Source organism: Texcoconibacillus texcoconensis, from assembly GCF_014202575.1.
In the GTDB taxonomy this organism is placed as follows: domain Bacteria; phylum Bacillota; class Bacilli; order Bacillales; family Salisediminibacteriaceae; genus Texcoconibacillus; species Texcoconibacillus texcoconensis.
This window is the reverse complement of sequence record NZ_JACHHB010000004.1, coordinates 1-57,671: the sequence shown is the minus strand read 5'-3', so window position 1 is coordinate 57,671 and position 57,671 is coordinate 1. Positions and strand designations below refer to the sequence as shown.

Below are 57,671 nucleotides of genomic sequence, written 5' to 3'. Positions count from 1 at the left end.
AACGTGCTTCATCGACGGATTGCCTAAACCGTTTGATGGAACCACGTTATTTTTTATTTCTGATATCCATAAACGTACTTTATCTAAAAATTGGATAGATACATTACCTCGATGTGATTTCGTCTTTATCGGGGGGGATTTAACAGAGGCAGGTGTAAAAAAACATAAGGTTGAGGAAAACGTGCATCAATTATGTCGTTTAGGAAAATCGGTTTATTTTGTTTGGGGTAATAACGACCATGAATGGGGTGAAGGATCCCTAAGTAAGCTACTTCATAAATACGGTGTTCATGAGTTAAATAATTGTTCTGTTGAACATGTCAAACAAGGTGAAAAGTTGACCATAGCCGGGGTTGATGACCTTGGATATTATCGTACAGATATTCATGCAGCATTAAATTCGACAGACTTGCCACTTATTTTTTTGGCACACAATCCTGAAGTTATTTATTATAGAGATCTTCCATATAAATGTGATCTTCTTTTATGTGGTCATACACATGGCGGGCAAGTTCGTTTATTCGGATTAGGTGTAACGGAGAAAGGAGGATGGAAGAAAATCGGAGGAAAATGCCACATGTTAGTCAGTAATGGATATGGAACAACACGCATCCCTTTTCGGTTAGGGGCACCACCTGAGACGCATGTTATCACACTACGCTCTGGGTCAAATGTCAGTTCAAAATAACGTCATAAGGTTTCTAAAATAGTATAGGGAGGGAAGGTGCGTTGAAGGAGGAAGGAAAATACAATATTAATGCTGTCTCAAAACTTCTTAATATTAAGCCTGTTACATTAAGGGCATGGGAGAGGCGTTATGATATTGTGAAACCGGTACGAAATCATGCCGGCTATCGATTATATACTGATGAACACCTTAAAATTTTAAAATGGTTAATACATAAATTGAACGAAGGAATGACGATTGGACAAGCTGTTCAATTATTGGAACAACAAGGTATTGAGGAAGTAAAAAAAGCAGACGATCGGATGAAAAACCAGCTTGATAACCTTTCAACACAACTTTTAGAGGCTTTACGACGATTTGATGACTCTGCAGCAAATGAATTGCTAGACCAAGCTTTCGCAATGTTTTCTTTGCAAACTTTACGAAAAGAGTTATTTGTTCCGTTTCTTAAGAAAGTAGGAGATGTATGGGAAGCTGGGGAAATTAGTTGTGCCCAAGAACGTTTTATCTCATCGTATGTGCGTTTTAAGTTGGGCGCAATTTATTATTCTTTAAAGCCGGATGAAAGATTCCCTAAAGTCGTTGCAGTATGTAGTCCAAGTGAACGCCACGAACTCGGTTTATTGATGTTTACATTTTATTTACGTCAACAAGGGTTCGACGTTATTTATTTAGGGGAAGGTGTGCCGAAAGAAGAATTAATCGATGTTATAAATAAAGTGAATGCGCAACTTTTATTCTTGTCTTGTACAATGGATGAGCATGTGTCAGAAACACTTGATATCATTCATGAGTTTTCACGTCGTGAACAACGCGTGCGTATTGGCATAGGAGGTAGGGCAATAGAAAGAATGGAGCAACATCTACGAGCGATTTACCGAGATGTCATCATTGGATGTGATGAACAATCTTGGAACGAATGGACTGAAAAAGTGTTAATGGATGAATTTGGTATAAAATCTGAAAAGAGTGAAAAATAACCTTCGTATATCGTGGCTTATTATTTAACGTACTTCCGAAAGAAGCCTCCCTCTTCAAGCAACCCCTGAGGGTGGTAAGTGGTGGGAGTAGTTCACAAGCTTTGAGATTCTGAATGTATCCACGCTATCTCATAGCCTTAGGCGTATTTTTTTACTTAGGCTAACGAGCGAACCAAAACGAGCATCTCAACATACGATACAGCAAGAAAGAGCGTTGAAGCCACATGACAAAGGTAGAGGACCAAGCTATGTCAAGTTGGCAACGGCATACCGAAGGAGGTTCGGATAATGCGCCTTGAGCGTTTAGATTACGATAAAATCAAGATATTCTTGAGTTTTGAGGATTTGCGTGAGCGCGGGATCTCAAAGGAAGAAATTTGGATGGATGTACCGAAAGTTGAAGAATTGTTTCGCGAGATGATTCGTGAAGCTAATGAGGAGCTCGGTTTTCAACCAGACGGTCCAGTTGTCGTTGAAGTGTTTTCTCTGCCAGTGCAAGGTATGGTTGTTATCGTTACTAAAGCTCCAGAAGATACATTAGAGGATGATTGGTTTGATGAAGATTTTATTGAATTGAAAATTAATTTTACGGAAACGGATGCGATGATTTTTAAGTTTGACGATATTGAAGATGTTATTCAATTAGCACATCGTCTTCATTGTACCAAAATAAACCTTGCGCACCTTTATCGTTTAAATGATGCTTACTACATTCACATCTCCCAAGATGATGTAGAACGAGAGTCAGACGGCCTACTTGTATTGATGGCAGAATATGGTGAACGCACATCGACGACTATTCATCGGCTTGAAGAATATGGATCACTCATCATTGAGGGGCGAGCATTTGAACAATTACGAAGCTATTTTCCACAATAAATGAATATTTAGTAAGGAGAATTGCAGCACGTGAGGAAAACAGATTACTGATTGGTTTGGATGCTATTAGTCGTTGTCTCATGAGATTTTAGAACGTAAAATGAAAATATGGTCTTAAAAGAACGGGCGGGAAAGTTCCGTAGACGTCTCTAATTGAATAAATTAAAAATACACTAAGTGATTTTGGAGTGAATAATGATGAAAGTAGCAGTATTATATGGAGGAACATCAGCCGAGCGCCAAGTATCTTTGGCAACAGGTAAAGGTATTATAGATGCTCTACAAGAGCGACAACATGAAGTTGTTGATATTGATTTTCAAGGGAGCCGGTCATGCATTGAGAAGGTAGCGAACCTTGATGTTGATGTGGTATTTATAGGACTTCACGGTCGATTGGGTGAAGATGGAAAAGTTCAAGCGATTCTCGATATGATCGGCATCCCTTATGTTGGTTCGGGTGTGTTTGCCTCAGCTTTAGCGATGAATAAACATCGATCTAAACACTTTTTTGCAAAAGAAGGGATCCGTACTGCGAAAGAGCACGTAGTCGATAGAAACACGTATGATTCTGATCAGTTTGATACAGACCTTTCATTCCCGATCGTCGTCAAACCAAATCAAGAAGGGTCAACGATTGGACTTACGATTGCTAAGGATGAAGAAACATTAAAAAAGGGAATTGCAGAAGCGTTAAAATATGATAAGTCTGCGCTCTTGGAAGAGTTTGTATCCGGTCATGAAGTAACCGTTGCCGTTATGGGAGAAAAATATCAGGAGCAGGCTCTACCGGTTGTGGAAATTGTTCCGAAAAATGCATATTACGATTATGAATCAAAGTATGCACCAGGTGGCAGTGAACATTATGTACCTGCTCGAATTAGTGAGTCATTAACGAAACAATTGCAAGAGCAAGCTGTATCCGCCCATCGTGCACTCGGTTGCGACGGGTATTCACGTGTTGATTTCATTTTACCATCAGAAGGAGGGGCGCCAGTCATTTTAGAGGTGAACACTCTTCCAGGAATGACGCCTACGAGTTTATACCCTGATGCAGCAAGAGCAGTTGGCTTGTCTTATTCGGATATGGTCGAAAAACTCTTAAATATGGCCAGTCATGACGGAGAGGCAAATAAATAATATATAAACTTGATAAAAGAGCTCTACTCTCATATAATACTCCGTTATTTAATTATGAGAGGGGGCTTTTTTTAGTGATTCAAGCTTTACGTTAAGAAAATTAGGAAAAGTTTATTTTAAATCGTATTCAAGTGTGGAAAAAAATTGATTTATTCTTTATAGTAATAGATGAGAAGGAAAGCGTTTACATTGTGGTGATTCACATTGATTTTAATTATCGTCTTTTGAGGTGAAGAAGCATGGAAGGTAACGCAAATCAAAAACAACTTGAACAAAACAGTCAACAAACGAAAGAACCAGAAACCATGGATGTACTCGAATCGACAAGAACTGTGATTCAAAAAGCGCTAGACAAATTAGGTTATCCTGAAGAAGTCTATGAACTAATGAAAGACCCTTTAAGAATGATGACCGTTCGTATTCCTGTTCGAATGGATGATGGGTCTACAGAAATTTTCACTGGTTATCGTGCGCAACATAATGATGCTGTTGGCCCGACAAAAGGAGGCGTACGATTTCACCCAGAAGTTACCGAAGATCAAGTGAAGGCTTTATCGATTTGGATGAGTCTAAAAGCGGGTATCGTAGATTTACCATATGGTGGTGGCAAGGGAGGGATCGTTTGTGATCCTCGAAATATGTCTTTTCGTGAGTTGGAAAGGTTAAGTCGTGGTTATGTTCGTTCAGTAAGTCAAATTGTTGGGCCGACAAAAGATATTCCTGCTCCAGACGTATTTACAAACTCGCAAATTATGGCTTGGATGATGGATGAGTACAGCCGTATGCAAGAGTTTGATTCACCAGGGTTCATTACAGGTAAACCGATTGTTTTAGGTGGATCGCACGGTAGAGAATCAGCGACAGCCAAAGGTGTTACGATTTGTATTAAAGAAGCTGCGAAAAAGAAAGGTATTGATATTGAAGGTGCGCGCGTAGTTGTTCAAGGATTTGGAAATGCAGGTAGCTTCTTAGCAAAATTCATGTATGATTTAGGCGCTAAAGTGATCGGGATTTCTGATGCGTACGGGGCACTATATGATCCAGATGGTCTTGATATCGATTATCTCCTAGACAGACGTGACAGTTTTGGAACGGTCACCAATCTATTTGACGATCGAATCACAAATCGCGAATTATTAACATTAGATACGGATATTCTAGTGCCAGCAGCGATACAAAATCAAATTACAGCTGAAAATGTTGATGACATCCAAGCAGGTATCGTCGTCGAAGCAGCGAATGGACCGACTACGATAGAAGCGACACAACGCCTTCATGAGCGAGGAATTCTCCTCGTTCCAGATGTGCTAGCAAGTGCAGGTGGGGTGACCGTATCGTATTTCGAATGGGTTCAAAATAACCAAGGGTATTATTGGACAGAAGAGGAAGTTGCTGAAAAATTAGAAGAAGTGATTGTCAAAGGTTTTGATAATGTTTATACGATTGCTTCTTCTAGAAGAGTCGATATGCGATTAGCTGCTTATATGGTTGGTGTGCGAAAAATGGCAGAGGCTTCTCGTTTTCGTGGTTGGATTTAAGTGTTTGATATTATAGATTTATAGCAATATCATGATATGAGCTCATATTGGGTGGTACACTCAGTATGAGCTTTTTTATCATCAACGTTTATACCATATCACTTTGCAATTGTTTGTAAATATGATATGAAAGAGTATGTGATAAAAAATAAAGGCAGGGATGTATCGTGAAACGTGAAAAAATCATCATCATTGGAGCAGGTCCTTGTGGTTTATCTGCAGCGATCGCGTTACAAGATCGAGGCTATGACCCGCTGATTATTGAAAAAGGAAATGTCGTACATTCCATCTTTCATTACCCGACACACCAACAGTTCTTTAGTACGAGTGAAAAATTAGCGATTGGAAATGTACCGTTTTATAGTACGGAGCGTAAACCGAAGCGTAATGAAGCACTTGTGTATTATCGAGAAGTCGTTAATCAAAAGGGACTTCGTATTAATACGTATGAAAAGGTTACTTCTGTTGACAAGCAGAAGGATGGCCATTTTATCATCACGGGTGAACAACGACATGGAAAAGTAACTGAATATGAAACTGACTACTTAGTTGTCGCTACAGGGTATTATGATTCACCGAACATGATGGGGATTCCAGGGGAAGAATATGACCATGTCTTCCATTACTTCAAAGAAGCGCACCCATTTTTTAACCAAAATGTCGCGATTATTGGAGGAAAGAATTCAGCAGTAGATGCAGCACTTGCCTTACATAATGTCGGTGCAAAACCGACAGTCATTTATCGAGGGGAAACATATTCGAAAAGTATTAAACCATGGATCTTACCAGAATTTGATGCACTCGTTCAGAAAAAAGAAATAGACATGATTTTTGAAGCGGAAATTTGTGAAATTACTAAGAATGAAGTCATTTACAAACACAAAGGAAATGAAAAAAAGCTTCCTGCTGATTTTGTTTTTGCGATGACCGGGTATCACCCTGACCATTCCTTTATTAAGAAAATGGGTGTTGAGGTAGATGATGACACTGGAAGGCCTGTATACGATTGTGAAACAATGGAAACGAATGTTGAAAACATTTTCATCGCAGGCGTTATCGCTGCTGGAAATAATGCGAACGAAATATTTATCGAAAATGGTCGTCACCACGGAGCGTGGATTGCTGAGGAAATCGAACGAAAGAATGCCGATCAATAAATCGTGTGGAAAAGGATGAACAGCAGCATTTTGGTTATTCTATGTTGTGTGATAGTAGTCTTTTCCCTTTAAAAGATAAAAAGGGGTGAATGCATGAAGAAAGTTGCCGTATTAACTACCGGTGGGACGATTGCGAGTAAAAAAAATGATGAAGGGCGACTTCACTCTGGAGCACTGAGCGGAGAAGATTTAAGTAAACAATTGCAATTGCCTGAAGATATTAAAATTGATGTTTATTCAATGGCTCAAAAGCCGAGTATGCATATGACCTTTGTAGACTATGATGAAGTTGTACAAAAAATTGAGGAAATTACAGAAGACGATATCAATGGTATAGTCATTACTCATGGTACAGACTCCTTAGAAGAAGCTGCTTATTATTTTGACTTAACTGTTGATACGACGTGTCCAATTGTTGTAACAGGTTCACAGCGGGCTCCAGGGGAGTTAGGAAGTGATGCCTTAATTAACTTAAGACATGCGGTCCATACGGCTTGCTCAGATGAGTTGAAAAACGTTGGTACTGTTGTTGTTTTTAATGAGCGAATATTTGCTGCAAAATATGTAAAAAAAGAGCACGCATCAAATATTCAAGGTTTTAATGCTTTTGGTTTTGGTTACTTAGGTATTATTGATAATGATAAAATTCAAATGTATCAACGTCCGATCAAGAAAGAAGTCTACAAACCGAAAGTAACGGAAATCCCTAAAGTAGATATCGTGAAAACATACTTAGGTGCAGATGAGTTGATGATTCAGGCTTGCATTAAGAAAAATGTTGATGGAATTGTTATCGAAGGGGTTGGACGCGGGCAAGTTACACCGAGGATGATGAGTGCGATTTGTGAAGCAATCGAGAAGGGTATTGTAATCGTGATAACAACATCTTCCGAAGAAGGGGAAGTATATACAACTTATGATTATCCAGGGAGTGCCTATGATTTATATAAAAATGGCGTCGTACTTGGCAGGGATTATGACAGTAAAAAAGCACGCATTAAATTAATGACCCTTATTAGAGCTAAAGAAGATGTAAAGAAAGGTTTTCAGCATTAAAATATGTAAGTACCAAATGACCGTGGAATCTTTTTTGAGCCGAGTAGAAATGACTGGACATCAGGTTTTAAAGCCTTTAAGATAGATCCTTGGGTTCTCAAAATGCCACTTTGTTTATGATAATGAGTACGAAGTATTGTGTGAACAGTTCGAACAAATCGATCATGAACACCAATGTTTGAAACGTTTGCCTACAACCTATTATACTTAATGTTAAAAGTAAGTGCTAAGCTAAATTATGTATGGTGAAAGTGAGGGAGTGATGGTCGTGACAGAAACAAAACCGCGTTACAAAGTAACGATTAGATGTTCAGAATGTGGTGAAAAATATATCTTGCGTGGTCGACCAAATAGTGAAGGCGGCTATGACACAGGTTTTAAGCGTTGTGTATGTGGCAATGAAACCTCATTCGATATTGATGTCACTCCTGAATAACAGGAGGTTTGGCATCACAATGAAAGTGCGCAAAAGCGGGGAATAGGTCATTCTAAAAAATGGCCTATTCCTCGCTTTTTTTGTGCAATAAAACCAAAACTTGTGTAAAACAGTATAAAACACGTCAGTCTGAAAAAAATAACCTTTGAATAAGCAATGATGATTTTTCCGACATCAGAGAAGGAGGATGCGCATATGGAATGCAAATCTCGGCGAACAGGATTACAAATCTTGTTCAGTTCACTACTTTGTTTCACGCTTTTGGTCACGTCTTTCCCAGACACGAGTTATGGTTTTTCGGATCAAGTGATCCAAAAAGGGGCGACAGGAGATGATGTCGTTGAGTTACAATCCCGTCTACAATACATTGGTTTTTACGATGGCACCATTGATGGTGTATACGGTTGGAGTACTTACTGGTCTGTTAAACATTACCAAGAAGAATTTGGTCTAGAAGAAGTCGACGGGCTTGTTGGAGAAAAAATGAAAGAAATGCTTGAACGATCAACAGAATATGATAAAGAATTTGTCCATCGAATGTTGAACGAAGGGCGCAAGTTTACTTACTATGGTGGGACACCGAAATCTATCCAAAAAGGCCCTATCGGTAGTGCTGACGATAAAGGACAAGCAGAAGGCTCTCAAGAAAAAGATCAGGAGTCAGACGCTGAAAAAGAAAAAGCTAAAGAACAACAAGAAGAGAAGAATCAACAAGAGCAACAGCAAGAAGAACAACAGCAACAAGAGCAACAACAACAAGAACAACAGCAACAAGAGCAACAACAAGAGCAACAACAGCAAGAAGAACAACAGCAAGAAGAACAACAGCAACAAGAACAACTGCAACAAGGACAACAGCAACAAGAGCAACAGCAAGAAGAACAACAGCAACAAGAGCAACAAGAGCAACAACAGCAACAAGAGCAACAACAACAAGAACAACAGCAACAAGAGCAACAACAAGAGCAACAACAGCAAGAAGAACAACAGCAACAAGAACAACAGCAACAAGAACAACAGCAACAAGGACAACAGCAACAAGAGCAACAGCAAGAAGAACAACAGCAACAAGAGCAACAAGAGCAACAACAGCAACAAGAGCAACAGCAAGAAGAACCACAAGAACCACAGGACGTTGAAATTGGGGAAGAGCCTGAAGAAGTTGAAGATGGTGATAATCCTGAAGAAAACGTTGAAGGGCAAGAAAACGACGCTCCAGATATTGAAGAGGCAGCAAATGTTCCGGATGGCTTTTCAGACAATGATATTCAACTTATGGCACAAGCTGTGTACAGTGAATCGCGTGGTGAACCTTATTCAGGAAAAGTGGCTGTAGCTGCAGTAATTCTAAATCGAATTAACAGCTCAGAATTTCCTGATACAGTTTCAGGGATTATTTACGAGCCGCGTGCATTTGAAGTTGTAGCAAATGGAACCATTTACAACGAACCTGATGAAGAATCTCGTCAAGCAGTCCTTGATGCGATGAATGGACAAGATCCGTCAGGGAATGCTTTATACTTTTTTAACCCTCAAACGGCACAGTCAGATTGGGTTTTTTCGAGACCGAAAATTAAACAAATCGGAAAGCATGTTTTTGCTAAATAATTAGAGGAGGTGAGCGAATGTTTCGTAATATAACGATTGTCGTTTTAGTCATTGCATTAATTGGAACTGGTTACTGGGGATTTACTGAGCAACAACAAAAACAAGCAGCTGAAATTCAAAATGAGAATAATTATCAAAGAGCCTTTCATGATTTAACGTATCATGTTGATCAATTAAATGATGAGATCGGTTCAACTTTAGCGATGAACTCTACAAAACAATTGTCACCATCTTTAGCAGAAGTATGGCGTGTATCCTCTCAAGCTCATGATGAGGTTGGACAACTCCCATTAGGTCTTGTGCCCTTCAATGACACAGAAAAGTTCTTGAACGACATTGGTGATTTTGCATATCAAAATGCTGTTCGAGATTTTGATAAAGAACCTCTGACAGATGAAGAGTATGAGACTTTGGAAAACCTTTATAAACAAAGTGAAGAAATACAAGAAGACATGCGCCATGTACAAGCTCATGTGTTGAAAGGTCACCAACGTTGGACTGATGTTGAGCGGGATTTAGTAAATCATGATGAGCCAATGGATAATACAGTCATCAATGGTTTTGCGGCTATTGATGAAAAAGCGGACAGTTTTTCAAAAACTGATTTTGCTTCAGGTGACATTGATATATTACCGAACGATGAAAAAGTGGCGGAAAAACTAGAGGGAGACCCGTTAAGTGAGCAAGAAGCAAAAGAAAAAGTAAAAGAATTTCTTGATATATCGGGAGAAGTTGATATTGTCATCGAACCAACTGGAGATGGGTTACCATACCCTGCATACAGCATGACAGTTGAAGACCCTGAACGAGAGGGACCAATTTATTTAGATATGACAAAACAAGAAGGGCATCCGATTTGGATGTTACATGAACGAGAAATTGAAGAAGAACATGTAAGTTTAAATGAAGCCACAAACAATGCACAAGAATTTCTGCAAAGGAATGGCTATGGAAACCTCGTACTTGATGATAGTAAACAATACGGGAATGTTGCTACACTAAAGTTTGTTGATACACAAGAAGATATCCGCATCTATCCAGATTCCATCGTATTAGAAGTCGCATTAGATGACGGAGAAGTCATTGGTTATGAAAGTATTGCTTATTTAGCAAACCATGAAGACCGTGATGATTTGGATGTGGAAATTTCTGAAGATGAGGCAAAGGATGCTCTCAATCCTAACCTCGATGTTATGGAACATCACCTGGCTCTTTTACAAAATGATGTACAAGAAGAAGTCGTTTGTCATGAATTTTATGGAACAATTAATGATGATACATTTCGAATCTTTATTAATGCTAAAAATGGGGATGAAGAGCGAGTAGAAAAACTAGACCAAGCAGAACCTGTTTACGAAGAACTAACTTAAAACTCTTTTCAGCGAACCTCTATGGTCTATTGTATCCGTCTACAGAAATGACCCCTAGAGGTTCGCTGTTTTTTTGTTGAAGAAATGAATGAAAAAGGATTCGCGGAATTTGCGATGAATGGTAAAATAAAATGAAAGGTGTGAGTAAACGGAAGAAAGGCTGGTAGTTGTGATCAATATTGGTGATAAAATCTTTTTAGCATTACATGAAGAAGGAGAGGAAAAAGCGCGGTTTCGCTGTCGACTCGTCGACCAATCTGAAGGTGTTTTTATTGTTGATTATCCGATTGATGAAAAGACAAATCGTACGAATTATTTTTATCAAGGAACTCAGTTTCGAGCTTGGTTTCTAGGAAGTGATGAAGCGATATACCTATTTGAAACAGAGCTTTTACATAAGCAGCCAGGTAACGTTCCGTCCCTCGTTTTAAAAGATCCAGGTAAAGACAATTATCTTCGTATTCAGCGTAGGAAATATGTTCGAGTAGAGGCAGCTACAGATGTTGCGGTATATCCAATCACAGAAAATCGAATGGAACCATTTACGTCGGTTTCAGTGGACGTAAGTGGGGGAGGTCTGGCTGTTGTCATGCCTGAGAACCACGGTTTGAAAGCGGGTGACCGATGCCAAGTTTGGGTAGTTGTTCATTTTTTAGATGAGACCATTGATTACGTGAATGCTGTTTGTGAATTTGTGCGTATTCACGATGGGCATAACGGTGGTAGAGATAAAGGTTCTTTGAAATTTATCGACATTAAAGAGCAGGATAGGCAAAAACTCATACGGTATTGCTTTGATCGCCAACGTTTTTTACGACAAAAAGAACAACTAGATTAAACAAGGTGTCTCAAGAAAAAGACCTTCGAAATAGACCTTAGTCCACAATTTATGGTATGATTTATAGTATCAGTTTTTTGATTAAGGGTTAGGAAAAGTGTGAAAAGAGGTAATATGTCATATGAACAAGAAAATTAATATAGCTATTGATGGACCTGCAGGGGCTGGAAAAAGTACAGTGGCAAAGAAAGTGGCTGATCGCCTCTCGTTTGTCTATATCGATACAGGCGCGATGTATCGAGCATTAACTTATTTAGCATTAAAAACGAATACCGACATACATAATGAAGAGACGTTAAATCAATTATTACTTAACGCAGAAATATCATTAAAGAACGAGCAAGGAGAACAAACGATCTATCTTAACGATGAAGAAGTGTCAGACAAAATCCGTTCGAGTGAAGTGACAAACCATGTCTCTTATGTTGCAAAACATCGTGCGGTACGCGAAGAAATGTTAAAACGTCAACAGCAATTAGCTCAAAATGGATATACAGTTATGGATGGAAGAGATATAGGTACAGCTGTACTGCCAGATGCAAAGGTGAAGATATTTTTATCAGCCTCTGTTGAAGAAAGAGCGCGACGAAGACATCAAGAGAATGTACAAAAAGGTGAGGATTCGAATTTAGACACGTTAATTGAAGAAATAAGAAAACGTGATCAAATAGATTCTGAGCGAGATGTAGCGCCTCTTGTTAAAGCCGATGACGCGATTGAAATTGATACAACAGACCGATCAATTGAACAAGTTACTGCTGAGATTTTGACGATTGTATCAGCTGTACCTGAAAGGGATTGATCTTGTGACTTGGCTATATAGTGTAGGAAGGTTTTTATGTTGGTTGTTTTTTCGGCTATTCTTTCGCGTCAAAGTTATCGGTAAAGAAAATGTCCCTAAATCGGAGAGTGTTTTATTATGTAGCAATCATATTAGTAATCTCGACCCACCTTTTGTTGGAGGTTTTGCCCCGCGGCCCGTTCACTATATGGCGAAAGCAGAACTGTTTGAAAACCGTTTGTTAAATTGGTTATTGCCGAAGCTAGGAGCATTTCCAATAAAGAGAGGTTCAAGCGACCGCCAGGCTCTCCGTACAGGCCTTGGTCATTTAAAAGAAGGCCATGTTGTAGGGGTTTTCCCTGAAGGGACGAGGAGTAAAACAGGTGAGCTAGGTCAAGGGCTTGCGGGTGTTGGTTTCTTCGCTCTTCGGTCAAAAGCACACGTTGTACCTTGTGCAGTAATAGGTCGCTATCGACCATTTTCAAAACTGACCATCGTTTATGGAGAGCCATTAAATTTTAACGCTGTCCGTGAGCGTAAAGCTTCAGCTGAAGAAGCGACCGAAGAAATAATGAAAGGTATTCAACAATTGTTAAATACGTATCGCTAAACCGAAGTGAGTGTGTTCCAACCGTTTTGTTCGTATCTTTCACCTTTTGTGAGAGATGATGATAAAAAAGTCTACACGTTCCCGGAGTGGCATCGGGTATTAGGGAGGTATTGTCAATGGTAGAAGAAATGAATAACGAAATGGCTAGTGTAAAAGCATTATCCGAAGGAAGCATCGTGACAGGGACTGTCACGAAAGTAGAAGACAAGCAAGCGTTTGTAAACGTCGGGTATAAAACTGATGGTGTTGTTCCGATTAGCGAGTTGTCGAGTCTTCATGTGGAACAAGTTAGCGACGTTTTACAAGAAGGAGACGAAATCGAATTAAAAGTGATTAAGTTAACTGATGACGAGCTTGTTTTATCTAAACGAGCAGTGGCTGCTGACAAGGCGTGGGAAGATATGGTCGCTAAACTCGAAAGTGGAGAAGTATTTGAAGCGGAAGTGGCCGATGTCGTCAAAGGTGGTCTTGTTGTTGACGTCGGTGTTCGTGGCTTTATTCCAGCCTCACTTGTTGAGCGTCATTTTGTAGAAAACTTTGATGATTATAAAGGGAGAACCCTTCGTTTAAAAGTGGTTGAGTTAGACAAAGAAAAAAATAAGTTAATCTTATCACAGCGCGCAGTTTTAGACGCTGAAGCAGATAATGAAAAACGTCATACGCTAGAGAGATTACAAACAGGTGATGAAATTGAAGGCACAGTTCAGCGTTTAACTGACTTTGGTGCGTTTGTAGATGTTGGTGGCGTTGACGGACTTGTTCATATTTCACAAATGTCACATCAGCATATTGATTCACCGTCAGAGATTGTTACTGAAGGTGACCGTGTCAACGTCAAAGTATTATCTGTCGATGTTGAAAATGAACGGATTTCACTATCAATTAAAGAAACGCAACCAGGGCCTTGGGAAAAAATTCAAGGCGAAATTCAAACAGACGACGTTGTCGAAGGAACGGTAAAACGTCTCGTTTCATTTGGTGCGTTTATCGAAGTAGCACCAGGTGTGGAAGGTCTAGTGCATATATCTCAAATTGCAAACAGACATATCGGCACACCAGGAGAAGTTCTACAAGAAGGTGAAACGGTTCAAGCGAAAGTATTGGAAGTAAATGTAGAAGAGAAACGTATTTCTTTAAGCATTCGTGCCTTATCGGAAGAAACGCAAATGGCTGAGCCGGATGGAGACTACGAAAAAGAAGAGGACCAAGCTGGTTTTTCACTTGGTGATATGATCGGTGATCAGCTTAAAAAGTACAAGTCTTAAAGATTTTGGTGATGAAGATGAGCAGACAACAACGGAAAATTGACCATATCGATCATGCATTACAAGTATCGTTACAACAATCTTCAGGCTTTTCCGATGTTCACATTGTTCATCAGCCACTTCCTGAAACAGACGTAGCGTCTGTCGACTTATCTGTAGAACTGGGCGAACTGTCATTCAGTTCGCCTTTCTATATCAATGCGATGACAGGCGGTGGCGGTGAAAGAACGGAAAAATTAAATGGAGACTTAGCAGAAGTAGCGCGTGAGTTAGACATCCCCATTGCTGTAGGTTCACAAATGGCAGCTTTAAAAAATGATTCTGAACGTTCGACGTATAAAGTCATTCGCGACCGTTGTCCAAATGGAATTGTTTTTGCAAATGTTGGAAGTGAAGCGACGGTGGACCAAGCTCGCGCATCTATTGATATGATTGAAGCTAATGCATTACAAGTACACCTCAATGTGATTCAAGAACTGGTGATGCCAGAAGGGGACCGTACATTTACCGGGACAATTAAGAAGGTTGAATCGATTGTTCAAAGTACAGATGTCCCGGTTATCGTTAAAGAAGTGGGCTTTGGCATCAACCGTGAAGCGGCGCGACAGTTAGCGGAGGTAGGTGTATCAGTCATTGATGTGGCAGGTTCAGGTGGAACTAACTTTGCAGAAATTGAAAATCGTCGTCGCAAAGATCCATACACTCATTTTGAAAATTGGGGAATTCCAACAGCAGTTTCAGTTGCTGAAGTCGCTTCAGAACAACTTCCTGTTTCTCTTGTTGCATCTGGTGGTATTCGAGATTCACTCGATATTATAAAATCTATAACACTTGGTGCAGATGCCGTTGCCATGGCGGGTCCAGTTTTGAAGTCTGTTGAATCAAATGGCGTTGCGTCAACGATCGAATGGTTGAATCATATTCGAGAAGAAATGAAAATGTATATGACGGCGTTAGGTGCCCCAACGATCCATACGTTACAAAAAACACCTATCGTTCTTTCAGGCTTTGTGCATCATTGGCTACAAGAGCGTGGGGTCGATACTAAGCACTACACTCAAAGCTCTCGTTAGATAGGTCTATGAAATCTCCCCCTCCTTCTCCCTCCTAATCTTATGAAAATTTCCGTACAAAAAATGATTATAATTGTATCAAATGTGCGATACTGGGAGAGGGAGGGACAAAAGATGATAGAAGGTGTGTTTTTTTACTGGTTTGGTTGGATCGCTTTTACGATCGTGTATTTTTTGTTACCAAAATCCAAACTTCAACGAGACACTGCGTTACTTATCTTACTTTTCATTGCTTTAAGTTCGGTTTCTATACCGATATTAGGAGTGGGAGTAGGTGGGACATTTATCCTCCTCGTCATCAGTGCTTATCGCTTTTTATTGGATAGCTCTCGAAAGCAAAAAGTCACTTTGCTCGGTTTTTCCCTCATATTATCGACAGTTTATGTACTATTTCTCTATCACAGGTGGTACGACCCAGTTTGGTTGTATCAGTATCCTGAATGGATATTTGCGATCCCTGTATCGCTGGTGATATTTTGTTTCATTCGTTCGGTTCAATATCGTTATGGATTGTTGTTAGCAAGTATGGTACAGGGAGAAGTATGTTTTTATATTCTTTTTCAAAATGAGGGGAGAGGCTTTCCGTTTGCAGGTGTTGTCTTTTATGACATCGTTGCTGTCAGTGCTGCTGTGTTAAGTTTTTTGATGACTATAGAGTGGTTCATCCACCTATTGCGGTCATATATAAGTGGTTCGAGACCTGTACATCATGTACATTCACAAAGGGTGCGAAACCGTACTTACTCATTACCATTAACAAAGTAAGAAGGAAAAGGATTGTCTTTCCAGAAGGATTTTGATATAATTTTTAAGCTTCATACGAGTCTTACATGCAGTAGAGTGACGGTCTGATTCCTTGTCGAAACGTCAATATGCAGAAACAGTTGCGGTGTGTCTCTGTATGATAGATGAGGAGTCTGGCTTTTTTTGTTTAAAATCATCAATCATTTGTAGTGGAAGACGTTCTTACATATAAAGGAGGAGCACGCGATGAGTAAACCAGTTGTTGCAATCGTTGGTCGGCCCAATGTAGGGAAATCAACGATTTTTAATCGAATAGTAGGAGAGAGAGTGGCTATTGTAGAAGATAAACCAGGAGTCACACGGGATCGAATTTATGGAACGGGGGAATGGCTTAACCGCGAATTCCATATTATCGATACGGGGGGCATAGATATTGGCGATGAGCCGATCGTTCGTCAAATGCGCCACCAGGCCGAATTAGCCATCGATGAGGCTGATGTCATTGTTTTTATTGTCGATGGAAAGGAAGGGCTCACAGGAGCGGATGAAGAAGTTGCGCAAATGTTGTACCGTTCCCAAAAGCCTGTTGTGCTAGCTGTCAATAAGGTGGACCATCCAGAGATGCTCGAGAGAACCTATGACTTCTATAGTTTAGGTCTTGGTGAAGTATTCGCGATCTCTGGTGCTCATGGGCGAGGCCTTGGGGATATGCTTGATGAAGTACATTCATCAGTACCTCAAGACATTGAAGATGATTATGATGCAGATACGATTAAAATGAGTGTCATTGGCCGACCGAACGTTGGTAAATCATCACTTGTTAATACGTTGTTAGGAGAAGAGCGGGTCATCGTCAGCAATGTACCAGGAACAACACGTGATGCTGTAGATACGCCATTTACTCGTGATGACCAAGACTATGTTTTAATAGATACTGCAGGGATGAGAAAACGTGGGAAGGTCTATGAAACGACAGAAAAATATAGTGTGTTACGTGCTTTAAAGGCGATTGACCGATCTGATGTTGTCCTTGTTGTCATAGATGGTTATGAAGGCATCATTGAGCAAGATAAAAAGATTGCTGGTTACGCACATGAGGCCGGACGAGCAGTGATCATTGTCGTTAACAAATGGGATGCGGTTGAAAAAGATGATAAGACGATGAAACGGTTTGAAAAAGAAGTGAGAGAATCGTTCCAATTTCTAAACTACGCACCGATTCTTTTCTTATCGGCAAAAACGAAACAACGTGTTCAACATGTTTTGCCTACAGTAAAAGAAGTGAGCGAGCGTCATAATATGCGTGTGCCGACGAATGTGTTAAACGATTTGATCGTCGATGCAGTGACGATGAATCCAACACCAACGGACCACCGAGGACATCGCTTGCGCATTAAATATGCGACACAAGTTGCAGTTGGTCCCCCGACGTTCGTTTTATTCGTGAATGAACCTGAATTGTTACACTTTTCATACGAACGTTTTATCGAAAATCAAATTAGAGAAACATTCGACTTTGAAGGGACACCTATTCGCATTTTCGCACGAAAGAAAAATGACTAAACGAAAAGAGATTAGGAAAGGGGGGATGGATTGTGTTAGAAGTTTTCATACTGGTTCTTATCGGTTATTTGTTAGGGTCAGTTAGCTTTAGCTATTTGATTGCAAAAAAATTAAAACAAGTTGATATACGTCAGCATGGGAGTGGTAATGCAGGAGCGACGAATACATTACGTGTGTTAGGAGTCGGTCCTGCAATTACGGTCCTAGCATTAGATTGTGCTAAAGGTATTGTTGCAATATTGATTGCGCAGTGGGCCACACAAGACCCATTGATCGTTAGTTTGAGTGGTTTAGCTGCGATCGTTGGGCATAATTGGCCTGTTTTTTACAAATTCAAAGGTGGTAAAGGTGTTGCAACGACGATTGGCGTATTAGCAACTTTAGTTTTTTTGCCTGCACTATTTGCTGGAAGCATTGCAATCCTAAGCATTATATTTACTAGGTATGTTTCTTTAGGTTCGCTATTATTTATATTAATAACACCATTGTTGGTATGGACATTTAGTACAACTTTTGACTACCCAAGTGCGTACCGTTATATTCTCCTTGCGATCGCCGCCCTCTCAATTTGGCGACATCGCGAAAATATTCAAAGGCTCCTTAAAGGAACGGAAAGTAAAATCGGTCAGAAAGCTATGTGAAGAGGTGATGAATGTGAAGCAACGCCCGGTTGCAGTCTTAGGTTCGGGAAGTTGGGGAACAGCGTTGTCGGTTGTACTAGCAGATAATGGTCATGATGTGCGTCTTTGGGGACGTTCACAAGACGTTGTTGATGACATTAATTTGAACCGAAAGAATGAAAAATACTTAAACGAGGAAATAGAGATTCCTGAAAAAGTTCATGCATCTACAGACTTAAGTGAAGTCGTGACTGGAGTAGATACGGTCATTTTCGTTGTGCCGACAAAAGCGGTACGTCCAGTTTGCCAAGAGATTAGTCAATATATCCAATCCCCTGTTACATTTGTACATGCGTCAAAGGGGGTAGAACCAGGTTCTTCACTAAGAATTTCAGAAATGATGGCCGAAGAATTACCACAAAACATTGTTGAGGCGATCGTTGCTCTTTCTGGACCAAGTCATGCGGAAGAAGTCAGTTTAAGGCAACCTACGACAGTAACGAGTTCCTCAAATGATCAAGAGGCGGCCAAACGCGTCCAAGATCTGTTTATGAACGCTTCTTTTCGCGTTTATACGAATTCTGATATGATTGGCGTGGAATTAGGTGGAGCTTTGAAAAATATTATTGCACTGGCATCAGGACTAACAAATGGTTTAGGTTATGGAGATAATGCTAAAGCTGCTTTGATGACAAGAGGGTTGGCAGAAATATCCCGTCTGGGTACAAAGATGGGCGCCAATCCACTCACATTTGCTGGCCTAAGTGGATTAGGTGACTTAATTGTGACTTGCACAAGTGTACATAGCCGAAATTGGCGTGCAGGTCAACTCATAGGTCAAGGAATGTCCGTTGATGACGTTCTTGAAGAGATGGGGATGGTTGTTGAAGGGATACGAACAACGAAAGCGGCCAAGCAACTTGCGGACCAAGAAAAAGTAGAGATGCCGATTACAAGCGAATTATATGACGTTTTATTTCACGATAAAACACCAGAGGATGCAGTGCAGCAATTAATGGTACGTGTTAAAAAACAAGAAGTAGAAGAGCCTACTTTCGATACGAGTTACGGACAATTGTAATGGTGTCTCTCACATCCGCGTTTGCCCTGCATATATTATTGTGAAAACAATGTATGAGGGAGGGCATGACGTGGCAAAGCCGACGTTGAACGATTACCTTGGTCAGATGACAGATGTTGATGAAGTAGATTTACTGCACCTAGCACAGTTGGTGAGTGAAACAGATTTAGGTGATGAAGGACATATTCGGCAATTAATTGCGCAAGTTGCAGACGTTGCATGTGTCGATGTTGATCGGAGGCAAGAGGACGAACTCGTGAATGCGATTATGAATCGTGAGGTGCCCCAAGACTTTTCGATGTTATCGCATATTTTTGACAAAAATCAGCGGTAAGTAGGCCGTTGTGTGCTTCGTTCCTGGTGGACAGTGCATATAATAATTTTGAATCGTCGACAAAAAAGGGCTGTAATTCACCTATGCCCCTTGGCAGTATTTAGTCTATTATCGTTGAAGAAAAGTTTTCTTTTCTTCAACTTTTTTTTGTTAGCTCTTTTCGTAAACTCTGTTGTTTCTGATAATCGCGGATAAACGAAAAGTTGCGACTCCAGGTTCGCTAAATGCGGTCACATCCACTGAGTCGCTTGCTCTGGACATTGATTCCGTTATTTGCTTGAAAAAGGCTGTTTTTGAGCTTGTCACGGACATGAATTCTGCTATTTGCAACAAATCGCCTTCATTGCCTGCAAAAGAGAGCATTAACGGAACATAGTCCGTCCCCTAAAATGGCATATTTGGCTGAAATAACGGGACGTATGTCCGCGAGCCACGAGCCATATTCACCTGAGGTCCAAATCACCAACTTCCACCTGTAGCGAATCCGAGTGTGAACTAATACTTAAAAAGCAACAATCTTTTAGAAAACAGCCAATTTGTTTTAAACGATATGGCTATGTTGCTAATGCAGGAAACGTGAACGCGAATGTTGTATGTGCTATAATAAATCAAGCTTAATAAGACAGGCATTGGAGGGAGAAAATTGGACGATGGAATGACGAAAATGTGGATTTCTTTTATTGGTATTGCACTAATGTTTCTTTCCGTAATTGTGACCATTTTTGCAAGAGAAAAATTGTCCGGGATTATACAAAAAATGTTACTCAGTCTATCGTTTATCAGTATGATAGTCGCTGGTTTTATCGTATTTATTATCGTCTTCAGTGGTCCTGTTGATTAAATGATTTGGTTGATAGAAAGTAGGGGGATTAGTGAGATATGCGTATAGCTCTTTTATTTTTATTGTTACTTATACTGAGTGGTTGTTTGTTTCCAGAACAAGAGCGTGCTGAAAATCAAGTACCATATGATGACCAATTACAATCTGTTCAGATGGCTGTGAACCAATTCCAAGAGGATCAGGGTGTTTTACCGATCAGAAACTTTGACAAAGATACGTCATTGTACCAACGTTATCTTGTAGATTTTGGACAACTGGTGCCAACGTATATGCAAGATCCCCCCGGCAATTCTTTCGAAAATGGCGGCGTATTTCAGTATGTTCTTGTAAACGTTGAAACAGATCCAGAAGTAAAATTGTTAGATTTAAGAATAGTAGATCAAGTTCGTGAAGTTCAACGTCGTGTAAATCAATATAGGGCTGATCATCGTTTTATTCCATTTGATGAACCGGTAGGAAATGGCGTCTTTTCAATCGATTATGAAGAGATCCAATATGATTCAGAACCGACAGTTGAAAGTCCATACAACCCAAATCATCAACTTCCTTTACGCATCCATCAAGATGGCAATGTTGTGATTGATTATGAAATCGATTTACAGCAAACCTTTAAGGACGCTGAACTTGAAGGAGCAGCCTCAAATGAAACAGATCTCCGTAAGCTTCTTATAGAATCGTCTCCGTTTGTTCCTGTTTATTCGCTTTCGTATACATTCGAAGATGGCGAAATTAAATTTTTCCAATAATATCAAGGATTAAAAGTTCTATAAAGTCTCCATTCTCCATATACATAACGAGAGAATGGAGACTTTTTAGTGAATATAGGCTGACGTCGGCTTGATCATGTGATCCTACCGCTCGTTATGCTCGCAAGAAGCGGTGGTGGTTACGTTGAAGAAGGTGATGCAATTGACCTATCAATAATCAATAAAACTTTTTAATTATGAAATATGAAGGTGTTTAAGTTTTGGGTCATAATTATTGGACAGCGTCATATATTGGTAGTGATTATGACAGGCCGTGCTACATCGTCGATAGTGCAGACTTGACATTATAGAAACGATCGGAGGGGATCACGTGGAGAAAGTAGATATATTTAAAGATATCGCTGAACGTACAGGAGGCGATATTTACTTAGGGGTTGTAGGGTCGGTTCGTACAGGGAAATCGACGTTTATTAAAAAATTCATGGAACTCGCAGTAATCCCGAATATTGAAGATGAAGGTGATCGCGCTCGTGCACAAGATGAATTGCCACAAAGTGCAGCGGGTAAACAAATTATGACAACGGAACCAAAGTTCATTCCAAACCAAGCAGTATCACTTCATGTGGATGAAGGGCTTGATGTCAACGTTCGAGTTGTCGATTGTGTTGGTTATGCCGTACCAGGTGCAAAAGGGTATGAAGATGAGAACGGACCACGCATGATTCAAACACCTTGGTATGAAGAAGCGATACCGTTTCAAGAGGCCGCAGAAATCGGCACGAGAAAAGTCATCCAAGAACATTCAACACTAGGTGTTGTGATTACAACAGACGGATCGATTGGAGAAATTGGTCGTCAAGATTATGAAGAATCAGAGCAACGGGTTATTGACGAATTAAAAGAGGTTGGTAAACCGTTTATCGTTCTCGTAAACAGTGTTCATCCACAACACCCTGATACTGAAGCGCTACGTCATAATTTAGAAGAAGAACATGACGTACCAGCAATTTCGATGAATATTGAAAGTATGACCGACCAAGATATAAACACCGTTATGAGAGAGGTATTGTTTGAATTTCCTGTCCATGAAGTCAATGTGAACCTTCCAAGCTGGGTTATGGTACTTAGAGAAGACCATTGGCTAAGAAACAACTATGAGGAAGCTGTGCAAGCGACAGTGCAAGATATTAAACGGTTGCGAGATGTTGATCGTGTCGTCGGTCATTTTAGTGAATATGAGTTTATTGAACATGCCAATTTAGCTGGCATTGAAATGGGGCAAGGCGTCGCCGAAATTGATTTGCATGCACCAGATGATTTATATGACCAAATTTTAAAAGAAGTTGTTGGTGTTGAGATTCGTGGTAAAGATCATTTGCTAGAATTAATGCAAGACTTATCGTACGCAAAAGCGGAGTATGATCAAGTCGCAGATGCACTGACAATGGTCAAACAAACGGGATATGGAATCGCAGCCCCGCAATTGACGGATATGAGCTTGGATGAGCCTGAGATTATTCGCCAAGGCTCACGATTTGGTGTACGCTTAAAAGCAGTAGCTCCTTCAATTCATATGATTAAGGTAGATGTAGAATCTGAATTTGCGCCAATTATTGGTACTGAAAAGCAGAGTGAAGAGCTTGTGCGTTATTTGATGCAGGACTTTGAGGAGAACCCTCTATCGATTTGGGAATCAGATATTTTCGGCCGCTCTCTTGACTCGATCGTGCGAGAAGGCATTTCAGCTAAGTTGTCATTAATGCCAGAAAATGCACGCTATAAATTGAAAGAAACATTGGAACGTATCATCAACGAAGGTTCAGGTGGTTTGATAGCCATTATCCTATAAGTGTTCATTTATGAGGCCTGTCAACTGTTACAATTATTCATCTTTTCAAAAGAAAGATGGATGATTGTAACAAAAACAGGTCTTTTTTGTTTTGCCTCTTTTCGTAAACATTGTTGTTTTCTTTTAGAAAAAAGCCTTTATGTTTGTCGTTTTGTAAATCCCTCTTTTTTATCATCTTTCCTACGTCGTTGGATGTCATTTGTGAGAATCTTGCGACAAAAAGAGTCGATAAAAAATATACAACGAAAATATCATTTTGATTTTGAAAATCCCTCATTTATCATCAAATCTTCTTCAAAATATGAAGCATAACCCTTTCATAATCCTTCTTTACATGGTACTCTTCCATTAACATAAAAAGATTATTAGTATAATTCATGCGAAATTCAACAAAAATTGTTGAATTGTTGCGGATTTTCCTTTACCATAAGCGTTGTTAACCACGATTTGTGGGGCAAAACGTATAAAAGATTCCTTTTTGTGTAAGACAAGGAATATTAGCGATGAATTTTTGGGAGGAGGTGAATCGAATGAATAAAACAGAACTTATCAATGCAGTTGCAGAACAAGCAGACCTTTCCAAAAAGGACGCAACAAGTGCAGTAGATGCTGTATTTGATGTAATCACTGACTCCTTAACTAAAGGGGACAAAGTTCAACTAATCGGGTTCGGTAACTTTGAAGTACGTGAACGTTCTTCTCGTAAAGGTCGTAACCCACAAACAGGTGAAGAAATTGAAATCCCGGCAAGCAAAGTGCCAGCATTTAAACCTGGTAAAGCCCTCAAAGATGCCGTTAAGTAACTTACATAGGGGCTTAGGAGAGGAGAACCACTGTCATAAGTGGTTCTTCTTTTTATGAGTATTGTTAAAAAAGCTTTTCTAGTTTATATTTCATTAGCTACTTCTCGATTTCTTGATTGTTTTACATATACTATGCTAGACTTTCCATAATCTTCAGAGCAGTAGGAGGCGTTTTAAATGAGCCACGTCGATCACGAAAAAATACAAACAGCAGTTACTATGATATTAGAAGCAATCGGGGAAGACCCTGGGCGAGAGGGGTTATTAGATACGCCTAAAAGGGTAGCACGAATGTATGAGGAAGTTTTCTCAGGTATGAATGAAGACCCTAAAGAACATTTTGCTACCGTTTTTGGTGAGGATCATGAAGAGCTTGTGCTCGTAAAAGACATCCCGTTTTATTCAATGTGCGAACATCACCTCGTTCCTTTCTTTGGACATGCGCATATTGGCTACATTCCGAAAGGTGGAAAGGTGACAGGATTGAGTAAATTAGCTCGTGCTGTAGAAGCGGTAACAAGTAGACCACAACTACAAGAGAGAATCACTTCGACAGTTGCAGACAGTATCGTTGAGACGTTGGAGCCTTTAGGTGTAATTGTAGTTGTAGAAGCTGAACATATGTGTATGACGATGCGTGGTGTGAAAAAGCCGGGCTCTCAAACCGTTACTTCAGCTGTTAGAGGCGCCTTTTCAAGAAATGAAGCAGCTAGAGCGGAAGTCATGTCGCTTATTCATTCGTCACGAGCTTAATCTATGAAAAGCTAAAATGATCTTATAAACAAGGTGGTGAAGTTAAGGTGGCACAATCAAATGATTTTATCGTTATTAAAGCAGAAGAAAATGGGGTCAATGTGATTGGATTGACAAGAGGGTCTGACACACGCTTTCACCATTCCGAAAAGCTTGATGAAGGTGAAGTGATGATTGCGCAGTTCACAGAACACACATCTGCGATGAAAGTACGTGGAAAAGCTGTGATCCAAACGAATCACGGTGAAATGAAAACTGAAAGTGATGTTGAATAACCGTTTTCAACAAGGGGCTATCCTACATGTGACGGGTTGGCCCTTTCTTTACTTTTGAATCATCATCCTATAGATACCTCTTTTATTTTCATAGGTTTTAGTTCATTGACATTCACTCCTTTTTATAGATCCTAAAGCAACGTACTGTTGGCAATTATTGTATCTTTTATTTTTTATCATAACCGTGAATTCAGCTTTATCGTTCGTTTGATGCTATGGTATACTAGATATAACTTTCGAGTGAATGTAACAAAAGTTGAGATGATAATTCGTTTCATCGTGACTATTTTTTGTTGGGGGATTGACAAATGATTATGTCGAGCGATTTTTTAAAAGAAATAAATGAGCTAAAAGAATCTTTTTTTGAAATGATTAAATATGAATATTTATCGAAGTATATCACAAGTGCATCGATTGATGATGATCAACTTGTATTTTTATTGTTCATGCTAAAAGAACAGTCGATATCCCCCAAACAACGCCATTCCTATATATTAACTTCCATTCTTGTGCAAGCAGCTCTTGATACTCACGAGAAAATAACAACCGATCAAATGGACCAAGATGATTTACGAAAAGCTCGTCAGTTAACGGTGTTGGCAGGCGATTATTATAGTAGTTTATACTACTTAATATTAGCGAAGCAGGGTGAAGTGAGTTTCATACGTGTATTAGCCAAGGCTATACAAGATATAAACGAAGCCAAAATGAACGTTTATCATAAAAAAGAAATTTTAGATTGGTCTGAATTACTGTTAAATGTTAACACAATTGACACAGCTATTGTTAGGAATGTTAAACATTTTTTCCATGTTAAGGAACCGACGTTGGCATGCGACCACTTTTTTCTATTTAAAAGACTTGTATATGAACGAAACTCATACTTGCGTGGAACTAAAGACTCTCCTTTTCTCAAGTATTATACAGCGATGGGTAAAGAGGGAAATATACGTTCTGAGCAATTAATCATGTCTAAGATTGATAGTCATATTGAACGTACAAAATCCAATTTGCTTGATGGAACACTAGGAGCATATCAACAATATATTTCGTCTAGGGTAGAAGAGCTTCTTGATTCGTCAGAAGTTAATTCCCATTACTTAGTGAAAGAAGGGTAAATAGATGAGTGGTCAAACAAAAGAAGAACGCGTACATCAAGTGTTTGAATCAATTTACGATCAATACGATAAAATGAATGCAATTATTAGTTTTCAACGTCATCGTGCTTGGAGAAAGGATACGATGAAACGTATGTCGGTAGAAAATGGCGCTAAAGCACTCGATGTTTGCTGTGGAACGGCAGACTGGACAATTGCATTAGCAGAGGCAACTAGTGCTAGTGGAGAAGTACACGGTCTTGATTTCAGTGAAAATATGTTAAAAGTAGGACAAGCCAAAGTTGATGAAGCACAGCTAAGTCATGTTACGCTCACTCACGGAAATGCTATGGACTTACCTTATCCTGATAATTACTTTGATTACGTAACAATCGGGTTCGGATTACGAAATGTACCGGATTATATGCAGACCCTCAAAGAAATGCGTCGGGTCGTTAAGCCAGGAGGTCTTGTCGTTTGTCTAGAGACATCACATCCAACCATTCCTGTATACAAACAAATTTTTTCATTCTATTTTCGCTATATCATGCCTTTATTTGGAAAGCTCTTTGCAAAACGATATGAGGAATACTCGTGGTTACAGGAGTCAACGGTGAGTTTTCCGGGAAAAAAAGAACTGAAATCCTGGTTTCTAAAGTCAGGTTTTAAAACGTGTACGTATAAGTCTTATTCGGGAGGAGCAGCTGCTGCTCATTTTGCCTATAAATAAACATAGCTAGATTGTAATACGAAGATTGAATATTGCTAGAAAGGTCGTTGGCGATGCGAAAATTAAAGATTATTTTGGAAATGATAAAATTTGAACATACGATCTTTGCCTTACCTTTCGCGTTTTTAGGTGCGGCTCTTGGAAGTTTAACAGTAGAAGGTCAATGGCCCTCTTGGGAACAATGGCTATGGATTACGTTAGCAATGATTGGTGGTAGAAGCGCGGCTATGTCGTTAAATCGTGTAATAGATGCGAAAATTGACGAGATGAATCCAAGAACAAGTGATCGTGCAATTCCTGCAAAATTAATCTCAAAAGCTGAGGCGCTATTATTTATTGTTGTTTCGTTCATCGTTTTATTCTTTTCAGCTTTTCAATTAAATATGTTGTCCGTTTACCTGTTACCGATCGCTGTCTTTTTTCTTGTTTTTTATTCTTATACGAAACGCTTCACATGGGCTTGTCATTTATTTTTAGGGGCAACAATTGGTATTGCTCCACTTGGTGGATGGGTAGCGACTACTGGGACCCTCACGCTAGATGCATTTATATTATTCGTCATTGTTGCGTTTTGGATAGCAGGTTTTGATATCATTTATGCAACACAAGATGCAGGTTATGACCGTGAAGTTAAACTACACTCGATTCCGAGTCAATTTGGTATTGCTCGCTCTTTAATCATTGCGAGAGTTTTTCACGTCATTAGTTTTTTTGCACTTTTGTTACTAGCAACCGTTACACCACTAGGGTGGATTTATTTAATAGGGGCACTCATTGCTGGGGCAGTTATGGTCTATGAACATTCTCTTGTCTCAGCAGAGGATTTGTCGAATGTAAATAAGGCCTTCTTTACAATGAATGGCATTATCAGCCTTGTCATGTTAGCTTTTACGATTGGAGATTTGCTACTATGAACCGACAACCAATATATACCGTAGGAATCACAGGTGCTAGCGGGGCTACTTATGGTGTGAGAATCATTCAATCAATGTTAGAAGCCAATCACCGTGTACACGTAGTCATTAGTGAAGCTGGTTGGCAAGTGTTTGAACAAGAACTTGCTTTAGATACAACGGATCGAAACCTGTGTTTACAATCTTTATTTTCAGATTATGGCGAAGGCTGGTCCTACCATACGCTTCAAGATTTCTCTGCACCAATTGCTAGTGGATCCTATAAAAATGATGGAATGATTATTGCCCCTTGTTCAATGGGGACTTTATCGAAACTCGCACAAGGGACATCTAGTAATTTATTAGAACGCACTGCTGATGTGATGTTAAAAGAAAAGCGTCCATTAATCATTGTTCCAAGAGAGACACCATTAAATGAAATTCATTTAGAGAACATGGCAAAATTAAGCCGAGTAGGAGCTCAAGTAGTTCCGGCGATGCCCGGCTTTTATCAACGCCCTGAGACGCTGGACGACCTTGTTGATTTCGTCGTCGGGAAAGTGCTTGACCAACTTAATGTTAATCACCATCTTTTTAAACGCTGGGGGGACTAGCGATGTCCGTAATTATTGGTGAGATTTCTTACACGAACATCATACCGCTCTTTTATTACATTAATCGTGAATATTTGCAACAACAAGGTTGTACATTCGTACCTCAAATACCGGCACGATTGAATGAAAAAATGTCTCAAGGGGAGGTTCATGTCGGGGGGATATCTTCGTTTGCTTATGGTGAAAATGCAGACACTTATCAGCTCCTACCTGATCTGTCCGTTTCTTCTCGTCGTGAAGTAGGGTCGATATTTTTGTTTTCCAAATATCCAATTGAACAATTGGAAGGTAAATCAATTGCACTAACTTCGAGTTCAGCAACATCAGTTAACTTATTGAAAATTATTTTGCTAAAGTTTTATGATTTGGATGTTCATTTTCAAACGGAAAAGCCAAATTATGATGAAATGATGGCAAATTATGATGCTTGTTTATTAATCGGTGATGATGCAATCCACGCTTCTTGGAATAAAAGAGCTCATGATTTCTGTTATGATTTAGGAGAGCGTTGGAATTCGTTAACGGGATTTCCGATGACGTATGCCGTATTTGCAGTGCACAAAAATATTTTGCAGACTCATGAGGAAGTCATTCAAGACCTATGGCGTGAATTCACAAAAAGTAAATCACTCGTTATAGAAGATGATTATCAGGAAATGATTCGCTCCATTCAAATGTTACATGGAGGGGAACGAGCTTTTTGGCGCAATTATTTCACAGGCTTGAACCATGATTTGACACCAACTCATTTAGCAGGTTTACAATACTATTATGATTTAGCTTATGATCTAGGTTTATTACCAAAACCAGTTAAGAACATATCAATCTGGACTCCTATAGATCAATGTCATTCTGTATAGAACAAGGTGGACAAGATGAAACTAACCGAGATTTATTGGCATTTACGTTCTGATATCGGAAAAATCGAACAAGCATTAGAAAAAACAATTGAAGCTGAGCATCCTGTTTTACGAGATGCTTCTACCCATTTATTAAAAGCAGGTGGAAAACGAATTCGTCCAGTTTTTGTGTTGCTGTCTGCTCAGTTTGGCAACTATGATTTAAATCGTATTCAACAAATAGCCGTTCCATTAGAACTTATTCACATGGCCTCGCTCGTGCACGATGATGTCATTGACGATGCCGACTTAAGGCGCGGAAAAGAGACAGTCAAAGCGAAGTGGGATAATCGAGTAGCTATGTACAGTGGCGATTACATTTTTGCTCGTGCGATCGAAATGGCCACATATTGTGAACAATCAGAAGTACATCTAATCCTCGCTAATGCTATGAAAGAAATGAGTATTGGTGAAGTAGAACAAATTCGCGATCAGTATAATGAAGAACAAGATTTACGGAAGTATTTACGTCGGATTAAACGTAAAACGGCTTTACTTATTGCTGTTAGTTGTCAACTTGGAGCCGTTGTTGCAGAAGCTAAACCAAATGTACAAAAACAGCTTTATTGGTTCGGTTATTATGTTGGTATGGCGTACCAAGTAACCGATGATATTCTTGACTTTATTGGAACGGAAAAGGAATTAGGAAAGCCGGCTGGAAGTGATTTACAACAAGGGAACTTAACTTTACCTGCGCTTTATGGAATGAGGCGTGATGATACGCTGAAACAGTGGATCAGCGAACATTTTCGTCATCCATATGGCAATCATCTGCCAATTGACGACGTCATTGCCCGTGTGAAACAGAATGGGGCAATTGCAGATTCGCAAAAACTTGCGCGTCAATATTTACAAAAAGCATTTTTGGCATTAGAACAACTTCCTAATACACGAGCAAAAAAATCGTTGCGACAAATTGGCGAATACATTGAAAAAAGAAATTCCTGAAACGAAGACAGCGTTATAGGCTGTCTTTTATTTATTTTATCATTTTTTAGGAGACAAGTTTGCCTGTATTCGGAAAATTTGCTATACTCTAAAAGGATTGATTGCAAGCGATTACATAGGAGGGGTAATATGGAACGAACGTTTCTTATGGTGAAACCTGATGGTGTACAAAGAAATTTAATAGGATCCATTGTGCAACGATTTGAGGACAAAGGATACCAACTCGTTGCCGCAAAGCTCATGACGATTGAGCAAAGTCTAGCTGAAACACATTATGAAGAACATAAGGAACGTCCGTTTTATAACGAGCTCGTTTCTTTTATTACATCTGGTCCTGTATTTGCAATGGTATGGGAAGGGGAAGGTGCCATTGCAGGTGCGCGGGAAATGATGGGGGCTACTAATCCTCAAGAAGCATCGCCAGGCACAATTCGCGGGGATTTTGGTCAACAAGTGAGCAAAAATATTATTCATGGGTCCGACTCCCCTGAAAGTGCAGCTCGTGAAATCGGTTTGTTTTTTGATGAGAAAGAGTTAGTTTCCTATGACAAGTCCATAAGTGAATGGTTGTAACCAAGAAGTAGCTGATCACTGATGTGGTCAGCTTTCTTGGTTGTTTTTTTGTTTACGAGAAATAAAGGCTAGCGGCATCAATAAAAATATGGTAAAAAGTAAACAAGTGATACAAGCGAGATTGCAATGTGGAGAGGGAGAAACGAATGAATGATTATGAACAGTTTATTGAAGATATAAACAAAAAAACAGGTATCGATTTATCTCAATATAAAGAAGCGCAAATGAAAAGACGTCTTACATCTTTAAGAGAAAAAAGAGGGTACAACGATTTTCGCAAGTATTTTCAAGCATTATCTGAAGATAAGGAGTTATATGAAGAATTTTTGCAACGTATGACGATCAATGTGTCAGAGTTTTATCGTAACCCAAAACGCTGGCATGTGCTAGAAGAACAGATTTTACCCCGCTTATATCATGAAAATAGGAAACTGAAAGTATGGAGTGCCGCTTGTTCAACAGGTGAAGAACCTTATACAATTTCGATGGTTTTGTCTAAGTTTTTACCTCTAAAAAATATTCACGTACTTGCAACAGATATTGATGAATCGATTCTTGAACGAGCCCGTAACGGCTTTTATCCAGAGAGCTCTGTGAAAGAAGTACCCAAGCCAATGATGGATACTTTTATGAAAAAAGAAGGTTCAGGTTATCGAGTGAGTGATGACTTAAAAAAGACCGTCACATTTCGAAAACATAATCTACTGTCTGATCGGTTTGAAACAGGTTTTGATTTAATCATCTGCAGAAATGTTCTTATTTACTTTACAGAAGAAGCTAAAGATCAGTTGTATCATAAATTTAATCAATCGCTACGTACGGGCGGTACGTTTTTTGTCGGAAGCACAGAACAAATATTTAATCCTTCACGGTATGGATTCGAAACAGAGGACACATTTTTTTACAAGAAGATTGATTAGTTGAAAAGCTTCTGTCGCTCGTATTCAAGGTGCTTTCGCTATTAGAAAGTCTAGCAGAAGGCTCCTTCTATTTTGAAATAAATACTGAGTTTTCGGACATTTCCCCTTGAAAAATTATAGAATATCATCGAAAATAGACGATAAGCTTATCGTCTATTTAGTGCATAAAAGCGTTAAAGAATGGAGGTTCAAATCATGAGATATATGACATCTGGAGAATCGCACGGCCCACAATTAACAGTTATTATCGAAGGTGTACCTAGCCAAATAGAATTAAAAGCAGAGGATATAAATGAACATTTAGCGAGACGACAAAAAGGCTATGGTCGAGGTCGCCGAATGCAAATTGAAAAAGACCAAGCCAGTATCGTAAGTGGTGTTCGCCACGGAAAAACGACTGGAGCACCAATTACGCTAGTCGTAGAAAATAAAGACTGGACACATTGGCAAAAAATTATGGGGGCTGAACCACTCGACCCAAATGAAGAAACTGAAATGAAGCGTCAAATTCAAAGGCCACGCCCAGGTCATGCAGATTTAAACGGGGCAATCAAATACGATCATAGAGACATGAGAAACGTCTTAGAGCGCTCATCAGCGCGAGAGACAACAGCACGTGTTGCTGCTGGAGCGGTTGCAAAAGCGGTTCTTCGTCATTTTTCGATAGATGTTTTAGGTCATGTACAGGAAATTGGTGACATTCGAGCGAAGGTACCTGAAAATATAAGTAATGCAGAACTTCGCTCAAAAACGGAATCATCAGAGGTTCGCTGTTATGACGAATCAGTTGAAGAAGAAATGAAACGAGCCATTGATGAGGCGAAAAACGCGGGTGATTCAATCGGCGGTGTTGTTGAAGCTAGAGCAGAAGGTCTTCCGATAGGGTTAGGTACTCATGTTCATTATGATCGTAAGTTAGATGCAAAACTAGCACAAGCGGTTATGAGTATTAATGCATTTAAAGGTGTAGAAATTGGAATTGGTTTTGAAGCAGCAAGGAAAAACGGTAGCGAAGTTCATGATGAAATCATTTATGATCCAAATCAAGGGTATGCTCGGCGTACAAATCGTCTCGGTGGTTTTGAAGGCGGTATGACAAACGGAATGCCGGTTGTCGTTAAAGGGGCGATGAAGCCAATTCCTACCTTGTATAAACCTCTTCAAAGTGTTGATATTGAAACCAAAGAGCCGTTTAATGCCAGTATAGAACGTTCAGATAGTTGCGCTGTACCAGCAGCTGCTGTCGTTTGTGAAGCGGTCGTAGCTTGGGCATTAGCAGAAGCATTTCTTGAAAAGTTTGGATCTGATTCGTTATTTGACATTCAAAAAGCATATGAACAATATCTTGAAAAAGCGAGGACGTTCTAATGCAAACGTTAATGGTTGAAAGCGATACGTTTCGGTATCCGATTCATATTGGCTCGAACCTATTGCAATCAAATCAAGTATGGGATGGGCTTGTGAAACAATTATCACCATCGTCATTTTTTATTATTACAGATACAAATGTTGCCAAACGCTATTTAGACCGGTTACAAAGTCAACTAGAACAGTATGCGCAAACGGACTATATGGTCGTTGAAGCTGGTGAAGCATCGAAAAGTTTTGTTACGTATGAGCGCCTTTTAACATATGCTTTAAAACAAGGGTTTGACCGTTCAACAGTCATTATTGCACTCGGGGGTGGAGTCGTTGGTGACCTTGCTGGATTTACAGCAGCGACGTACTTACGAGGTGTTCCCTACATTCAAATTCCGACGACGTTGCTAGCTCATGATAGTAGTGTCGGAGGGAAAACAGGTATTAATCATTCCGAAGGAAAAAACATGATCGGTGCTTTTTATCAGCCAGCAGCTGTTATTTATGATGTCACGACATTAAAAACCCTACCAGAACACGAATGGCGTTCTGGTATGGCAGAAGTGATTAAGCATGGCTTTATACAAAATACGAAACTATTACAGAGTGTTAAGCGCACGGTTTCTACTCCAATTGGTGATATAAATGCAGAGTCGATCGAAAATATTTTATATACGTCAATTGATGTAAAAAGGCAAATTGTTGAAAGAGATGAAAAAGAAAAAGGGGAGCGCGCGTTTCTCAATTTTGGTCACACAGTAGGTCATGCGATAGAAGCAGAGCTTGGCTACGGAGAAATCACGCATGGAGAGGCTGTAATGATCGGGATGATGGTTGCGTTAAAGGTGAGTGAACATTATTATGAAGTTGATTTAGCTTCTAACTCATGGTGTGAAGATATGAAAAGTTTAGGGTTTTCCGTTCGTATTCCAGCTTCATGTGATTCGAGATCCCTTATAGAACGGATGAAGCGTGATAAGAAATCCTTACAATCGGATATTCGTATGGTTCTATTACCTTCTTTGGGCGTTCCGAATTTAGTAAAAGTAGATTCTACTTTCATTGAAAATATTTTAAAAGAAGAACTTGAGGAGGTCTAGGAATGCAACGGGGAATACGAGGTGCAACGACGGTCGAAGTAAATCAAAAGGGAGACATTTTAACGGCGAGTAGAATATTGTTACAAGAAATGATTGAGCGTAATCATGTTGAACCTGAAGACATTTCTCACGTTATTTTTACCGTAACGAATGATTTAGATGCGGCGTTTCCTGCAAGTGCAATTCGTGATTTTGAAGGGTTTCGTCACGTCCCTGTGATGTGCTCGCAAGAAATTCCTGTACCGAATAGCTTGTCACGCTGCATTCGTGTCATGATGGTAACGAATACTGAGAAAAATCAAGATGAAATCCACCATATTTATCATCGAGAAGCTACATCATTAAGGCCAGACTTATCATTGACAAATGAAATGAAAAAGCGTTAAGATACTGATAAGATTAGTTTAGCAGAGTTGAAGAGTATAGTTTTTGTGTTTTTAAAATATGAGATGAGTGAAGTTGAGGATGAGCAGAGTTGAGTTGAGCATAGGGGAGACGTATATTCAATTTCGTTTTACCACCTATAGCATAACTGAGCTATAGGTTTTTTGTGTCCGTATATTTTTTTACCCCCTCAATAACCCTATCCTCCTTCACCTCCATCGGTGAGGTGATTTCCCAATGATCGAAACGACTTTTGAAACCTTTGCAAAAGCGACAAAAAATCATCGGACGATTCCAGTTGTTGCCAATGTTTTCGTTGATACGATGACACCAGTTGAAATGTTTTCGGCTTTTGATGAGGAAGCTTGTTTTATATTAGAAAGTGAAGACCCACTATCTCCTTGGTCAAACTACTCATTTATTGGCTTACACCCATTTTTCAAGATTCAAGAGCAAGAAGGTTATTTTTCATTAATAAACGAAGAAAGCGACATGTTGTTTAAGGAAAAAACGTGGACAAAAGCATGGGATAAGACATTGGAACAGTTAAAGCCTATGCCTTTAGATAACGAGATTCCGTTTACAGGCGGCGGGGTTGGTTACGCAACTTTTGAATCTCTTGGTCATACTGAAGACAGTGTTATGATGCCGCCAGCATCGAAAAGTTATCAACAAGTGATGATGATGTTTTGTCGAACAATCCTTGCTTACAACCATAAAAAACAACAATTGACGTTGATATACTACGCGACTATAGATGAACAACGTTCGACTCGTGAAGTGTATGAACAAGCAAAGAAAGAATTAGCACGGACTGTTGAAACGATGCGCCATCAACAACAACCTGTACAGTCTTTTTTACCACCGATCCCAGACGTCTTAAATGTTTCTTTTGAGGGCGTGACATCTAATTGCGATAAAGAAACATTTATACAGAATGTTGAAGAAGTGAAAAATTATATTCGTCAAGGGGATATCTTTCAAGCTGTACTGTCGCAACGGTTTGCTAAAAAAACGGACGTGACGGGCTTTCAATTGTATCGAGTGTTACGAAAATTAAACCCTTCACCGTATTTATTTTATATCCGCCTTGGTAAACGTGATGTGATTGGCAGTTCACCAGAAAGGCTTGTAAAAATATCTGCAAATCGTGAGGTTGAAATCCATCCGATAGCAGGGACGCGACCTAGAGGGAAAAACAAGCAAGAAGACGAGGAGTTGGCAGATTCACTGATCGAAGATGACAAAGAACGAGCCGAACACTTCATGCTTGTAGATTTAGCGAGGAATGATGTCGGGCGTGTAGCGGAGTATGGATCTGTGAATGTTGATTCACTGATGGAAGTCGGAAAGTTTTCGCATGTTATGCATTTAATCTCCAAAGTGACTGGAAAGCTCCAAGAAAACATTCATCCCCTTGATGCGATGTATAGTGCGCATCCTGCGGGTACGGTATCAGGGGCACCGAAACTTCGTGCAATTGAGATTATTCAGCAATTAGAGCCTTCGTATCGGGGCATCTATTCTGGTGCGATTGCCTATGCAGGTTTTAACGGAGCGATTGACTCGTGTATAGCGATTCGTACGATGATTTTAGAAGATGGCTATAGTTATGTGCAAGCGGGTGCGGGTATCGTTTATGATTCCATCCCAGAAAACGAATGGGAGGAAACGAGAAATAAAGCGAAAGCCTTAATACGTGCTGTTGAGTTAGCAGAAGAGATGTTCTTAAATGAGGAGGTTCGTTCATCGTGAAAGCAATGATAGAATCCTTGCTAAAAGGGGAGACGTTGTCGGAAGAGAAAGCAGAGGAATTGATGGAGCAAATGATGGAAGGAAATGTGTCTAATGAACACATCGCTTCACTTCTAACCATCATGCGTTACCGAGAAGAAACAGTTGATGAGATTACAGGATTTGCTCGTGCGATGAAAAAGAAAAGTTTGTCTATTGATCACGATATGACAGATTTACTCGATACATGTGGTACAGGAGGAGACGGTTCGAATACGTTTAACATTTCCACAGCGGCTGCACTCGTTGTTAGTTCATTAGGTGTCCCAGTTGCAAAACACGGAAACAGAAGTGTTTCTTCAAAGACAGGAAGTGCCGATGTCCTCGAACAACTCGGCGTACCGATCCAAGCGTCAAAACCTGAAGCAGAAGCAATGCTTGAAAGTGTAGGACTGACATTTTTATATGCACCGATCTATCATTCAGCGATGAAGCACGTTGCGCCTGCGAGAAAAGAATTAGGTGTGAAAACGATCTTCAATGTGCTAGGTCCTCTCACCAACCCAGCAAATGCCAACCGACAAATCGTTGGCGTGTATGGATTTAAAGAAGCAAGAAAAATGGCGGAAGCAGCGAAGCGTCTTGGAACAAAGCGTGCCCTCTTTTTAACAGGGTATGATGGTTTAGATGAATGTTCAATTGCTAAACCGACGTCGATTGTTGAACTGGCAAACGGTGAAATTTCAATGTACGATATTGCACCAGAAGATGTAGGACTTGAACGTGGATCAATTGAAGACTGCACAGTATTCACATCAGAAGAAAGTGCATCTTTAATTGAGGGAATATTCAGTCATGAAGCGCGACAGGCAGCGATAGATATTGTAAAATTAAACGCAGCTTGTGCACTTTATGTTTATGACCGTTGTGAAACGATTGCAGAAGGTGTTCATCTTGCCGCCAAAGCGTTAAAAGAACGCCGAGTTCACGAACATTTACAAATGATAAGGAAGTTCAAGGAGGCAGTCTCGTGATTTTAGATGACATTGTTGCGACGAAAAAACAAGAAATGAAGCAATTCGCAATGCCGTTGGAGTCAGAGGTGAAAGGGTACTCTTTTTTCGAAGCGTTACGTGAACCTCATCGCTCACTAGGTGTGATAGCAGAAGTAAAAGCAGCCTCGCCTTCCAAAGGTGTGATTAAGGAGCAGTTTTCTGCATTAGATGTTGCTCGCTCTTATCAAGAAGCGGGAGCTGACGCCTTATCGGTCCTAACTGACGAATCGTATTTTAAAGGGAGTTGCCAAAGGCTTACAGAAGTGAAAAAACACGTCAATCTGCCAGTCATACGAAAAGACTTCATTATTGATGAGCGTCAAATTGAAGAAAGTAAACGGATCGGTGCTGATGCGATTTTGCTTATTGCATCTATTTTAGAGCCAAAAACACTTAAGTCCTTTTATGAACAGGCGAAAATACTTGGTCTTGATTGCCTCGTTGAAGTACATGGTTACGACGAACTACAAAAGGTGCTCGATCAATTTGAACCAGATATTTTAGGGGTCAATAACCGTGATTTAAAAACATTTACGACGAGTTTACAAGAAACAGAAAACCTTGCTCGTCATATCCCGAAGTCATCTATTTTTGTTAGTGAAAGTGGTATTCATGAAAAGGCAGACATTGATTTCGTTTCTAGATGTGGGGCCAATGCCGTTCTTGTCGGCGAAGCGCTCATGCGAGCTGATGATCCTCGTAAAACATTACCGGAATGGTTCGCATCATGAAACAGCCAATGTTGAAGTATTGTGGTCATAGATCCTTTGACGATTACAAACGTTCAGTAGAGTTAGGTATTGAATTTATCGGTATTATTTTTGCAAACAGTAAGCGCCAAGTAACTGCAGAAGCGGTCGCTAACTGGCAGCAAAATAAGCCGTTACGTGACACCCAAAAACTTGTTGGTGTTTTCGTAGATGAACAGGTTGATTATGTTATCGATATTGCAAACGTGGCAAAATTAGATATTATTCAATGTCACGGAAAGGAAAATATCGTCACCTTAGAGAAGTTAAAAAGTCAGTTAAGTTGTTCGGTTTGGAAGACAATTCACCACGGCCCTGATGTATGTAACGAAATGAAAAGATACGAAGGAATCGTAGATGCTTTTTTAATTGACACGAGTGTAAAAGGGATGGTAGGAGGAACAGGGGTCACGTTTGATTGGCAGTACGTACCAACATACCAAAACCAGGCTCACGAACTAGGTGTCCCTTGCTTTATTGCTGGAGGGGTTCGTCCAGAAAATGTTGAACAACTATTAGCATATCAACCGGATGGTATCGATGTATCGAGTGGGATTGAGACAAATGAAGAAAAAGATGAAGAGAAAATGATAGAAGTGAAGGAGAAGGTGAAAAGTGATGACAGTTTATCCTGATCAAAAGGGACGTTACGGCGCATTTGGTGGACGTTTCGTACCTGAGACGTTAATGGTTGCGCTAGAAGAATTGACACAAGCATATGAAACAATCTCAAATGAAGAAGACTTCCAACAACAATTGCAAAAAGAATTAACGGATTACTCGGGCCGCCCAACCCCGATTACTTACGCTGAACGTATTAGCAAACGTATTGGTGGAGCAAACATTTATTTAAAACGTGAAGACTTAAATCATACAGGCGCACACAAAATGAATAACGCAATCGGTCAAGCATTACTTGCAAAGCGAATGGGGAAAACAAAAATCATTGCTGAAACAGGTGCAGGACAACACGGTGTAGCAGCAGCGACAGCCGCAGCTCGCTTCGGCCTAAGTTGTAAAGTATTTATGGGTGAAGAAGATATGAAACGTCAAGCGTTAAATGTCTTTCGAATCGAATTACTCGGTGCCGAAGTCATCCCTGTAAAGAGTGGGAGTAAAACATTAAAAGATGCGACAAACGAAGCGATTCGTTATTGGGTTGCAAATGTAGAAGATACATTTTATTTAATCGGTTCCGTTGTTGGACCACACCCTTATCCTAAAATCGTTCGTGATTTCCAAACGGTCATCGGCAAAGAAAGTAAACAACAATTTCAAGCTCAATACGGAAAGTTGCCAGATGAAGTGTTTGCTTGTGTCGGTGGGGGAAGTAACGCAATCGGGATGTTTCATCCGTTTCTAGAAGATGACGTCAAACTTGTAGGTGTAGAAGCAGCAGGAAAAGGGTTGCATACCGAAGAGCATGCGGCGACGTTGACGAAGGGGACAAAAGGTGTATTGCATGGCTCACTCATGTATTTACTGCAAGACGAAAATGGGCAAATTGTAGAACCGCATTCAATTTCTGCAGGTTTAGATTATCCAGGAATTGGTCCAGAACATGCGCATTTATTTGAAACAGGTCGAGTACAGTATGAAGCAGCCAGTGATGCGGACGCATTAGAAGCGGTACAGACGCTTGCTCAAGAAGAAGGAATTTTACCCGCTTTAGAATCGGCCCATGCGCTAAAAAAAGCGTTTGACCGAGCGGAACAACTTCCATCTAGTGCTTCGATTTTAGTATGTTTATCAGGTCGAGGCGACAAAGATGTGCATACGATTCAATCGTATTTAGGGGGAGAGTAATAATGAAACAAGCAGTGAAACAACCATTGTTAAATAAAAGCAGTGAATTATTTATTCCGTATGTCGTCGTTGGCGATCCAAGTCTCGAAGTAACCGAGCGAGTGATTGAGATGTTAGCGGAGTCAGGGGCAGATGCGGTCGAGTTAGGTGTACCTTATAGCGATCCGTTAGCAGACGGCCCAGTGATTCAACGTGCAGCTTCCCGTGCTTTAGATCAAGGTGTCTCGTTAAAAGACGTGCTGCAAGTCGCGGCGAATGTGAAAAAAAGAGGCGTTGACATTCCGCTCGTGCTGTTTAGTTATTATAATCCAGTCCTACAATTTGGAGAAGAAGCGATTGTTCAAGAAGCAAAGCGAGCAGGTATTGATGCATTTCTTATTCCAGACTTGCCATTGGAGGAAAGTGAAGAGTTCACTTCTTTAGCACAAGCGCAAGGGCTATCCATGATCTCTCTAGTGGCGCCAACATCGCACGACCGAATTGAATATATTACAAAGCGGGCTGAAGGGTTTGTATATCTCGTATCGTCCCTCGGAGTGACAGGGGAACGTTCAAATTACAATGAAGAAGTCTATCAATTTATTGAAAGAGTGAAACAAACAAGTACAGTGCCAGTGGCTGTCGGCTTTGGAATCTCAAGCCGAGAACAAGTGGATCAATTCTGGCAGCATGCCGATGGTGTTATCATTGGGAGTGCAATCGTACGTACTATTGAGGAAAACCGACAATTATTAAGCAATGAAAACACAATGGAAAGTGGCCTTAAAAACATTAAAGCATTTGTCGAATCACTTATTTCATCGTAAGATAGAGAAGAAAGATTCTTTTACGCATTGAGGTGTTAAACAGTGGAAACGAAAAAGGCATTAGAAGGGTTGTCTCCATATCAACCAGGCAAACCTATCGAAGAAGTAAAACGTGAATTTGGTCTTTCTTCGGTCATCAAGCTCGCATCAAATGAAAACCCATTCGGTTCTTCACCACAAGTGAAACGAGCGATTGAAGAAACCATTTCTGACTTAGCGAAATATCCTGATGGTTCCGCACAAGCTGTGAAAAAAGATGTCGCTCACTTTTTAGGCGTTGATCCTAGTCAACTTTTATTTGGTAATGGTTCAGATGAAGTATTGTTGATTCTTTGTCGCACATTTTTAAAACCAGGAGATAATATTGTGACAGCAACACCGACTTTTCCGCAATATCGCCATAACGCGGTCATTGAAGGAGCAGAGGTACGCGAAGTCCCTTTACAAGATGGTGTCCATGATTTATCTGCGATGTTAGAAAAAATCGATGAAAATACGAAAATCGTTTTTGTATGTAACCCGAACAACCCTACAGGAACGTATGTAAATGAAGAATCGTTCTTAAACTTTTTAGCGCAAGTCCCGAAAGACACGATCGTCGTCAGTGACGAAGCGTATTATGAATACGTTACGGCGGATGATTTTCCTAATACGATTCCACTCATCGATCAATATCCAAACTTATTCATTACGAGAACATTTTCAAAAGCGTATGGCTTGGCTTCATTAAGAATTGGCTATGGCATTGGCCAAGCGACACTTGTGCAAAAAATGGACCCTGCTAGGGAACCATTTAATACATCAACAATTGCGCAACGAGCGGCCCAAGCTGCATTAAAGGATCAGTCATTTATCGACGCGTGTCGTGAAAAAAACCAACGAGGCATACAGCAATACATGGATTATTGCGTTGAGCGCGGGCTTCAATACTTTCCATCAGAAACGAACTTTATTATTTTTGATGTAGGTGCTCCAGCAGACGATGTATTCCAACATTTATTATCTAAAGGCTATATTGTTCGAAGTGGCCAAGCGCTAGGGTACCCGACTATGATTCGTGTCACTGTAGGTACTGAAGAAGAAAACCAAGGTTTACTTGACGAATTAGATGCATATCACCTACAGAAGCGTTCATCTTAGGAGGAAAAACGGTGAAAAAACATGTACTGATTATCGGGCTAGGTTTAATTGGCGGATCCCTTGCGCTTGCTATTAAAAAAGAGCATGCTGACGTTTACATTTACGGTTATGATATCGATACAGACAGTGTGTCTATGGCGCAATCGTTAAAAGTGATCGATGAAGGTGTGCAATCGATTGAAGAAGCAGCAGCAATCGCTGACTTGCTCATTATAAGTACGCCTGTCGTTAAAACGATGGAAATACTTGAACAATTGCAACACGTGCCGCTGAAATCAGGGGCGCTCATTACAGACGTTGGTAGCACGAAAAAGCGGATCATGGAAAAAGGGCGCAAACTTGAGAATAAAGATGTTACGTTTATTGGTGGACACCCAATGGCAGGGTCCCATAAAACTGGTGTAACTGCAGCAAAAGCGCATTTGTTTGAAAATGCTTATTATGTGATTACACCAGATCAATCAGTACCAACTCCAGCAGTAATCCGTTTACAAAATTGGCTCAAAGGGACGCGTGCACGCTTTTTAACGATGCTTCCTGAAGAACATGACCAATTAGCAGGTGTTATCAGTCATTTTCCTCATGTGATTGCGGCTAGTTTAGTCCGTCAAGTTGAAAAAATTTCTTACGAGCACCCGCAAGTCGGACAGCTGGCTGCGGGAGGGTTTCGTGATATAACGCGTATTGCTTCCTCGTCACCTACAATGTGGCGAGATATCTGTGTTCATAATAAAGAAATACTGCTTGAATTGTTGCAATCTTGGCAAAAGGAACTGCGAGATGTGACAGGTATGATTGAAAGTGAAGATGAAAAGGCGCTTTACGACTTTTTTTCTCAAGCAAAGACGTATCGGGATGAGTTGCCATCCAAAAAACGAGGAGCGTTACCTGCGTTTTACGATTTATACGTTGACGTCCCTGACCACCCAGGTGTAATCTCAGATGTGACAGGGATTTTAGCAGAAGCGGGAATTAGTATTACAAATATACGAATTATAGAAACGCGTGAAGACATTATGGGTGTTCTTCGCTTAAGTTTTCGCTCGGAATCTGATTTGCAAGCAGGTAAGCAATCATTAAATGATCACCTTTATGAAACGTATGTAGCTCAGTAGGAGGTAACGAATGACGGAGAGACGAATGGAAGCAACAGTAAAATCTTTAAATGGGCGAATTGCTGTACCAGGAGACAAATCAATTTCACATCGTTCGATCATGCTCGGAGCATTAGCAGAAGGGCGTACCACAGTGGAAGGCTTTTTATTTGGTGAAGATTGTAAGCGAACGGTGAAATGTTTTCAAGAACTTGGTGTTTCGATTGAACAAACTGAACAAGGTGCATTAATCATTGAAGGCGTCGGTTATGATGGTTTAAAGGAGCCTACAGAAGTATTAGATGTTGGCAACTCAGGGACGACGATTCGTTTAATGCTAGGGATTTTGGCCTCAAGGCCGTTCCATTCTGTTTTAACAGGCGATGCTTCAATTAGGAAGCGGCCGATGGACCGAGTTACAGTCCCGTTGAAACAAATGGGCGCTGTGATCAATGGACGTGAGCAAGGTCGATTCGCTCCACTTGCGGTAAGTGGTGAAAATACATCAGGAATTGTTTATGACACGCCTGTAGCCAGTGCACAAGTGAAGTCAGCTGTTTTGCTTGCGGGGCTAGGTGCGGACGGAGAGACCGTTGTTCGTGAGCCAGCACCATCTCGTGATCATACAGAAAGGATGCTACAAGCATTTGGTGTTAATCTAGAGCAAAATGGGACAAGCGTTCGTTTGAAAGGAAAGCAAAAGCTCTCGGCTTGCGATATTCGTGTTCCTGGGGATATATCCTCGGCTGCATTTTTTCTCGCAGGTACTGCCATAACAGAAGCGAGTGAAGTGTACATAGAAAATGTTGGAGTGAACCCGACACGGACAGGTATACTTGATGTTATGAAAAAAATGGGTGCTAATGTTGTGAAAAAGCATGAGCGAATCGACACTGGGGAGCCGATCGCAGATCTTGAAGTCCGCTCATCAGCATTAACGGCAACAACCGTAGAAGGAGATGACATTCCTCGTTTGATTGATGAAATTCCTGTTCTTGCTGTGCTTGCGACCCAAGCAGAAGGGACGACGGTCATCAAAGACGCGGCGGAATTAAAAGTGAAAGAAACGAACCGTATTGATACGGTTGTTGGGCAGTTGAAAAAGTTAGGAGCTAACATTGAAGCGACAGAAGACGGTATGGTGATCCATGGACGAACACCTCTAAAAGGTGGTACAGTTGATAGTTTTGGAGACCATAGAATTGGCATGGCGATGGCAATTGCGAGTCTCGTATCAGAGGAGCCGATTGTGATTCTAAATCAGGAAGCTGTTGACGTTTCATATCCAGGATTTTTTGAAGATTTATCAAACCTCAGTGTGACCACAGGATAAAAATGTTTTCGAACCGCTGAACACATCGAAGGATGTCTAGGCGGTTTTTTTATGGATTCAACAAAGGTATAAATGCTCCATGCTCCTCATAGCTTGCAGTAACAATACAAAAACGGGGTGGAGTTGTGCCATATATCATTGAAAGCTGTACAGAAAACTTAGAAGGGAAGGCGAAAGATCTTTACATTAAAAATGGGCAAGTGAATTATGTAGGCGAACAAGTTAAGCGATTGAAAGGCTATCGGTTATCGATCGACGATTTTTTTATCCAACCAGGTGGTGTACTTTTATATGATGAAGGTGTTAATCAAGGGTTAGCGTTAGCTTCCTATGAAAACATCTTGAAAATAGGCGCTACGACTGTTGTAATACCTGTACATGTCCGTTACGAACGGCAAGTAACAGAAGCGATATCACGAGCGCGTAAATGGATGACAAATTGTCCTTCTGATTATTTATTTGCTGTGGTTGTACCGATTTCAAAATTGAAAGAACGCCTTGTGCGACGTTTGTATCAAGAAAAAATCCCCCTTATTATGATCGAACTTGATGATGAACAAGCTTTACGCGAAGTAAAATGGCAACGAATATCGGAAGCTTTGTTTCCTTTAAAGTCAGCATTAATGTTAAGGAAACCTAGTAAACAAATGGATCCACGTCAAGAGAAATACGTTAATCAAACTTGGTCAAAGGTTGTGAAACAGTATCAATTTAATGCCATCGAAGAGTTGCCAAACGGTTCATTCTTTTCAAAACAAGCACTGAAACAATTGGGCTTGTACCCAAAAAAAGGTGTACTGCAAACAGGAAGTGATGCTGACTATGTATTAATACAAAAAGATATGACAAAACAAGATTGTAAAGAGCAAGACGCTTCTGTTGTCGTGCGTCGAGGTGAGGTTCTAAAGGCGGGCGAGGTATTTAGCTGTCGTTCGGAAGGTGAGGAAATAACAAACATCATGCCAGGAAAATTCCTTCCTTTTTCAAATATTTTTAGAAGCTGAGATAAGCTTTCTACTTTTTTCACGTCTGTTCTTACGCTACAATACTAAGAGGTCGTTTGTTAGACTGGAGACATAGAAATGGGTGGTATTTATGAAGGAAACATTTGAAGCAATTATCGAAAAAATCGATCAAGGAGATATTGAACAGGCGTTAAACGATGCTGAAGACCTTCTTAAAGAAGGAGACGATGATACAAAACGGCATGTGGCTGAATTGTACTTTGAACTTGGACTTGTTGATAAGGCGAAAGTAATTATTGAAGAATTGATGTTTCGTTACCCTGACCATGGCGAACTGTTTGCATTTGCAGCAGAATGTTATATCGACTTAGGTGAGGAAGACGAAGCGATTGAAATGCTAACTGAAATAGCAGAAGATGACCCTGCATACCTTCAAGCACAATTGTTATTAGCTGATTTGTATCAATCACAAGGGCTAGAAGAAGTTGCGGAACAAAAGCTGCAGACAGCAGAAAAGAAAGCGCCGGACGAGCCGATTATCCAATATAGCTTAGGCGAGTTCTACCTAAGTCGAGGCGATTATAATAAAAGCGTCTCATATTATAAAAAGGTCAACCACCAAAAAGATGCTTCTTTACCGAAAGAGCTAAAACCTGAACTTCGTCTTGCGGAAGCGTATAGTGCAACTGGGCAATTTGAAGAAGCGCTAGATTACTATGAACAAGGGTTACAAAAAGATGAAGAGCCACAAGGGTTATTTGGATATGGTTATACAGCAATGCAAGTAGAAGATTATGATTTAGCAATCAAGCAATTTCATCGATTGAAAGAAGTGGATCCATCATTTACAACCGTTTATCCGTACCTTTCAAGAGCTTTACGCATGAAAGGGATGTCTGAGGAAGCGTTAGAAGTCGTCAAAGAAGGGATGAACCACGACGAATTTAATGAAGAACTATACTTAGAAGCGGGCCGAATTGCATTAGCACAAGGGAAAGCAGCAGAAGGGGAGGAGCACCTCCGTAAAGTGATTGCGCTGAACCCAAGTAATCTCGAAGCCGTTCGTGAACTTCTTTTCTTCTTACAAGAAGATGAGCAGCATGAAGAAATTGAAGAATTGATTGATTTTCTCGAGGATTATGGAGAAGTGGATCCGTTGTTTTCGTGGTATAAAGCGAAAGCAAAGTATGAGCAAGATGAGTTTGACGAGGCTGTCGCTTTATATGATGAGATTAGTGCTCATTTTGAGGAAGACCTACAGTTTGTTGAAGAGATGGCAGCTATTTGTATGGAAGCAGGCCGTATAGAAGAAGCGAAAGCAAAATACCGTTGGGTTCTTAAAAATGACACGGACCGCCACGATATTGAAGAGCAATTGATGAGAATGGAAATGGAGTAATGAACATGACCTGGGTGTGACATACCCGGGTTGTTCTCCGTACTTAAAAAGATGTAAATTATAGAATCGCTCTACTCGTTCATACTAAAGAAAAACATTCAGATAAAGAAGGGATGTTACTTGTTACAAACGTTACTCGAGCAGAGTGAGATTCAGTTACGCACACTAATGAAGCAATGGGAGATCTCTGGAAACCTCCATTCAAAACAAGATATGGTAGAGCGACTATACAAACATCTAAAAGACGATGATGAATGGAAAAAACAATGGCGCGCAATGCATGCTGGTGAACGGATGCTTGCATTATCTATCTCTTTAGATCCGCGTCCATCTTTAAATAAGTTTGAAACAAAGAGCTTATTACCACGTTCGAAACAACCTGAACATGCGCAAACTGTTGAACGTCTTCTATCACTTGGTCTGTTGTTTAAACAAACACATTCTGATTTTTTTTGGATGCCTGTATTTATTAAAAAACGTTTAAAAAGAGAATTAAGGCATTCTGCATATCCGTGGACGATTGTTTCACCTAATCGCAGTTCTGTGAAAATGGATGCGATTTCGGATGTGATTACTTGGATTGATCAATTAGAAGAAGACCCATTACCATTAACAAAAAGTTATAAAATACATAAACGGGATTTAAAACGAACGTTATCACGTTTCCAACATCCTGAGGAATTACCAGATGAAAAATGGCGCTTTGGTTATGGGCGGCACTTTGATGCATACCCGGACCGCTTTTCACTTCTCTATGATTTTTGTTATCGAAATAAATGGATCGAAGAGCGAGAAGGGTACTTGCAAGTCACTAAATACGCCAAACAAATTGATGAATGGTCAGCCTCGACCTTTATGAAAAACTTGCTGAAAACGTATATCAATATTTATCGTCACGCAATTCCTTGTTTACCATTTATCGTCCGGTGGCTACAAGAAATCACTCAGCCTATGGAAGCTATTGATAAAGAATGGGTAAAAAAAGAGTTGCAATTGTTTGTTGACCCATTTTACTTTGATGGAAAATCGGCCGTTGTAGAAAAGCGAATCCTTAATATGCTAGAAGCTTGTAACTTTTTGACAACCTTCCATGAAGACGATGATCAATACGTTTATCCGACTTCTTGGTTGTAGAAATTTTTACAAATCATTGCGTTTTTCTGTTCATTTTTAAAGGGTTTAACTGATATATATCGAATAAAATGAGTAAGGCGAGCACGGCGTTTACAAACGTGCTTTGTCATTCAACTTGACTTTCCGTCGTCATATACATGTGTTTTAGGTTGAATAAGGCGATGGATCATACCTGCCTGTTGAATCGAATCGATAGGGGGAGAGGCGAAATGAATAGCTCTATTCCGGTGATGGAAAAACGTGATTTTCTAAAGTGGTTTCTTGATGAGTATCAATTGAAGCGAAGGGAATGTGCGTGGTTATTGAATTATCTTATGAGTGATGATTCGCTCATGGAACGTGTACATTTTGTTGAGCAGGCTGAACATTGCCCAAAAGCATTATTGATTTCAACAAGTGATGTTGACAAGGTTCCGTTTGCCTTTCACAAAAAACAACACGTGACGATGGATGCCGAAAAAGCATTCCATGATATTCGGTTAAACCGACATGAAAATGTGTTCGTCCAGCTTTATTTTACAGACCGACTCTCTGTCCCACAATATGTTGCGGTATTGGAGGAAAACCCATATCTCCCAGCAAATGAAGAAGAAATAAACTTACGTTCTTTATTAGCGGAGATGGTTATGGATCAATCACTACGTCACTACCGCAAAGAATGGTTAAAACAGAAAATTGATGAATCTTTAAAAAACAAAGATGAACAATCATTCAACCAATATGTAAAAGAGTATGAACAATTAAGAGCCCTCGATGTATGAGGGCTCATTTAATACTGTATAGAAGGAAGGTAGAAAAACATGAAATGGACAATGCAAGATATCGATACATATTTACAAGCTAAAGAGTACGTTGATACAGCGGTTATTCCACTAATCCCTATCGATTTAAAAGAGGATGTAAAACAGAAAGTATCAATGGGAACTTTTATCTCAACGATGGCCGATGCTATTGAGCGTCAATTTAAAGGGAGAGTTCTTTTATTTCCGGCGTTTACATATATAAAGAATCAACCTTTAGAAAAACGAAAAAGTGAGTTAATTGATTGGGATCGTCACGTTTATGAGCAAGGTTTTAAACACGTCGTTTATTTAACGGCCGATGGTGATTGGAAGCAAGTAGAGGATGAATTGCCAGACATGCTTGTGTGGCTTCCGGCTTTACCTTTTGAGAATATGGAAGATCGTTATTTGAAACAAATGATTGACCAGCAAATGAAACAAATCATTCCGTTATTAACAAATAAATGGCAATCAGAACCGAAACAACGCCCTTGACATTCATAAAATAGACAAACTTTTGGAAAACTTTCGCAAACCCGTCCACAAAACGTTCAAATTTATTGACACGGTTTACCATTGTGAGCTATTATTATGTTGACTTAGTAATAATTACAATGTGGGAATATTATAAAGTAAGGGGGAGAGAGCATTGAGTAGCGAAAAAGAGCATCGCGTATCCAGACGTCAATTTCTCACATATACATTGACGGGCGTCGGAGGTTTTATGGCAGCAGGTATAGCTTTACCATTAACTCGCTTTGCGCTTGATCCAGCCCTAGAGGGTGGAGACGAGCAAGAGATGGTAGCTGTCGCTTCTGTCGATGAATTGACAGAAGAGCCACAAAGGTTTGACTATTCATTCGAGCAAGAGGACGCATGGCACACAAGTGAAGTAACGCAAACGGCATGGTTGTATTTGGATGGAGATGAAGTTGTTGCATTGTCACCAGTGTGTACACACTTAGGGTGTACAGTAGATTGGGATTCTAACGAAGATTTTCCTAACCAGTTTTTCTGTCCATGTCATGGTGGTCGATTTGAAAAAGATGGTGTGAACGTAGCGGGAACACCACCAACTCGCCCGTTGGATGTTTATGAAATGGAAGTTCGCGACGGCACTGTATATTTAGGGCGGCCGATTTCGCGTGATTAGAGAGGAGGCGTAATCCATGTTACAAAAAATCTATGATTGGGTAGATGAACGATTGGATATTACGCCGATGTGGCGTGATATCGCTGACCACGAAGTGCCGGAGCACGTAAACCCAGCGCACCATTTTTCCGCTTTCGTGTATTGTTTTGGTGGATTGACATTCTTTACAGTTGTCATCCAGATTTTATCTGGGATGTTTCTAACAATGTATTATGTTCCGGATATTATTAATGCCTATGAATCTGTGTATTACTTGCAAAATGAAGTGACATTTGGTGTGATCGTGCGCGGTATGCACCATTGGGGCGCGAGTCTAGTTATCGTCATGATGTTTTTACATACGTTGCGCGTCTTCTTCACAGGTTCATATAAAAAACCGCGTGAATTGAACTGGGTTGTTGGGGTCCTTATGTTCTTTGTCATTTTAGGTTTAGGATTCACGGGTTATTTACTTCCGTGGGATATGAAAGCTTACTTTGCGACGGTTGTAGGACTTGAAATTGCTGAGAGTGTTCCAGTCGTCGGTGACTTTACGAAGACACTACTCGCAGGAGGAGAAATTGTTGGTGCGCAGACACTCGCTCGTTTCTTTGCGATTCACGTGTTCTTCTTACCAGGCGCTTTACTAGGTCTATTAGGGGCGCACTTCTACATGATTCGTAAACAAGGAATCTCTGGTCCATTGTAGGATCGTCTTTTCGTAAAAAGGAGGGAAAGTTATGCAACGGGGGAAAGGAATGAAATTTGTCGGTGATTCGCGTATTCCTGCGGAGCGAAAGCCGAACATTCCGAAAGACTATTCCGAGTATCCAGGGAAAACGGAAGCGTTTTGGCCGAACTTCTTATTGAAGGAGTGGATGATTGGTGCGGTATTCTTAATCGGCTTTCTATGTTTGACGATTGCTCATCCTGCACCGCTAGAACGTGTTGCTGATCCAACAGACTCTGGATATATTCCGTTACCGGATTGGTACTTTTTATTCTTGTATCAATTGTTAAAGTATGAGTATGCTGCTGGGGATTTCACTGTTATTGGGGCTGTTGTTATTCCAGGCATCGCCTTTGGGGCCTTACTTTTAGCACCTTGGTTGGATCGCGGACCGGAAAGGCGTCCGATGAAACGTCCAATTGGAAGTGGGTTAATGCTTCTTGCGGTTGTTTCGATTATTTTCCTTACTTGGGAATCAGTCGATGACCATGACTGGGAAGCGGCTGCACAACAAGGTGAGATCGTGGATGTTGATTATGATGTCGATGAAAGTGCCGAAGGGTATGACATCTATTTATCTCAAGATTCGTGTATCGGTTGTCACGGGGATGATATGCTAGGTACATCTGCGGGGCCACCGGTTTTTGAAAGTGATTATGATGTAGACGAGATAATAGAAATTATCCATGAAGGTATCGGATCAATGCCGGGTGATCAGTTTGATGGTTCTGAAGAAGAGTTAGAAACGTTGGCAGAATTTATTGCCAACGACGGTCAAGAACCATAAACCATTTTACGTATAAGGGATAGTTTTTCGAGGTTGACCTGAAAAGAGCTGTTATTGCAGTTATCTTTTGCAGGTCAACCTTTTTTAATTTACAATAAATATGATTTGTGAATTTTACCAAAACGTGTCGTTATAATAAGAAAGGTTTGATATTGTGGAACTCATGTACGTAATTTTACGACATCGGACAGTATTGTGGTCCCTTTTTTGGGTGAATGTTATAGGTACAATCTATGGTTATATGTGGTACGGAGATCAATTGGTGCAAACGCCAATCCATTTTATTCCATTTGTTCCTGATAGCCCTACTGCAAGTTTGTTTTTTGTATTTGTGCTGATTGCTTTTTTAAGTGGGAAGAATTGGCCTCTTTTAGAAGCGTTAGCCGCGGTAACACTTATTAAATATGGCTTGTGGGCGGTCGTTATGAACACAGCAGCAGGAATTGCAGGTGATACACTAAATTGGACGCATTATATGTTGATATTTTCTCATTTAGGGATGGCAATACAAGCTGTTTTATACGCGCCCTTTTTTCGCATTAAAACATGGCACATTGTTGTAACGGCCCTTTGGACTGTACATAATGATATCATTGATTACTTATTTGGTATGCAGCCGTGGTTATCGAGAGAGTTAATGCCTTGGATCAATGAAATTGGTTACTTCACGTTTTGGCTTAGTATTTTTTCGATTGCGGTTGTTTATTTTCAACAACAATGGCAGCAAAAGCGATCGATTGAAGGTGGTTAAATAAGAAAACCTGGTCTAACCTTGTTCTTCCTTACATAAGATGAATTAGAAATGTGAGGAGGGACAGGCGTCATGAGGAAAAGGATCTTCTGCGCCATGATATTGGCGATGTTCGTGTTATCAATGACTCCAAATATTGGACTAGCTGAAGAGCGTAGTAGTGAAGATATTTGGTTCGAAGCAAACAAGTGGGTGGAGAAAAGTTTACAATACGCACACAGGCAACAATATGAAGATTCGAAACGTTTTTTAGAACGTTTTTCCGACCTTTTTAATGAAGTGCGGATGGAAGATGATCGGTTAACGATGACGGATTTGTATGTTATTACTCATATCTATGATGAGGCTAAAGAAGCAGTAATAAGCGTGAAGATGGACGACAGCAAAAGGGTTGAAGCCATTACATCATTAAGGTTGCTTACAGATGTATATATAACGCCGGGAAAGCCACTTTGGAAAGAAGTTGAACCAACTTTAAATCAACTTTTGCAACGTATGAATGATGCGGCAGAGTCTGAAGATTGGAACACCTACCAATATGAATTAGACGAGTTTATCGCGGCTTATGATACTGTGCGTCCTGCTTTAAACGTAGATGCAGAAAAAGGTGTTTTTCAAGCTTTGGATGCATCGATTGCCTATTTAAATGAAAATCGATCGTTGTCGGACCGTTCACGTCTAACTGAAGACATACTCCCTCATGTTGAAAAGCACCTTGAGCTTATCTTTTCAGAAGAAGGTCAAGATGTGTCTGATCCATCTTTAATTTGGGTTATAATTTCCATCAGTGGTGTAATTGTTGTGTGTTTAAGTTATGTTGGTTGGAAAAAGTATAAAGGAGAGAAAGATCGATATCGAAACCGACGTAGACAACGGTAGTTAAAGCAACTTTATTGACAGTTTGAACGTGTTTGACTAAAATTGATGTTAAGAAAATGAAGGAATAAAGGAGGGAAACGGATTGTTTTCAACAGGAGGATTTCTTATTTACATCGCCCTTCTCTTGATCATTCCAATATGGGCACAAATGCGTGTGAAAAACGCGTATAAAAAATATTCGCAAGTTCGTTCATCATCGGGAATGAGTGGTGCAGAAGTTGCGAGGAAAATTCTAAATGATAACGGCTTATTTGATGTTAAAATTGAGCCGGTAAAAGGTAAACTTAGTGATCATTATGATCCAAGAGCGAAAGTGGTTCGCTTGTCTGAGGAAAATTATTACGGTGATTCAGTAGCAGGTGCTTCCATTGCTGCCCACGAGGTTGGGCATGCTATTCAGGATGCGGAAGATTATGCGTTTTTACGTTTTCGTCACTCGCTTGTTCCGGTGGCAAATTTAGGATCGAACCTTTCATTTTTCTTAATCTTGGCAGGTATCATACTTGGAGCATCACAGATGATGTTAGCAGGTATAGTATTCATGTCTGCAGCGGTGTTGTTCCAACTCGTTACATTACCAGTTGAATTTAACGCATCTAGCCGTGCGATGGAACAAATGGTAAGTGTTGGGGTCATTCGTAACAATGAAGAAAAAGAGACGAGAAAAGTATTAGATGCTGCTGCGTTAACGTATGTAGCTGCAGCTCTTGTCGCTGTCATGGAGCTCGTACGTTTTATCTTGATGTATGTAGCTATGAATGACGATTAAAAACTTTTTAAAGCTGACTAATGTCAGCTTTTTGCTTATAATAAAGGGTGACCTGAAATGGGGTCACCCTTTGTTTTATGATGATTCACTTTTACTTGCCGCGGTATTTCTCTGCATTTCACTTTAAAACTTAAATAATGAAAGCCCTACCTCTCTTTCATCCTTACGGCTCCGAAGCCGTGCCAGTGTAAATAAGGTTCTCTTAGTGGTTCAACAGGGTGCCAATTCATCCGTAAAATAACTCTCACACCTTGATATGAAATATTTAAATAAAATTTATTTACGTAATAAAGAAAGCGATCATCACATGATCGTGAAAAACAAACACGAGTTCTAATTTAACATATTTCACGAACATTTGCAATGTATATATTTTTTTATTAAATGGACGTCCTTCTACTTGAATGTCCATTTTGTATATTAACAAGTTTACAAACGTAATTACATGACATTTGTCATCCTCCGAAATTGACGTTTATGACTAAAAGAAATAACTTGCATTTTTTATAATGATTAAAATGAAATTTATTTCGCGGGTTGTAAACGTTATTTGGAGGGGTTTATCATGAGTAAAGAAAGTATTGCTGAACTAAAAAAAGACGTCGTTCCTTTTGAAAAAACAGATTTAAATAAAAGTATAAAACAAATTATTAACACATTGGGGCCTTTGTTGGTCTTATGGTATGTGGCTTATTTAAGTTTATCGGTATCATATTGGTTAACGATCCCTATTCTTATTGTGACTGCAGGGTTTGCAGTTAGGACATTCATTATTTGTCATGATTGCTGTCACCAATCGTTTTTCAAAAGTAGTAAAGCAAATGCAATTTTAGGAACAATCACAGGTGTGTTAACGCTTGTTCCTTATGAACAATGGAAAAAAAGTCACAATATTCATCATGCAACAAGTAGTAACCTTGATAAACGCGGGACTGGAGATATGTGGGTACTTACAGTAAAAGAATATAATGAAGCTTCAATTTGGCGCAAGCTTGCTTATCGCCTTTATCGTAATCCAATTGTCATGTTAGGTATAGGCCCAATTGTCATCTTCCTGATAGCATATCGTTTTAATGTTAAAGGGGCACGAAGGAAAGAACGCCTTAACACTTACTTAACAAATGTATTGATTGCTATCCTTTATACAACGTTAGTTTGGATGGTCGGTTGGCAGGCATTTTTGATGATCCAGGCTCCGATACTATTTATCTCTGGGTTACTTGGCATCTGGTTGTTTTATGTCCAGCATCAATTTGAAGAAAGTTATTTTGAACATAATGAAAAGTGGAGCTTTGTGCAGGCGGCAGTAGAAGGTAGTTCGTATTATAAACTTCCAAAAGTTTTGCAATGGTTAACAGGAAACATAGGGTTTCATCATGTTCACCATTTAAGTCCTCGGGTTCCTAATTATTATTTAGAGGATGCACATGAGGCTACCCCGCCTCTTCAAAAAGCAACAACAATCACACTTCGAACAAGTCTTAAGTCTCTTCGTTATCGTCTATGGGATGAAGACACAAAACAATTTGTTACCTATAAGAAAGCAAAGGAAATACTGGCATCTAGAAATGGTGAAAAGCCAGTGGAGAACATGGGTAACCTCGTTAACGATCCGATAACTGAAAAGGTAAAAAAGCGAACTAGTTCAATATAAGTAGAGATGAGGGGATGGATTGTGAAAAGGTGGAGTGAACGACTAAGAAAAAATACAGGCTTAAGTCCATTTGTCTGGATTGTATTTTATATCCTTCCCTTCTACTTCATTTTTCAAGAGTCAGAAACACCGCAAGTTGTTATCGGTATTGTTATGATTATTGGGTTCTTTTTATGTTACGTCCTTTCCTTTGCTTCTTATGGATGGGTGGTTTACTTAGGGGCAAGTTTGCAGATTGCGATCTCGACAGCGATGAGTATGTTATTTGGTTATATTTATTTCTTTTTATTCCTAGCTTTTTTTATTGGCAATATTAAGAAGCGTGCGGCTTTTATTACGTTGTATACCGTATTACTGATAAGCACTTTCGCAACGAGCTATTATGGTTTCGTCAATCATAGTGTATTTATAACGCAGCTACCGTTTGTGTTTCTGAGTATGGTTGCGGTGATCCTCTTGCCGGTGAACACATTTAATAAAAATAAAGAAGAAAAATTGCAAGGGCAATTAGAAGATGCGAACAAAAAAATCTCAGAACTAGTGAAATTAGAGGAGCGGCAAAGAATTTCTAGAGATTTACATGATACACTTGGCCAAAAACTATCGTTAATAGGTTTGAAAAGCGATTTAGCTTCAAAGCTTATTGAGAAAAATCCAGAAAAAGCTCGCTCAGAAGTAAAGGATGTTCAGAATACTGCAAGGATCGCATTGAAAGAAGTGAGGGAATTAGTTACGCAAATGCGTGGAACAAGGTTAGAAGAAGAAGTACCACGGGTAGAACAAATTTTAAAAGCTGCAAATATTGACTATTCAATCAAGGGAACGACGAAGTTGGAAAACATCTCATTGGTCGCTGAGAATGTCGTAAGTATGTGTATAAAAGAAGCGATCACAAATGTTGTGAAACATAGCGGTGCAACGGTGTGTTCTGTTACGATTGAACAGACAGATACGGACATTGTTGTCAAAATAGAGGATAATGGAGTAGGCTTCGAAAAACCACTTCATAAATTAAAAGGAAGCGGTTTGCAAGGAATGAAAGAACGTCTGGAGTTCGTAAATGGAACTCTTGACATTGTTTCTGGTGACGGAACGACGGTGATCAATCATATCCCTTATAATATAGGTCATTCTGAAGAAGGGGCGGAAATATGATACGGATTGTTATTGCAGAGGATCAAAAAATGATGTTGGGGGCCTTAGGAGCTCTTTTAGATTTAGAAGAAGACATGTCGGTTGTAGGAAGTGCCAGTAACGGTGAAGAGGCATTAGCATTAGTAAATGAAGAGAAACCAGACATTTGTATAATGGATATTGAAATGCCAGGGAAAAGTGGCTTGGATGCAGCGGAAGAGTTAAAGGGAATTGACTGTAAAGTTGTTATTTTAACGACTTTTGCCCGTGCAGGTTACTTTCAAAGAGCTATTAAGGCTGGAGTGAACGGTTATATGTTAAAAGATAACCCTAGTGAGGATTTAGCTAATGCAATTCGTAGAGTAATGGAAGGGAAGCGTATATACGCACCGGAGCTTGTTGATGAATTGTATAGTCAGGAGAATCCTCTGACAAAACGAGAAAGTGAATTATTAGCTTTAATGGCTGAAGGTAAAAGCACGAAAGAAATCGCAGAAACCCTTCATCTAACATATGGGACTGTCCGTAATTACATATCCACAATCCTTGATAAATTAGAAGTTAGTAATCGAATTGAAGCAATTGCACGGGCAAATGAAAAAGGGTGGTTCAATTAAATTGTAAAGTATGTTAAAAATTACCTGTTGTTATTTGATCAGGTTGTAGTGTATAGTATATCAAGTCGCTGACAAAAACTTTGGCGATTACAAAACATAACACGCACTAGATTCATAGCAGGAACAAAATGAAATAAAGAATTTAAAAAGTGTGTTGACGAAATTGTTTTTTGGTGTTATTATATTATTTGTCGCTTTGAGGGAGCGACTGAAACACTGACCTTTGAAAACTAAACAAAAAGCTAAGCGACCAGCGGGATCTTATTTAAGATTCTGTCAATGAAACAATAAAGATGTCAGAGACATCAAGCTTATTCGAGAAGTTGTTTAAGGAAGGCCGACTAAGTATGCGACGTCCTGTCGCAACATCGGCACTTGAACATCCTGTTCATCGGAGAGTTTGATCCTGGCTCAGGACGAACGCTGGCGGCGTGCCTAATACATGCAAGTCGAGCGCGGGAAGCTAATAGATCTCTTCGGAGTGACATTAGTGGAACGAGCGGCGGACGGGTGAGTAACACGTGGGCAACTTACCTCTTAGACTGGGATAACCTCGGGAAACCGGGGCTAATACCAGATGACCGATTCGCTCGCATGAGCGAATTGTAAAAGTTGGGTTTCGGCCTAACACTAAGGGATGGGCCCGCGGCGCATTAGTTAGTTGGTGAGGTAATGGCTCACCAAGGCGACGATGCGTAGCCGACCTGAGAGGGTGATC

At 40.0% G+C, this 57,671-nt stretch carries 60 protein-coding genes and 1 rRNA gene (1 of these 61 running past the window's edge); all 61 read left to right on the top strand.

The annotated features are described in order from the left end of the window. Positions 1-688 carry the 3' portion of a metallophosphoesterase gene (locus HNQ41_RS05335; protein WP_184663384.1) on the top strand. Its footprint begins 92 nt before the window's first position, so only the last 688 of its 780 coding nucleotides appear in the window; its start codon lies beyond the left edge, outside the window; the stop codon is at positions 686-688. A gap of 41 nt (positions 689-729) precedes the next feature. Next, entirely contained in the window at positions 730-1,668 is a 939-nt protein-coding gene (locus HNQ41_RS05330; RefSeq protein WP_184663383.1) for a MerR family transcriptional regulator, read from the top strand. A gap of 288 nt (positions 1,669-1,956) precedes the next feature. After that, positions 1,957-2,547 carry a genetic competence negative regulator gene (locus HNQ41_RS05325; RefSeq protein ID WP_184663382.1) on the top strand — a complete coding sequence of 197 codons (591 nt, stop codon included), beginning with the start codon at positions 1,957-1,959 and terminating at the stop codon, positions 2,545-2,547. A 198-nt stretch (positions 2,548-2,745) separates the two neighbouring features. Beyond that, positions 2,746-3,684 (top strand): D-alanine--D-alanine ligase family protein, encoded by a 939-nt coding sequence (locus HNQ41_RS05320; protein WP_184663381.1) that lies wholly within the window; start codon positions 2,746-2,748, stop codon positions 3,682-3,684. Between the two features lie 305 nt (positions 3,685-3,989). Then, on the top strand, positions 3,990-5,222 hold the full coding sequence (locus tag HNQ41_RS05315; RefSeq protein WP_281393976.1) for a Glu/Leu/Phe/Val family dehydrogenase: 1,233 nt from the start codon (positions 3,990-3,992) through the stop codon (positions 5,220-5,222). Between the two features lie 167 nt (positions 5,223-5,389). Next, the gene (locus HNQ41_RS05310; RefSeq protein ID WP_184663379.1) at positions 5,390-6,379 is read left to right on the top strand and encodes a YpdA family putative bacillithiol disulfide reductase; all 990 of its coding nucleotides are present in this window, start codon (positions 5,390-5,392) and stop codon (positions 6,377-6,379) included. 93 nt (positions 6,380-6,472) lie between these two features. Continuing rightward, a complete protein-coding gene (locus HNQ41_RS05305; protein WP_184663378.1) occupies positions 6,473-7,435 on the top strand; it encodes an asparaginase in 963 nt (320 codons plus the stop codon). Positions 7,436-7,703: 268 nt separating this feature from the next. Continuing rightward, complete coding sequence (locus HNQ41_RS05300) at positions 7,704-7,871, top strand: hypothetical protein (protein ID WP_184663597.1); 168 nt, start codon at positions 7,704-7,706, stop codon at positions 7,869-7,871. A gap of 156 nt (positions 7,872-8,027) precedes the next feature. Further along, the gene (gene sleB, locus HNQ41_RS05295; RefSeq protein WP_425506961.1) at positions 8,028-9,479 is read left to right on the top strand and encodes a spore cortex-lytic enzyme; all 1,452 of its coding nucleotides are present in this window, start codon (positions 8,028-8,030) and stop codon (positions 9,477-9,479) included. Between the two features lie 17 nt (positions 9,480-9,496). After that, complete coding sequence (ypeB, locus tag HNQ41_RS05290) at positions 9,497-10,849, top strand: germination protein YpeB (RefSeq protein ID WP_184663376.1); 1,353 nt, start codon at positions 9,497-9,499, stop codon at positions 10,847-10,849. A gap of 169 nt (positions 10,850-11,018) precedes the next feature. Then, positions 11,019-11,687, top strand: coding sequence for a flagellar brake domain-containing protein (locus HNQ41_RS05285; RefSeq protein ID WP_184663375.1), 669 nt, complete (start codon positions 11,019-11,021; stop codon positions 11,685-11,687). Between the two features lie 121 nt (positions 11,688-11,808). Next, a complete protein-coding gene (cmk, locus tag HNQ41_RS05280; protein WP_184663374.1) occupies positions 11,809-12,489 on the top strand; it encodes a (d)CMP kinase in 681 nt (226 codons plus the stop codon). 4 nt (positions 12,490-12,493) lie between these two features. Beyond that, positions 12,494-13,078 (top strand): 1-acyl-sn-glycerol-3-phosphate acyltransferase, encoded by a 585-nt coding sequence (locus HNQ41_RS05275; protein WP_184663373.1) that lies wholly within the window; start codon positions 12,494-12,496, stop codon positions 13,076-13,078. 116 nt (positions 13,079-13,194) lie between these two features. Continuing rightward, entirely contained in the window at positions 13,195-14,343 is a 1,149-nt protein-coding gene (gene rpsA, locus HNQ41_RS05270; protein WP_184663372.1) for a 30S ribosomal protein S1, read from the top strand. 17 nt (positions 14,344-14,360) lie between these two features. Then, positions 14,361-15,416, top strand: coding sequence for a type 2 isopentenyl-diphosphate Delta-isomerase (fni, locus tag HNQ41_RS05265; protein ID WP_184663371.1), 1,056 nt, complete (start codon positions 14,361-14,363; stop codon positions 15,414-15,416). A 114-nt stretch (positions 15,417-15,530) separates the two neighbouring features. Further along, complete coding sequence (locus HNQ41_RS05260) at positions 15,531-16,181, top strand: YphA family membrane protein (RefSeq protein WP_184663370.1); 651 nt, start codon at positions 15,531-15,533, stop codon at positions 16,179-16,181. Positions 16,182-16,406: 225 nt separating this feature from the next. Beyond that, positions 16,407-17,723 carry a ribosome biogenesis GTPase Der gene (der, locus tag HNQ41_RS05255; RefSeq protein ID WP_184663369.1) on the top strand — a complete coding sequence of 439 codons (1,317 nt, stop codon included), beginning with the start codon at positions 16,407-16,409 and terminating at the stop codon, positions 17,721-17,723. Positions 17,724-17,752: 29 nt separating this feature from the next. Further along, complete coding sequence (gene plsY, locus HNQ41_RS05250; protein WP_184663580.1) at positions 17,753-18,364, top strand: glycerol-3-phosphate 1-O-acyltransferase PlsY; 612 nt, start codon at positions 17,753-17,755, stop codon at positions 18,362-18,364. Between the two features lie 13 nt (positions 18,365-18,377). Next, complete coding sequence (locus HNQ41_RS05245; protein WP_343043331.1) at positions 18,378-19,424, top strand: NAD(P)H-dependent glycerol-3-phosphate dehydrogenase; 1,047 nt, start codon at positions 18,378-18,380, stop codon at positions 19,422-19,424. Between the two features lie 70 nt (positions 19,425-19,494). Further along, the gene (locus tag HNQ41_RS05240; protein ID WP_184663367.1) at positions 19,495-19,758 is read left to right on the top strand and encodes a stage VI sporulation protein F; all 264 of its coding nucleotides are present in this window, start codon (positions 19,495-19,497) and stop codon (positions 19,756-19,758) included. A 643-nt stretch (positions 19,759-20,401) separates the two neighbouring features. Next, positions 20,402-20,599, top strand: coding sequence for a DUF2768 domain-containing protein (locus HNQ41_RS05235; protein ID WP_246421494.1), 198 nt, complete (start codon positions 20,402-20,404; stop codon positions 20,597-20,599). A gap of 38 nt (positions 20,600-20,637) precedes the next feature. Continuing rightward, complete coding sequence (locus HNQ41_RS05230) at positions 20,638-21,345, top strand: hypothetical protein (RefSeq protein ID WP_184663366.1); 708 nt, start codon at positions 20,638-20,640, stop codon at positions 21,343-21,345. Between the two features lie 331 nt (positions 21,346-21,676). Beyond that, a complete protein-coding gene (gene spoIVA / locus HNQ41_RS05225) occupies positions 21,677-23,155 on the top strand; it encodes a stage IV sporulation protein A (RefSeq protein ID WP_184663365.1) in 1,479 nt (492 codons plus the stop codon). Positions 23,156-23,685: 530 nt separating this feature from the next. Next, the gene (locus HNQ41_RS05220; RefSeq protein WP_184663364.1) at positions 23,686-23,958 is read left to right on the top strand and encodes an HU family DNA-binding protein; all 273 of its coding nucleotides are present in this window, start codon (positions 23,686-23,688) and stop codon (positions 23,956-23,958) included. Positions 23,959-24,135: 177 nt separating this feature from the next. Further along, entirely contained in the window at positions 24,136-24,711 is a 576-nt protein-coding gene (gene folE / locus HNQ41_RS05215; RefSeq protein ID WP_184663363.1) for a GTP cyclohydrolase I FolE, read from the top strand. Positions 24,712-24,758: 47 nt separating this feature from the next. Beyond that, positions 24,759-24,986 (top strand): trp RNA-binding attenuation protein MtrB, encoded by a 228-nt coding sequence (gene mtrB, locus HNQ41_RS05210; RefSeq protein WP_184663362.1) that lies wholly within the window; start codon positions 24,759-24,761, stop codon positions 24,984-24,986. Positions 24,987-25,294: 308 nt separating this feature from the next. Then, positions 25,295-26,104 (top strand): heptaprenyl diphosphate synthase component 1, encoded by an 810-nt coding sequence (locus HNQ41_RS05205; RefSeq protein ID WP_184663361.1) that lies wholly within the window; start codon positions 25,295-25,297, stop codon positions 26,102-26,104. Between the two features lie 4 nt (positions 26,105-26,108). Then, complete coding sequence (locus HNQ41_RS05200) at positions 26,109-26,813, top strand: demethylmenaquinone methyltransferase (protein WP_184663360.1); 705 nt, start codon at positions 26,109-26,111, stop codon at positions 26,811-26,813. A gap of 53 nt (positions 26,814-26,866) precedes the next feature. Beyond that, positions 26,867-27,727, top strand: coding sequence for a UbiA-like polyprenyltransferase (locus HNQ41_RS05195; RefSeq protein WP_184663359.1), 861 nt, complete (start codon positions 26,867-26,869; stop codon positions 27,725-27,727). Next, positions 27,724-28,320: a UbiX family flavin prenyltransferase gene (locus HNQ41_RS05190; RefSeq protein ID WP_184663358.1), complete on the top strand. Its 597-nt coding sequence runs from the start codon at positions 27,724-27,726 to the stop codon at positions 28,318-28,320. The genes HNQ41_RS05195 and HNQ41_RS05190 overlap by 4 nt, the downstream gene beginning before the upstream one ends. 2 nt (positions 28,321-28,322) lie before the next feature. Next, on the top strand, positions 28,323-29,180 hold the full coding sequence (locus HNQ41_RS05185) for a menaquinone biosynthesis protein (RefSeq protein WP_184663357.1): 858 nt from the start codon (positions 28,323-28,325) through the stop codon (positions 29,178-29,180). A gap of 15 nt (positions 29,181-29,195) precedes the next feature. Beyond that, entirely contained in the window at positions 29,196-30,167 is a 972-nt protein-coding gene (hepT, locus tag HNQ41_RS05180; RefSeq protein ID WP_184663356.1) for a heptaprenyl diphosphate synthase component II, read from the top strand. Between the two features lie 129 nt (positions 30,168-30,296). Next, positions 30,297-30,740, top strand: coding sequence for a nucleoside-diphosphate kinase (ndk, locus tag HNQ41_RS05175; RefSeq protein WP_184663355.1), 444 nt, complete (start codon positions 30,297-30,299; stop codon positions 30,738-30,740). A gap of 146 nt (positions 30,741-30,886) precedes the next feature. Beyond that, positions 30,887-31,660: a CheR family methyltransferase gene (locus HNQ41_RS05170; RefSeq protein ID WP_184663354.1), complete on the top strand. Its 774-nt coding sequence runs from the start codon at positions 30,887-30,889 to the stop codon at positions 31,658-31,660. Positions 31,661-31,855: 195 nt separating this feature from the next. Next, the gene (gene aroC, locus HNQ41_RS05165) at positions 31,856-33,028 is read left to right on the top strand and encodes a chorismate synthase (protein ID WP_184663353.1); all 1,173 of its coding nucleotides are present in this window, start codon (positions 31,856-31,858) and stop codon (positions 33,026-33,028) included. Next, positions 33,028-34,119: a 3-dehydroquinate synthase gene (gene aroB, locus HNQ41_RS05160; protein ID WP_184663352.1), complete on the top strand. Its 1,092-nt coding sequence runs from the start codon at positions 33,028-33,030 to the stop codon at positions 34,117-34,119. The genes aroC and aroB overlap by 1 nt, the downstream gene beginning before the upstream one ends. 2 nt (positions 34,120-34,121) lie before the next feature. Further along, complete coding sequence (aroH, locus tag HNQ41_RS05155) at positions 34,122-34,505, top strand: chorismate mutase (RefSeq protein ID WP_184663351.1); 384 nt, start codon at positions 34,122-34,124, stop codon at positions 34,503-34,505. Between the two features lie 235 nt (positions 34,506-34,740). After that, positions 34,741-36,258 (top strand): anthranilate synthase component I, encoded by a 1,518-nt coding sequence (trpE, locus tag HNQ41_RS05150; protein ID WP_184663350.1) that lies wholly within the window; start codon positions 34,741-34,743, stop codon positions 36,256-36,258. After that, complete coding sequence (trpD, locus tag HNQ41_RS05145; protein WP_425506966.1) at positions 36,252-37,271, top strand: anthranilate phosphoribosyltransferase; 1,020 nt, start codon at positions 36,252-36,254, stop codon at positions 37,269-37,271. The genes trpE and trpD overlap by 7 nt, the downstream gene beginning before the upstream one ends. After that, positions 37,271-38,023, top strand: a complete 753-nt coding sequence (gene trpC, locus HNQ41_RS05140) for an indole-3-glycerol phosphate synthase TrpC (protein WP_184663577.1) — start codon at positions 37,271-37,273, stop codon at positions 38,021-38,023. Before trpD ends, trpC begins: the two co-directional genes overlap by 1 nt. Then, the gene (locus HNQ41_RS05135; protein WP_184663349.1) at positions 38,020-38,676 is read left to right on the top strand and encodes a phosphoribosylanthranilate isomerase; all 657 of its coding nucleotides are present in this window, start codon (positions 38,020-38,022) and stop codon (positions 38,674-38,676) included. Before trpC ends, HNQ41_RS05135 begins: the two co-directional genes overlap by 4 nt. Then, positions 38,660-39,847: a tryptophan synthase subunit beta gene (gene trpB, locus HNQ41_RS05130; protein WP_184663576.1), complete on the top strand. Its 1,188-nt coding sequence runs from the start codon at positions 38,660-38,662 to the stop codon at positions 39,845-39,847. The genes HNQ41_RS05135 and trpB overlap by 17 nt, the downstream gene beginning before the upstream one ends. A 2-nt stretch (positions 39,848-39,849) precedes the next feature. Further along, positions 39,850-40,653: a tryptophan synthase subunit alpha gene (gene trpA / locus HNQ41_RS05125; protein WP_184663348.1), complete on the top strand. Its 804-nt coding sequence runs from the start codon at positions 39,850-39,852 to the stop codon at positions 40,651-40,653. Between the two features lie 42 nt (positions 40,654-40,695). After that, the gene (gene hisC, locus HNQ41_RS05120) at positions 40,696-41,793 is read left to right on the top strand and encodes a histidinol-phosphate transaminase (RefSeq protein ID WP_184663347.1); all 1,098 of its coding nucleotides are present in this window, start codon (positions 40,696-40,698) and stop codon (positions 41,791-41,793) included. Between the two features lie 11 nt (positions 41,794-41,804). Continuing rightward, positions 41,805-42,908 (top strand): prephenate dehydrogenase, encoded by a 1,104-nt coding sequence (locus tag HNQ41_RS05115; RefSeq protein ID WP_184663346.1) that lies wholly within the window; start codon positions 41,805-41,807, stop codon positions 42,906-42,908. A gap of 10 nt (positions 42,909-42,918) precedes the next feature. After that, positions 42,919-44,220, top strand: coding sequence for a 3-phosphoshikimate 1-carboxyvinyltransferase (gene aroA, locus HNQ41_RS05110; RefSeq protein ID WP_184663345.1), 1,302 nt, complete (start codon positions 42,919-42,921; stop codon positions 44,218-44,220). A gap of 125 nt (positions 44,221-44,345) precedes the next feature. After that, complete coding sequence (locus HNQ41_RS05105; protein ID WP_184663344.1) at positions 44,346-45,224, top strand: hypothetical protein; 879 nt, start codon at positions 44,346-44,348, stop codon at positions 45,222-45,224. Between the two features lie 91 nt (positions 45,225-45,315). Beyond that, positions 45,316-46,584 carry a tetratricopeptide repeat protein gene (locus HNQ41_RS05100; RefSeq protein WP_184663343.1) on the top strand — a complete coding sequence of 423 codons (1,269 nt, stop codon included), beginning with the start codon at positions 45,316-45,318 and terminating at the stop codon, positions 46,582-46,584. A gap of 120 nt (positions 46,585-46,704) precedes the next feature. After that, positions 46,705-47,718: a hypothetical protein gene (locus HNQ41_RS05095; protein WP_184663342.1), complete on the top strand. Its 1,014-nt coding sequence runs from the start codon at positions 46,705-46,707 to the stop codon at positions 47,716-47,718. Between the two features lie 209 nt (positions 47,719-47,927). After that, the gene (locus HNQ41_RS05090) at positions 47,928-48,479 is read left to right on the top strand and encodes a ReoY family proteolytic degradation factor (protein WP_184663341.1); all 552 of its coding nucleotides are present in this window, start codon (positions 47,928-47,930) and stop codon (positions 48,477-48,479) included. A 39-nt stretch (positions 48,480-48,518) separates the two neighbouring features. Continuing rightward, positions 48,519-48,995 (top strand): YpiF family protein, encoded by a 477-nt coding sequence (locus HNQ41_RS05085; protein WP_184663340.1) that lies wholly within the window; start codon positions 48,519-48,521, stop codon positions 48,993-48,995. Between the two features lie 154 nt (positions 48,996-49,149). Beyond that, on the top strand, positions 49,150-49,653 hold the full coding sequence (locus HNQ41_RS05080) for a Rieske (2Fe-2S) protein (RefSeq protein WP_246421493.1): 504 nt from the start codon (positions 49,150-49,152) through the stop codon (positions 49,651-49,653). Positions 49,654-49,669: 16 nt separating this feature from the next. Further along, positions 49,670-50,341, top strand: a complete 672-nt coding sequence (gene qcrB / locus HNQ41_RS05075) for a menaquinol-cytochrome c reductase cytochrome b subunit (RefSeq protein WP_184663339.1) — start codon at positions 49,670-49,672, stop codon at positions 50,339-50,341. 31 nt (positions 50,342-50,372) lie between these two features. Beyond that, positions 50,373-51,149 carry a menaquinol-cytochrome c reductase cytochrome b/c subunit gene (locus HNQ41_RS05070; protein WP_184663338.1) on the top strand — a complete coding sequence of 259 codons (777 nt, stop codon included), beginning with the start codon at positions 50,373-50,375 and terminating at the stop codon, positions 51,147-51,149. 154 nt (positions 51,150-51,303) lie between these two features. After that, positions 51,304-51,900, top strand: coding sequence for a lipoprotein heptaprenylglyceryl N-acetyltransferase LhaT (gene lhaT, locus HNQ41_RS05065; RefSeq protein ID WP_484600383.1), 597 nt, complete (start codon positions 51,304-51,306; stop codon positions 51,898-51,900). A gap of 72 nt (positions 51,901-51,972) precedes the next feature. Next, positions 51,973-52,779, top strand: a complete 807-nt coding sequence (locus HNQ41_RS05060) for a sporulation protein YpjB (protein ID WP_184663336.1) — start codon at positions 51,973-51,975, stop codon at positions 52,777-52,779. Between the two features lie 82 nt (positions 52,780-52,861). Further along, positions 52,862-53,548: a zinc metallopeptidase gene (locus HNQ41_RS05055; RefSeq protein ID WP_184663335.1), complete on the top strand. Its 687-nt coding sequence runs from the start codon at positions 52,862-52,864 to the stop codon at positions 53,546-53,548. 565 nt (positions 53,549-54,113) lie between these two features. Then, entirely contained in the window at positions 54,114-55,202 is a 1,089-nt protein-coding gene (gene desA, locus HNQ41_RS05050; protein ID WP_184663334.1) for a Delta(5) desaturase DesA, read from the top strand. Between the two features lie 21 nt (positions 55,203-55,223). Then, positions 55,224-56,357, top strand: a complete 1,134-nt coding sequence (locus tag HNQ41_RS05045) for a sensor histidine kinase (protein ID WP_343043330.1) — start codon at positions 55,224-55,226, stop codon at positions 56,355-56,357. Further along, a complete protein-coding gene (locus tag HNQ41_RS05040) occupies positions 56,354-56,953 on the top strand; it encodes a response regulator transcription factor (RefSeq protein ID WP_184663332.1) in 600 nt (199 codons plus the stop codon). Before HNQ41_RS05045 ends, HNQ41_RS05040 begins: the two co-directional genes overlap by 4 nt. A gap of 388 nt (positions 56,954-57,341) precedes the next feature. Further along, positions 57,342-57,671: ribosomal RNA gene (locus HNQ41_RS05035) — 16S ribosomal RNA — on the top strand; the annotation flags it as partial.

What these genes read in the sequence shown, in the direction of transcription:
- HNQ41_RS05325 (WP_184663382.1), top strand. Translation starts at nt 1,957, where the DNA reads ATGCGCCTTGAGCGTTTAGATTACGATAAAATCAAGATATTCTTGAGT.
- HNQ41_RS05320 (WP_184663381.1), top strand. Translation starts at nt 2,746, where the DNA reads ATGAAAGTAGCAGTATTATATGGAGGAACATCAGCCGAGCGCCAAGTA.
- HNQ41_RS05315 (WP_281393976.1), top strand. Translation starts at nt 3,990, where the DNA reads ATGGATGTACTCGAATCGACAAGAACTGTGATTCAAAAAGCGCTAGAC.
- HNQ41_RS05305 (WP_184663378.1), top strand. Translation starts at nt 6,473, where the DNA reads ATGAAGAAAGTTGCCGTATTAACTACCGGTGGGACGATTGCGAGTAAA.
- sleB (WP_425506961.1), top strand. Translation starts at nt 8,028, where the DNA reads ATGATGATTTTTCCGACATCAGAGAAGGAGGATGCGCATATGGAATGC.
- ypeB (WP_184663376.1), top strand. Translation starts at nt 9,497, where the DNA reads ATGTTTCGTAATATAACGATTGTCGTTTTAGTCATTGCATTAATTGGA.
- cmk (WP_184663374.1), top strand. Translation starts at nt 11,809, where the DNA reads ATGAACAAGAAAATTAATATAGCTATTGATGGACCTGCAGGGGCTGGA.
- rpsA (WP_184663372.1), top strand. Translation starts at nt 13,195, where the DNA reads ATGGTAGAAGAAATGAATAACGAAATGGCTAGTGTAAAAGCATTATCC.
- fni (WP_184663371.1), top strand. Translation starts at nt 14,361, where the DNA reads ATGAGCAGACAACAACGGAAAATTGACCATATCGATCATGCATTACAA.
- HNQ41_RS05260 (WP_184663370.1), top strand. Translation starts at nt 15,531, where the DNA reads ATGATAGAAGGTGTGTTTTTTTACTGGTTTGGTTGGATCGCTTTTACG.
- der (WP_184663369.1), top strand. Translation starts at nt 16,407, where the DNA reads ATGAGTAAACCAGTTGTTGCAATCGTTGGTCGGCCCAATGTAGGGAAA.
- HNQ41_RS05230 (WP_184663366.1), top strand. Translation starts at nt 20,638, where the DNA reads ATGCGTATAGCTCTTTTATTTTTATTGTTACTTATACTGAGTGGTTGT.
- HNQ41_RS05220 (WP_184663364.1), top strand. Translation starts at nt 23,686, where the DNA reads ATGAATAAAACAGAACTTATCAATGCAGTTGCAGAACAAGCAGACCTT.
- folE (WP_184663363.1), top strand. Translation starts at nt 24,136, where the DNA reads ATGAGCCACGTCGATCACGAAAAAATACAAACAGCAGTTACTATGATA.
- HNQ41_RS05205 (WP_184663361.1), top strand. Translation starts at nt 25,295, where the DNA reads ATGATTATGTCGAGCGATTTTTTAAAAGAAATAAATGAGCTAAAAGAA.
- HNQ41_RS05200 (WP_184663360.1), top strand. Translation starts at nt 26,109, where the DNA reads ATGAGTGGTCAAACAAAAGAAGAACGCGTACATCAAGTGTTTGAATCA.
- HNQ41_RS05195 (WP_184663359.1), top strand. Translation starts at nt 26,867, where the DNA reads ATGCGAAAATTAAAGATTATTTTGGAAATGATAAAATTTGAACATACG.
- HNQ41_RS05190 (WP_184663358.1), top strand. Translation starts at nt 27,724, where the DNA reads ATGAACCGACAACCAATATATACCGTAGGAATCACAGGTGCTAGCGGG.
- HNQ41_RS05185 (WP_184663357.1), top strand. Translation starts at nt 28,323, where the DNA reads ATGTCCGTAATTATTGGTGAGATTTCTTACACGAACATCATACCGCTC.
- hepT (WP_184663356.1), top strand. Translation starts at nt 29,196, where the DNA reads ATGAAACTAACCGAGATTTATTGGCATTTACGTTCTGATATCGGAAAA.
- ndk (WP_184663355.1), top strand. Translation starts at nt 30,297, where the DNA reads ATGGAACGAACGTTTCTTATGGTGAAACCTGATGGTGTACAAAGAAAT.
- HNQ41_RS05170 (WP_184663354.1), top strand. Translation starts at nt 30,887, where the DNA reads ATGAATGATTATGAACAGTTTATTGAAGATATAAACAAAAAAACAGGT.
- aroC (WP_184663353.1), top strand. Translation starts at nt 31,856, where the DNA reads ATGAGATATATGACATCTGGAGAATCGCACGGCCCACAATTAACAGTT.
- aroB (WP_184663352.1), top strand. Translation starts at nt 33,028, where the DNA reads ATGCAAACGTTAATGGTTGAAAGCGATACGTTTCGGTATCCGATTCAT.
- aroH (WP_184663351.1), top strand. Translation starts at nt 34,122, where the DNA reads ATGCAACGGGGAATACGAGGTGCAACGACGGTCGAAGTAAATCAAAAG.
- trpE (WP_184663350.1), top strand. Translation starts at nt 34,741, where the DNA reads ATGATCGAAACGACTTTTGAAACCTTTGCAAAAGCGACAAAAAATCAT.
- HNQ41_RS05135 (WP_184663349.1), top strand. Translation starts at nt 38,020, where the DNA reads ATGAAACAGCCAATGTTGAAGTATTGTGGTCATAGATCCTTTGACGAT.
- trpB (WP_184663576.1), top strand. Translation starts at nt 38,660, where the DNA reads ATGACAGTTTATCCTGATCAAAAGGGACGTTACGGCGCATTTGGTGGA.
- trpA (WP_184663348.1), top strand. Translation starts at nt 39,850, where the DNA reads ATGAAACAAGCAGTGAAACAACCATTGTTAAATAAAAGCAGTGAATTA.
- aroA (WP_184663345.1), top strand. Translation starts at nt 42,919, where the DNA reads ATGACGGAGAGACGAATGGAAGCAACAGTAAAATCTTTAAATGGGCGA.
- HNQ41_RS05100 (WP_184663343.1), top strand. Translation starts at nt 45,316, where the DNA reads ATGAAGGAAACATTTGAAGCAATTATCGAAAAAATCGATCAAGGAGAT.
- HNQ41_RS05090 (WP_184663341.1), top strand. Translation starts at nt 47,928, where the DNA reads ATGAATAGCTCTATTCCGGTGATGGAAAAACGTGATTTTCTAAAGTGG.
- HNQ41_RS05085 (WP_184663340.1), top strand. Translation starts at nt 48,519, where the DNA reads ATGAAATGGACAATGCAAGATATCGATACATATTTACAAGCTAAAGAG.
- qcrB (WP_184663339.1), top strand. Translation starts at nt 49,670, where the DNA reads ATGTTACAAAAAATCTATGATTGGGTAGATGAACGATTGGATATTACG.
- HNQ41_RS05070 (WP_184663338.1), top strand. Translation starts at nt 50,373, where the DNA reads ATGCAACGGGGGAAAGGAATGAAATTTGTCGGTGATTCGCGTATTCCT.
- HNQ41_RS05060 (WP_184663336.1), top strand. Translation starts at nt 51,973, where the DNA reads ATGAGGAAAAGGATCTTCTGCGCCATGATATTGGCGATGTTCGTGTTA.
- desA (WP_184663334.1), top strand. Translation starts at nt 54,114, where the DNA reads ATGAGTAAAGAAAGTATTGCTGAACTAAAAAAAGACGTCGTTCCTTTT.
- HNQ41_RS05040 (WP_184663332.1), top strand. Translation starts at nt 56,354, where the DNA reads ATGATACGGATTGTTATTGCAGAGGATCAAAAAATGATGTTGGGGGCC.